Consider the following 56,295-nt stretch of genomic DNA (forward strand, 5'->3'; position numbering starts at 1 on the left):
CCAGCACGACGCCGAGGTCGAGCTCGACCGCGGCGCTGCGCCTCGGCAGGCCGAACGCGGCGCAGACCTTCGGGTGCAGCTCGCCGGCGTGCCCGACGGTATGCCCGACGGTATGCCCGCCGACCAGCACCTCCGCGCAGCGACCGGGGTGCCACGGCGCCCGGACGGCGGCGCGGGTCTCGACGACCAGCCCGAGCTCGTCGCCCAGGCGGCGGACCACGGCGAGGGCGTCGGACCAGGAGGACTCGCGACCGCTGCCCCACCAGCCGGCGCGCTCGCGCTCGCCGGCCAGGACGACCCCGAGGTGCAGCGGCTGCGCCGGGATGGCGGCGTAGAGCTGGGCGAGCTCCTCGTCGGTGGGTCGGCGGTCGACGCCGTGGATCGGGGCCGGCCCGTGCTCGGCCGGGAACGCGACGGTGCCGGTCTCGAAGAGCGCGACGCCGGGGGCCCCGCGACCCAGGTTGCGGGCCGCGGCCCGCACCAGGCCGGGCAGCAGGGTGGTCGTGTAGCCCGGCTCCTCCGCGGAGATCGGGTTCGCGAGCCGCACGGTGCGGCGGCGCGGGTCGTCGGCGGGCAGGCCGAACTGGTCGAGGACGGCGTCACCGACGAACGGGAAGCTGATCACCTCGACGAGCCCGGCCCCGGCCAGGGTGCGCCCGGCCCGGCGCCGCAGCCGCTGCTCGCGCGTCAGCCCGCGTCCGGCGCCCGGCGTCGGGAGCACCGAGGGCACCTGGTCGTAGCCGACCACCCGGGCGACCTCCTCGACCAGGTCGTGGGGGTCGGTGAGGTCGGGACGCCACGGCGGCGGGGTGACGGTGAGCAGGGTGCCGGCCCCGGCCCCGGCCCCGGCCTCGGACCCGTCGCCCGTCTCGTCGACGATGCAGCCGACGGCGCGCAGGTGCGCCACCGTCGTCTCGCGCGGGACCGACATCCCGGTGATCCGCTCGGGCAGGTCGGAGGCCATGTCGATCGTCGGCTGCGCGGGTGCGGAGCCGACGACGGTGACGCCGGGCGCGGCGGTGCCGCCGCCGTGGGTCGTGAGCAGCTCCACGACGCGGTCGGCGGCCGCCTCGGTGACGGTCGGGTCGACCCCGCGCTCGTTGCGCTTGCCGGCCTCGGAGGAGATCTTGTGGCGCTTGCCGGTGCGGAACACCGAGACGGCGTCCCAGTGAGCGGCCTCGACCAGCACGCGGGTGGTGGCCTCGGTGATCTCGGTCTCCGCGCCACCCATGACGCCGCCGAGGCCGATGATCCCGGAGTCGTCGGTGACGACCAGGTCGCCGGGCGCGAGGGTGCGCCTGGTCCCGTCGAGGGTGGTCAGCCGCTCCCCCGCGGTGGCGCGCCGGACGCCGAGGGGGCCGGTGAGCCGGTCGGCGTCGTAGCCGTGGATCGGCCGGCCGAGCTCGAGCATCACGTAGTTGGTGACGTCGACGGCCAGGGAGATCGGTCGCATCCCGGCCTGGACGAGGCGCTGGGCCATCCAGTCGGGCGTCGCGGCCGTCGGGTCGAAGCCCTCGACGAGCCGGGCGACGAAGAGCGGGCAGCCCTCGGCGTCCTGGACGTCGACCGGGTACCCGTCGGCGTTCGCCGTCGGGAGCGCGCGGCCGCCGAGGTCGGCGGGGTCGGTGAAGGCGGCACCGAAGCCGAGGGCGGCGTCGCGGGCGATGCCGCGCAGGCTCAGGGCGTAGGCGCGGTCGGGGTTGATCTCGAACTCGATGACGTCGTCGTGCAGCCCGAGCACGTCGAAGGCGTCGGTGCCCGGCTCGCCGGCGTCGGCCGGCAGCACGATGATGCCGTCGTGCTCGGTGCTGATCCCGAGCTCGGCGGCCGAGCAGATCATCCCGGCCGAGACGTGGCCGTAGGTCTTGCGCGCCGAGATCGCGAAGCCGCCCGGCAGCACGCCGCCGGGCAGGACGACGACGACCAGGTCGCCGACGTCGAAGTTGTGCGCGCCGCAGACGATGCCCTGGGGCTCGCCGGTGCCGTTGGCGGCGCCGACGTCGACGGTGCACCAGTTGATGGTCTTGCCGTTCTTCTGCGGCTCGGGCTCGCGGGTGAGCACGCGGCCCACCACGAGCGGCCCGGTGATCTGGTCACCGGGGGCCTCGATCGCCTCGAGCTTGAGGCCGAGGGCGGTCAGGCGTGCCGCGAGCTGCTCGGTGGTGACGTCGGCCGGCAGGTCGACGTACTCGCGGATCCAGGAGACGGGGGCCTTCATCAGAGTTCCGATCCGAAAGCGGTGGTGAAGCGGACGTCGCCCTCGAAGAGGTCGCGGAGGTCGGCGATGCCGTGGCGGAACATCAGCGTGCGGTCGATGCCCATCCCGAAGGCGAAGCCGGTGTAGCGGTCGCTGTCGACGCCGCAGGCGCGCAGCACCCGCGGGTTGACCACGCCGCAGCCGCCCCACTCGATCCAGCCCTCGCCGCGACAGGTGCGGCACACGTCGGTGCCCTCGGCGTTCAGCGCGGTGCCGCGGCACACGAAGCAGACCAGGTCGACCTCGGCGGACGGCTCGGTGAAGGGGAAGAACGACGGGCGGAAGCGCGTCACGATGCCGTCGCCGAACATCGCGGTCGCGAAGTGGTCCAGGGTCCCCTTGAGGTGGGCCATGGTGATGCCCTCGTCGATCGCGAGCCCCTCGACCTGGTGGAAGACCGGGCTGTGCGTGGCGTCGTACTCGTCGGTGCGGAAGACCCGGCCGGGGCAGACGACGTAGATGGGGGGCGTGCGGGTGAGCATGGTGCGCGCCTGCACCGGCGAGGTGTGGGTGCGCAGCACGACGCCGTTGTCGGACGGGTCGGTCCAGAACGTGTCCTGCATGGTGCGCGCCGGGTGGTCGGGGCCGAGGTTGAGCGCGTCGAAGTTCAGCCACTCGGCCTCGATGACGGGACCCTCGGCGACCTCCCAGCCCATCGCGACGAAGATGTCGGCGATCAGCTCGGAGCCGGTGGTGACGGGGTGCCGCGCACCCGCGGGCACCCGGTCGGTGGGCAGGGTGACGTCGACGGTCTCCTCGGCCAGCATCCGCTCCTCGTGCTCGGCCTCGAGCACGACCTGGCGGGCGGCGAGCGCCTTGCCGACGGCCCCCCGGGCCTGACCCACGCGCTGGCCGGCCTCCTTGCGGGCCTGGGGCGGCAGCGCGCCGATCTCACGGTTGGCCAGGGCCAGCGCGGACCGGTCACCGGTGTGCTCGATCCGCACCTGCTTGAGCGCGTCGAGGTCGGCGGCCGCGCCGATGGCGGCCAGGGCCGCGTCGCGGGCCGCGTCGACCTCGTCGGGCTTCAAGGTGCTGACCTCCACGGGGTCGTAGTCGGTGTTCGGTCCTGACATGGTGGTGAGTCTAGGAACGACGCACCCCGGGCCGCGAACCGGTTCCACCGTCCCGCCCCGCGGCCCCCGCCCCGCCCGTACGGTGGCGGCGTGCGCCTCCTGGTCCAGCTCGTGCGGTTCGCGTGGCTCGAGGCCCAGTCGTGCCTGTTCGCGGTCGCGCTGTTCGCGGGCCTGGTCGTGGCGCACGTCGTCCCGCTGCCGCTGGCCCGCTACGACGCGCTGCTGGTGTGGTGCGTCGTGGTGACCCTCGGGTTCTGGGCGCTCGGCCTCGAGACCTGGCGCGAGGTGCTGGTGGTCGTCGCCTTCCACCTCGTCGGTCTCGCCCTCGAGGTCTTCAAGGTCGGCGTCGGGTCGTGGTCCTACCCCGAGGAGGCCGTGTCGAAGGTGGGGGGCGTCCCGCTGTTCGCCGGCTTCATGTACGCCGCGGTGGGCTCCTACGTCTGCCAGGCGTGGCGTCGCCTCGACCTCCGGGTCAGCGGGTTCGACGCCGTGCCCGCGACGGTGGTCGCGGTGGCGATCTACGCGAACTTCTTCACCCACCACTGGATCGCCGACCTCCGCGTGCCGCTCGCGGTGGTGGGGCTCGTCGTCCTGCGCCGCGCCTGGGTGGGCTTCTCGGTCGGCGGTGCGCGCCACCGGATGCCGCTGGCCCTCTCGTTCGTGCTCATCGGGCTGTTCCTGTGGGCGGCCGAGAACCTCGCGACCTACCTCGGCGCCTGGGCCTACCCCGGTCAGCTCGACGGGTGGGAGGTGGTGCACGCCGCCAAGATCGGGTCGTGGGCGCTCCTGGTCACGATGAGCTTCGTGCTGGTCGCCGGGCTCAAGCGGTGGGAGGGCGAGCTGTACGCGGTGGTGCACCAGCCGGTGGCCCGGGCCCGCCGTCCGGCCCGCCCGCGTGCTGCCGCAGCGCCGCCTCCGCCCGGCTGACCAGCTCGGCGCGCAGGCCGGACGGCGCGAGCAGCTCGACGTCGCCGGCGAAGGTGAGCAGCAGCCCGATCGCCTGGAACCGGGTGCGCACCACCAGCCGGAGCCGGGTGCGGGGGTCGCCGGCGACCGGAGGCAGGTCGAGCGCCCCCTCTCCCGTGGCGACCTGGAACGTCGCCAGCCGCCGGAACAGGGCGAGCGCCGCGGGGGCCACGGCGACGTCCAGCTCGACCGACTCCCCGACCTCCATGCTGCGCCGCGAGGCCTCCCACTCGGCGGCCAGGTCGAGGTCGGCCGGGCGGGGCCGGCTCGGCGAGGACGACGGCGTCCTGGATCCGCGAGACCCGGTAGGTGCGCCGGCGCCCGCGGTGCGCGGCCAGCAGGTACCAGCGGCCGGCGTTCTCGACCAGGCCGTACGGGTCGACGGTGCGGGTGCCCTCGCTGCCGTCGGCGGCGGCGTAGCGGATCCGCAGCCGGCGTGCGGTGGTCGCGGCCTCCCGCAGCAGCGGGCAGCACCGGCACCTGCTCGGCGGCGGCGAACCACCGGCGCCGGTCGACCACGAGGACGGCGGCCAGGGCGTCGGCCTCGTCGAGGGTGCCGCTGGGCACGGTGAGCGCGAGCTTGGCCAGGGCGTTGCCCAGCTCGGGGCCGAGGCCGAGCTCGCTGGTGGCCCCGCGGGCGCCGCCGAGGAAGAGCGCCTGCGCCTCGCGGGTCGTCAGGCCGCTGGCGTCGCTGCGGTAGCCGGGCAGCAAGGAGCACCCGCCGCCGCGGCCACGCTGGAGGTAGACCGGCACGCCGGACGCCGAGAGTGCCTCCATGTCGCGCAGGACGGTCCGCTCGGAGACCTCGAGCAGCTCTGCGAGCCGCGCCGCGGGCAGTCGGCCGTGCCGCTGGAGCAGGTGCAGGAGGCGGAGCAGGCGGTCGGCGCGCACGCCCCGATCCTGCCAGCAATACCTGACAGCAGATGTCGGGTATTGCTGGCCAGACTGCTGGCATGACCACCGACAGCAACACCCGCACCGACTCCAGCACCGACTCCCACACCGACTCCCACACCGACGACCACACCGACACCGGCACCGATCCCCGCGCCCTCGTCCTCGCCGCCGCCGCCCAGGCGCGCGACCGCATCGAGCGGGTCCGGGCCGCCGACCTCGACCGGCCCACCCCGTGCGACGGCTGGACCGTCCGGGACCTGCTCTCGCACCTGCTGGCGGTCGCCGACCGGATCCCGGCGCTCCTGCGCGGGGGCGACCCCCGGCTGCTGCCGCGCACGGTCGACGGCGTCGCCGACGACGGCTGGGCGGCGGCCTGGACCGCCCGCGAGCCGGAGCTCGCCGCCGCGCTCGCCGAGCCCGACGTCCTCGGGCGCACCGTCACCCACCCGGCCGGCCCGATGCCCGCGGCCGGCGCGATGCTGGCCTACACCAGCGAGCTCTGCACCCACGCCTGGGACCTCGCGGCCGCGCTCGGTGACACCACCGGCTTCGACGACCGCCTCGCCGAGCCGTGCCTGGCGCCGCTGCGGGCGTTCCTGCCCCCGGAGGTCCGCGGTGCCGACGAGGTCCCGTTCGGGGCCGTCGTGCCGGTCGACGACGACCGGCCCGCCACGGAGCGGCTGGTCGCCTGGTACGGGCGCGACCCGAGGTGGCGCCCCTGAGGGTCGGGGCCGACCCGGCGGCGGCCGCCTCGCTAGCCGAGCTCGGCCGGCACCCCGGGCCACGTCGAGGTCAGCAGGGCCCCGCCACCGGGGGCGTCGTCGACGGTGACGGTGCCGCGGTGGGCGCGGACCAGCCCGTTGACGATGTAGAGCCCGAGACCCGAGCCGCCCCCGGTGCTGGTCCAGAACTTGGTGAAGACCCGGCGCCGCAGCTCGCGCGCGATCCCCTCCCCCTCGTCGGCGACGGTGACCTGCACGCCCGGCGGCCCGTCGGCGGGGCCCGGGACCGCGGGGACGGGCTGACGGGTCACCGAGACCCGCACGACGCCGTCGCCGTGGCGCACGGCGTTCTCGACGAGGTTCGTGACGACCTGGACGAACTTGTCGGGGTCGACCATCACCGGCGGCAGGTCGGCGTCCTGCTCGAGGCGGATCTCGGTGGCGGTGCCGGCGGCGACGGAGTCGACGACCCGGCTCACCAGCGCCCCGGCGTCGGCCGGGCGCGGGTAGAGCTGGAGCCGGCCGGTGTCGATGCGGGCGACGTCGAGCAGCTCGGCGATGAGCCGGCTGAGCCGGTCGGAGTCGGCGTTGACGGTCTGCAGCATCAGCAGCTTCTGGTCGTCGTTCAGCTTGTCCCAGCGGTTGATCAGCGCCTGGACGAAGCCCTTCACGCCGGTCAGCGGCGAGCGCAGCTCGTGGGCCACGGTGGCGACGAGGTCGGAGCGCTCGCGGTCGAGCCGGGCCCGCCCGCGCCCGGAGCGCAGCGTGATCGCCATCGAGGTGACCGGTCCCAGCCGCTCGGCGCGGTGCAGGCGTGCGGCGACCAGCACCTCGGTGCCGTCGGGCAGCAGCCAGGACTGCTCGGGGACGCCGGTGCGGGTCCGCAGCCCCTCGAAGGGCCGGTTGTGGGTCGCCCAGTCGGCGGCCTGGCCCTGGAGTCGCACCACCTCGGGCAGCGGCCGCCCGCGGGCGTCGTCGGGATCGGTGCCGAGCATCCGCGCGGCGAGCGAGGAGACCAGCGTGACGACGCCGTCGCCGTCGGTGACCACGACGCCGTCCGGCAGGGTGTCGGCGAGGCGCTGGTCGGTCACGGGGCCACGATAGGGCGTCACGAACGGGCCCGGGGCGCGTTCACCCGGGGCTCAGCGGTGGTGCCGGGCCGACTCGTAGAGGCACAGCGCGGCGGCGGTCGAGAGGTTCAGGCTCTCGACACGGCCGTGGATCGGGATCCGCACCCGGTGGTCGGCGAGCGCGGCGAGCTCCTCCGGCAGCCCCCAGGCCTCGTTGCCGAGGAGCCAGGCGGTCGGGGCCGCCAGCGTGTCGGCGGCGGCCGGGTCGTGCAGGTCGAGCTCGCCGGCGCCGTCGGCGGCCAGCACGGTGAGCCCCGCTGCCCGGGCGGCCCGGACGGCGGCCGCGGGGTCGGGCTCCACGGCGAGCGGGAGGTGGAAGACGCTGCCGACGCTGGCCCGCAGGGTCTTCGGGTTGTAGAGGTCGACCGAGTGCCCGGCGAGGACGACGGCGTCCGCGCCCGCGGCGTCGGCGGTGCGGACGACGGTCCCGGCGTTGCCGGGATCACGCACGTCGGCGCAGATCGCGACCAGCCGCGGCGTCCCGTCGAGCACGTGCTCGAGCGGTCGGTCGACGAAGCGGCACAGCGCGACGACGCCGGCCGGGCTGACGGAGTCGCTCAGCGAAGCCATCGCCCGGTCCTCGACCAGGGTGACCTCGGTGCTCGGCGGGACCAGCCCGGCGCCGGCGGGCGTCGCGAAGACCTCGACGACGCACCCGGGCAGCGCGAGCGCTCCCTCGACGGCCTTGGGGCCGTCGACGAGGAAGAGCCGCCGCTCGGAGCGTTCCGAGCGGCGGCTGAGCTTCCGGATGTCCTTCAGACGGCCGTTGCCGGCTGCCAGCGGGACGTTCAGGCCGAGACCTTAGGCGCGTTGACGTCCTCGGGCAGGGCGGCCTTGGCGGCCTCGACGAGCACGTTGAACGCGGCGACGTCGTTGACGGCCAGGTCGGCGAGGATCTTGCGGTCGACCTCGATGCCGGCCAGGTTGAGGCCCTGGATGAAGCGGTTGTAGGTCAGGCCCTGCGCGCGGGCAGCAGCGTTGATCCGCTGGATCCACAGGCGACGGAAGTTGCCCTTGTTCTTCTTGCGGTCGTTGTAGCTGTAGACCAGCGAGTGGGTGACCTGCTCCTTGGCCTTGCGGTACAGGCGCGAGCGCTGGCCGCGGTAACCGCTGGCCCGCTCGAGGGTGACCCGACGCTTCTTGTGGGCGTTCACTGCGCGCTTGACGCGTGCCATCTTCGTACTCCTTGCTCAGAATGCTCGGTGCTGGTGGGTGGTGCGAGGGTCAGATGCCGAGCATCTTCTTGGCGCGCTTGTTGTCGGCCTTGGCCACCTCGACGGTGCCGGTCAGGCGACGCGTGACCTTCGAGGCCTTCTTCTCCAGGTTGTGCCGCTTGCCGGCCTTCTCCCGCAGGATCTTGCCCGAGCCGGTGACCTTGAAGCGCTTACCGGCGCCGCTGTGGCTCTTGTTCTTCGGCATGACTGTTCTCCTCTTGGTGGTGCTCGTCGTACGTCCCGGGCCGCGGCGGCGGCACCGGTCAGTCTGGTCGGGTCTCAGGCCTCGATCTCGGGATCGAGGTTCTCGGAACGGCCACGCTCGCGCTTCTTCGCCACCGGTCCGGCGGCGTGGGCGGCGTCGCGCTCGGCCTGCTCCTCGGCGACGACCGCGGCGCGCTCGGCCTCCTTCTCGGCCTTCTGCACGGCGTGGTCGAGCTTGGCCTCGGCCTTCTTCTTGTGCGGGCCCAGGACCATGATCATGTTGCGGCCGTCCTGCTTGGGCGACGACTCGACGAAGCCCAGCTCGGTGACGTCCTCGGCCAGGCGCTGCAGCAGCCGGAACCCGAGCTCGGGACGGTGCTGCTCGCGGCCGCGGAACATGATGGTGATCTTGACCTTGTCGCCGGCCTTGAGGAACCGGACGACGTGGCCCTTCTTGGTCTCGTAGTCGTGCGCGTCGATCTTGGGACGAAGCTTCATCTCCTTGATGATCACGTTCGTCTGGTTCCGGCGCGCCTCACGAGCCTTCTGGGCGTTCTCGTACTTGAACTTGCCGTAGTCCATGAGCTTGCAGACCGGCGGTCGGGCCATGGGGGCGATCTCGACGAGGTCGAGGTCGGCTTCCTGGGCGAGGCGCAGCGCGTCGGCCGTCGGCACGATGCCGACGGTCTCGCCGCTGGGTCCCACGAGCCGGACCTCCTGTACGCGGATCCGGTCGTTGATGCGGAGCTCGGTGCTGATGGGTCCTCCAGTAGTCAGACAGCAGGTGGCGCGGCAGCCCTGAACGAAGAGATCAGGAAAAACAGAGAAGGCTTCCGCGATATGACGTCAGCGGAAGCCAGCCACGACCACCTGACCCTGCTCAGCGTGCATGGTGTGCACGAGTGCGAGGCCGGAGCCTTTGAACCGGACCCGACGACCTGTGGAGCGTGCGGTCGGTGCGGGTGGGAGATGATCGAACCTGGTCTCCGCTTGTAGAGCAGCGGCCACACGGGTGCGGTCACTGCTCGGTCAACACGTAATGCTAGGGCACGATTCCCGGCTCGCCGAATCGGGCCGGGTCCGGCGCGATCCAGGCCAGGTCCTCCCCCACCCGGGCCAGCGTCCAGCCGGCCGCGAGGGCACGGAGGTGGTCGCCCTCGACGACGACGCGGACCGGCCCGGCGAGGTCGAGCAGCAACGCCGCCGCCCCCTCCTGGACCGCCGCCAGCGCCGCCGTCCGCGCGGCGACGGGCACCGGCCGGGCCTCGGGGTTCCAGGTCGCGAGCGACGCCGTCGAGGAGAAGCCGAGCAGCCCGCGCCGGCCGTCGGCGCCCTGCACGAGGACGGCGGCCATGTCGCTGGTCTTGTCGTGGGCCAGGCCGCGCTCGTCGAGCTCGACCTCGCCGGCCACCGCGACCACGGGAACCAGCACGCGGGAGGACTGGAGGGCGGCCAGCACCCCACCCAGCGCGGCCGGGGACGCCGGGTCCTCGGCGTAGGCGCTGAGCGCCGCCGTCAGCGCGGGGTCGGCCGCGCCGGTGTCGTCCGGGAACGCCGGGGCCAGCAGCTGGCGCCCGTCGGCTGCCTGGTGGTCGGTCACGGTGAGCCATCCTCCCACCGCGGCCGCGGCGGGTCACATCACGCGAGGTCGCGACACCGCGACCCCCGACACCCCGGCACCAGTGGCGGCACGAGGGGCGGCACGAGGGGCGGCACGGGGCGGCCGGCGCCCGTCGCGATGTGGCCGCCTGTGACAGGCTGGCGCCATGGACGACGTGAGCTACGGCGTACTGGCCCTCGCCCTCACCCTGGTGTTCGGCGTCGCGACCTGGTTCGCCTACCAGCGGCGCGGGCTCGGGGCGGGGCTCAAGGGCGCCGGGATCACCCTGCTCCCCCTGGCGGCCTACCTCACCAAGACGCTCGAGATGTTCGCGCGGGTCGGCGACGCGATCGGCGACTGGGCGGTGCGGCTGGTCCTCAGCCCCGTCGTGTGGGTCGGGATCGCGGTGGCCGGGGTCGCGGTGCTCCTGTTCGGCGCCGGCCGGGTCGTCGACCGGCGCGGCGGCGGCGCGGCGCCGAGGCGGCAGCGCAAGCAGCGCGCGGGGACCGACCCGGCCGCGCTCCCCCCGACGGCGGCCGCCCCCTCGGCCGCGGCCAACCGGCAGAAGGGCGCGCCCGCGATCGACGACGACCTCGCCGACATCGAGGCGATCCTCAAGAGCCGGGGCATCAGCTGAGCGGACCCCGCGGGCCGCTCGAGACGGTCCTCGAGCTGCTCGAGGACCGGGCACCCACGCTGGGTGCCGCCCGCCTGGTCTGCGTCGACGGCCCCGGCGGCTCGGGCAAGACCACGCTCGCCCGGGCGCTCGCCGCCGCGACCGGGGCGCCCGTCGTCCACATGGACGACCTGTACGACGGCTGGACCGGCCTGGCGCACGTCGACGCCCAGCTCGCGACGCTGCTGGTCCCGCTCGCCGAGGGCCGGCCGGGCCACTACCGCCGCTACGACTGGCACGCCGGCGCGCTCGCCGAGACCGTCACCGTCGCGCCGGACGACCTGACCACCGGCCTGCTCGTCGTCGAGGGGGTCGGCTCCGGCTCGGCGACCCACACCGACCTGGCCACGGTGCTGGTGTGGGTCGAGGCCCCCCGCGGCGTGCGGCTCCGGCGCGGGATCGAGCGCGACGGCGGGCACCTGCGGGAGCAGTGGCTGGCCTGGCAGGACGCCGAGGACGCCCACCACGCGCGGCACCGCACCCGCGAGCGGGCCGACGTGCTGGTGGACGGGACCCGGCCGGCTGGGTGAGGATCGGGTCACCGTCAGCATCCATCTCGGGAGACGACCCATGACCCTGCCCGTCCACCACCGCCGCACCGCGCGGGTCCTCGTGACCGCCGGTGCCCTCGCTGCCACCGCGCTCACCGGCCTCACCGCCGTGCCCGCCGCCCGGGCCGTCGCACCGGCTGTCGCGGCCGACCGGGGCGGCCCGCCGTCCGCCACCGACGGCTTCGACGCCACCCTCACGCGCTGGGACGACGGCCGCGACTTCCGCGCCGGCGAGCTCGACGGGCTGCGGGTCCGGGGCGGCCGGCTCGAGCTCGACCGGGTCCGCACCCTCGCCGAGGTGCCCTACGTCGACCCGCACGGCGACGGGACCGGCCGCGTGTACGAGGCCGGCACCTGGACCTCGCCCGTGGTCCCCCTCGGCTACAGCACCGACGAGGCGATCTCGTCGTGGAACGCCACCACGCCGACCGGCACCTGGGTCGAGACGTCGTTCCGGGGCCGGCACACCGACGGCAGCTGGACCAGGTGGTACGTCCTGGGCCGCTGGACCTCCGGGATGGACTTCGCGGCCGGCGACATCCACCGCACCTCGCTCGACGGCCAGCGCGACGACGACGGCACGGTCTACACCGACACCTTCTCCAGCAGGACCGGCCGGGAGCCGGTGGCCTTCCAGACGCGGGTCACGCTGCTGCGCCCGGTGGGCGCCCGCACCAGGCCCAGCCTCGAGGGCGTCACGACGATGACCAGCGAGCTGGTGCCCGCCGAGGCCCCGCCGACTAGCGAGTTCACCCTGGGACGCCACGTCGAGCTGCGGGTGCCGCGGTACTCGCAGAACATCCACCGCGGCGAGTACCCCGAGTACGGCGGCGGCGGCCAGGTCTGGTGCTCCCCCACGTCGTCCTCGATGGTGATGCGGTGGTGGGGACGCCGCTTCGCCCCGAGCGCGCGCGACCTCGCCGGCATCGTCGCCCCGAACGGCGACCCGCAGGTGCCCCACGCCGCCCTCCACACCTGGGACCACACCTACGAGGGCGCCGGCAACTGGCCGTTCAACGCCGCCTACGCCCACAGCCACGGCCTCGACGCCTTCGTGACCCGGCTCCGCTCCCTGGCCGAGGCCGAGCGGTTCGTCGCCGCCGGGATCCCGGTCATCACGTCGCTGTCGTGGGACCTCGAGGAGATGCCGGAGGCCGGCTACGCCACCAACGGGCACCTGATGGTCATCGTGGGCTTCACCGCCGGCGGCGACCCGATCCTCAACGACCCGGCCTCGAGCAGCAACGAGGAGGTCCGCAACGTCTACACCCGCGAGAACTTCGAGAAGGTCTGGCAGGGCTCCACCGGCGGCGTGTCCTACGTCTACACCGCGCCCGGCACGCGGCTGCCGCGGACCGTCCCGGGGCGGACCCCCAACTGGTGAGAGCCTGGTGCCGTGCTTCCTCCCAGCGGTGACCAGTACGCGATCTCGGCCGGCGGCTACCACGCGGTGGTCACCGAGAGCGGTGGCGCGCTGCGCTCCCTGACCCACGACGGCCGGGCGCTCGTCGACGGGTTCGGCGAGGACGAGATGTCCTCCGGCGGCCGCGGTCAGCTGCTGGTGCCGTGGCCCAACCGGATCCGCGACGGGCGCTACTCCTTCGGCGGCCACGACCTCCAGCTGCCGCTCACCGAGCCGAAGCGGCACCACGCCTCACACGGGCTCGCACGCTGGGTGGCGTGGAGCCTCGAGGAGCACACGGCGTCGTCGGTGACGCTGCGCTACCGGCTGATGGCGCAGTCGGGGTACCCGTGGACCCTCGACCTGCACGTCGTCCACGACCTGTCCGCCGACGGGCTCACCGTCACCCAGTCGGCCACGAACCTGGCCGCCACCCCGGCGCCGTACGCCTCGGGCGCGCACCCCTACCTCACCGTCGGCGACGGACCGGTCGACGACTGGGAGCTGGCGCTGCCCGCGGCCACCCGGTCGGTCACCGACGACGCGCTGATCCCGGTCGGCCGCGAGCCGGTGGGGGGCACCGCCCACGACTTCCGGACGCCGCGCCGGCTGGGCGACCTCGAGCTGAACACCGCCTTCACCGACCTCGAGCGCGACGGGCGCGGCGAGGCCACCGTCGTCCTGCGCGACCCGGCGACCGGTCGCGGGGTCGCGCTGTGGGCCGACGCCGGCGTCCGGTGGTTCCAGCTCTACACCGCCGACGACGTGCCCGCGACCGCGCGGCGCTCGATGGCCGTCGAGCCGATGACCGCGAACGCCGACGCGTTCCGCAGCGGCGACGACCTGCTCACCCTCGAGCCGGGCGGCGACGTCTCAGTGACGTGGGGGATCCGCGCGGTCGACGAGGAGTCGTAGCTGGCGCACGGCCTGCCGGGCCCGGGCGCCGTCGGAGCCCTGGATGCCCATCACCGACGCGGTGGTGCCGTCGGCCAGGTCGAGCACGGCCCAGGGCGCGCCCGGGTTGAGCCGGACCGCGACGATCTCGGCCCAGGCGTAGACCCGTCGGCGGTAGCCGTTGACCACGACCAGGCCCTCCTCGCGCGCCTCGGCCCGGCAGCGGGCCAGCGCGTAGAGGCAGGCGAAGCCGAGCAGGTACATCGCGATCACCGTGCCGCGCTGCAGCCAGGTGACCGCGTCGCGGGTCTCCTGGTCGAACCCGACGAACCACAGCAGCGCGGTGATGACGAACAGCGAGCCGCCACCGGCGATCCCCGCGATGCGGGGGCCGAGGGGGCGCCAGGTCACGGGGAGCGCCGGGAGGCCGGCGGCCCCCGGCTGCTCAGAGCCGGCAGGCATGGATGTCGGTGAGCAGGATGCCGCGGGCGCCGAGGTCGTAGAGCTCGTCCATCAGCCGCTGGGAGCCGTCGCGGGGCACCATGGCGCGGACCGCGAACCAGCCGTCCCGGCTGAGCGGGGCGATCGTCGGGCTCTCGATGCCGGGGGTGAGCCGCATCGCCGCCTCGAGGTCGGCCTCGGCGACGTCGTAGTCCATCATCACGTAGCTGCGCGCGACCAGGACGCCCTCGACCCGGCGCCGGAAGACCTGGAACCCCTCCGGCAGCGCGGTCCCGTCGGCGCCGGCGCGGGTGATCAGCACCGCCTCGGACTGCAGGATCGGCTCGCCGAAGGTCTCCAGCCCGGCCTGGCGCAGCGTCGACCCGGTCTCGACGACGTCGGCGATCACGTCGGCCACCCCGAGCTGGATGCTCGACTCGACCGCGCCGTCGAGCCGCGTCACCGTGGCCTCGAGGCCCCGCTCGTCGAGGAAGGCCTGCACCACGCCGACGTAGGAGGTGGCGATCCGCGTGCCGGCGAGCTGCTCGAGGTCGGTGAAGCGGCCCTGCGGCCCGGCGAAGCGGAAGGTGCTGCGCCCGAAGCCGAGGGTGAGTGCCTCCTGCGCCTGGGCGCCGGAGTCGCGGAGCAGGTCGCGGCCGGTGATGCCGACGTCGAGGGTGCCCTCGCCGACGTACAGCGCGATGTCGCGGGGGCGCAGGTAGAAGAACTCGACGCCGTTCTCGGGGTCGGAGAGCGTCAGCTGCTTGCTGTCGTCGCGCTGCCGGTAGCCCGACTCACGCAGGATGTCGGCGGCGGCGGTCGCCAGCGACCCCTTGTTGGGGATGGCGATCTTGAGGGTCATGGGGTTCCTGTCACAGGTGGGCGTAGACGTCCTGGAGCGAGATGCCGCTGGCGATCATCAGCACCTGGGCGTGGTAGAGCAGCTGGCTGATCTCCTCGGCCGTGCGCTCCCTGCCCTCGTGCTCGGCGGCCATCCAGGACTCGGCGGCCTCCTCGACCAGCTTCTTGCCGATGGCGTGGACGCCGGCGTCGAGCTCGGCGACGGTGCCGGACCCCTCGGGTCGCGTGCGGGCCTTCTCGGTCAGCTCGGCAAACAGCCCGTCGAACGTCTTCACGGGAGGTCAGCCTACGGGCGGCCGATCCCGCGCAGCACACGGGCGGTGGCGAGGGCCGCCGACGTCGCCTCGTAGCCCTTGTCCTCCACCGAGCCCTCGAGCCCGGCACGGTCCAGCGCCTGCTGCTCGGTGTCGCAGGTCAGGACGCCGAAGCCGACGGGCACCTGGTGGTCGAGGGCGACCCGGCCCAGGCCGTCGGTGGCGGCGGTGCAGACGTACTCGAAGTGCGGGGTGCCGGGATGACGACGCCGAGGGCCACGACGGCGTCGTAGCCCCGGGCGGCCAGCGCCGCGGCGGCGACCGGCAGCTCGAACGTACCGGGGACGCGGACCACGACGGAGTCCTCGACCCGGTGGTCGGCCAGCGCCCGGCGGGTGCCGGCGAGCAGGCCGTCCATGACGACGGTGTGCCAGCTGGCCGCGACGACGGCGACGCGCAGGTCGTGGCCGTCGAACGGCTCGTCGAGGGGTGCTCCCGTGTCCGGCCATCAGAGGTTTCCTTCCATCGGGTCGAGCGGGTCGGGTCCGTCGAGACCGGGGATGCCCAGGTCGGGCAGGTGGTGGCCCATCCGGTCGCGCTTGGTCAGCAGGTAGGCGATGTTGTGGTCGTTGGGGTGCGGCGTGAGCGGGACCCGCTCGGCGACCGGGACGCCGTACAGCTCGAGGTTCTCGACCTTGTCGGGGTTGTTGGTCAGCAGCCGCACCGACTCGATCTTGAGGTCCTTGAGGACCTGCGTGGCCGTGCCGTAGTGGCGCGCGTCGGCCGGGAGCCCGAGGTCGAGGTTGGCGTCGACGGTGTCGCGGCCGCCGTCCTGGAGCTGGTAGGCCTGCAGCTTGGCGACCAGCCCGATCCCCCGGCCCTCGTGGCCGCGCAGGTAGACGACCACGCCGCGGCCCTCCTCGACGATCCGCTCCAGCGCCTCGTCGAGCTGCGGCCCGCAGTCGCAGCGGCTGCTGCCGAAGACGTCGCCGGTGAGGCACTCGGAGTGCACGCGGGTCAGCACCGGCTCGGGTCCGGTGAGCGAGTCGGCGCCGTCGGTGCCGTAGACCAGCGCGATGTGCTCGGAGCCGTCGGTGCTGACGCGGTAGCCGTAGGCGGTGAAGTCGCCGAAGCGGGTCGGCAGCCGGGTCTCGGCGACCCGCTCGACGAGGTTCTCGTGGCGCCGGCGGTAGCGGACGAGGTCCTCGATGGAGATCATCGCCAGCCCGTGCTCGTCGGCGAACTCGCGCAGCTCGGGGGCCCGCTTCATCGTGCCGTCGTCGTTGACGACCTCGACCAGGACGCCGGCGGGGGTCAGCCCGGCCAGGGTGGCGAGGTCGACGGCGGCCTCGGTGTGCCCGCGCCGGTTCAGCACGCCGCCGTCGCGGTAGCGCAGCGGGAAGACGTGCCCGGGCCGGGTGAGCTCCCACGGCTCGGTCGCCGAGTCGGCGAGCACCCGCGCGGTGTGGGCGCGGTCGGCGGCGCTGATGCCGGTGCTGACCCCGTCGCGGGCGTCGACCGAGATCGTGTAGGCGGTGCGCAGCTTGTCCTTGTTGTGCGGCGTCATCAGCGGGATCTCGAGCCGGTCGAGCATCGGGCCCGGCATCGGCACGCAGATCACGCCGCTGGAGTGCCGGATCGTGAACGCCATCAGCTCCGGCGTCGCCTTGCTGGCGGCGAAGATGAGGTCGCCCTCGTTCTCGCGGGTCTCGTCGTCGACGACGACGACGGCCTTTCCGGCCGCGATGTCGGCGATCGCCCGCTCGACGCTGTCGAGCCGGACGGCCGGGCCGCTGGTCGGGCCGGTGGTCGGGCCGGTGGTCGGGGTGCTCACGTGAGTGCTCCTTTTCGGGGGTGGCCCCCGTGGTTGTCGACGGAGGCGGCGACGGGCTCGACCCGTCGTCCGACGCGCCACCAGGTGACGAGGCCGGCAACCACGAACACCGCGTAGAACAGGTACATGCCGGCGGTCGGGTAGTAGCCGGCCCGGACCAGGCTGGTCACGCCGACGACGTCGACGAGCAGCCAGACCACCCAGAACTCGGTCAGCCCGCGGGCCATGCCGTAGGTGGCCAGCATCGAGCCGGCCAGGATCCACGCCTCGGTCGCCACCCCCCACGAGCCGATCCGCTGGAGCGCCACGTAGGCCACGGCGTACCCGACGACGCCCAGGGCGAGCAGGCCGAGCCGCTCGGTGCCGGTGGCCCACCGGGGCGCCACCGCCCCGCCGTCGCTGGCCCCGCCCTCGCGGCGCGCCGCCGACCAGCGGCGCCAGCCGTAGATGCTCACCGCCGCGAAGAACACCTGGCGGCCGGCCTGGCCCCACAGCGGCTCGCCGGCGACCCCGCCGAGCTCGCCGGAGACGAAGACGGTGAAGAGCAGGACGTTGCCGACCAGGCCGACCGGCCAGGCCCAGATCAGCCGGCGCATCCCCAGCAGCGCGCTGGCCAGGCCGAAGCCGTTGCCGACGACCTCGCGCACGGCGAGGGCGCCGTCACCGACCGGGATCGTGCCGTGCAGCAGCCACTCGAGCGGGCTCACGGGGTCACCGTCCCCGCGGTGTCGCGCCAGGCGAGCAGCCGCTCGACGTGCTTGGCGAGGACGTCGACCTCGAGGTTGACCCGGTCGCCCGGCTGCCGCGTGCCGAGCGTCGTGCGGGCGAGGGTCTCGGGGATCAGGCTGACGGTGAACCGGTCGGTGCCGGCCTCGACCACGGTCAGGCTGATGCCGTCGACGGCGATCCACCCCTTGTCGACGAGGTAGCGACCCAGGTCGGCGGGCAGTGAGACCTCGACGACCTCCCAGTGCTCGCTGGGCGTGCGGGACAGGACCTCGCCGACGCCGTCGACGTGGCCCTGCACGATGTGGCCGCCGAGCCGCTTCTCGGCGGTGACGGCGCGCTCGAGGTTGACCTGGTCCCCGGGGCGGACGCCGTGCAGCGACGTCTTGTCGAGCGTCTCCTGCATGACGTCGGCGGTCCACGTGGTGTCGGTGCGCTCGGCGATGGTCAGGCAGCAGCCGTTGACCGAGATCGAGTCGCCGAGGCCGGCGTCCTCGAGCACGGTGGCGGCGCGCACGGTGAGGCGGATGGCGTCGCCCTGGTCCTCGACGGCCTCGATGGTGCCGAGCTCCTCGACGATTCCGGTGAACATGTCAGTCCTTCCTTCGTGGCGCGGGGGTGCTCGGGGCACGGGGGGTGAGGGTGAGGCGGACGTTCGGCTCCTCGCCGTCGATCCCCGGCAGCACGGTGACGTCGGCGACCACCGGGCGGAACGCCTGGTCGATCCCGGTGATTCCGAGGTCGCCGACGGCCGACCGCCCGGCACCGAGCAGCACCGGCGCGACGTAGGCGACGATCTCGTCGACCAGGCCGGCCCGCAGGAAGGCGGCGGCCAGCGTCGGCCCGCCCTCCAGGAGCACGTGCTGGCGGCCGCGGGCGCCCAGGTCGGCCAGCGCCACGTGGGGGTCGCGGGTGCGGAGGTGGACGGTCTCGGCGTCGTCGTTGAACACGCGGCGGGCCGGGTCGAGGCCGCGCTCCCCCATGACGGCGCGCAGGGGCTGCACGTCCAGCGCGACGCCGTCCTCGTCGCGGACGGTGAGCAGCGGGTCGTCGACGGCGACGGTGTTGGTGCCGACCAGCATGGTGTCGCACAGGGCGCGGAGGCGGTGGGTGTCGAGCCGCGCGGCCCGGCCGGAGACCCAGCGCGAGGTGCCGTCGGCGGCGGCGCTGCGTCCGTCGAGGGTCGCGGCGAACTTCCAGGTGACGAACGGGCGCTGCTCGCGCAGGGCCACCCGGTACACCTCGGCCAGCCGGGCGGCCTCGTCGGCGAGCAGCCCGGACTCCACCTCGATGCCGGCCGCCTCGAGCGCGGCGCGACCGCCCGCGGCCACCGGGTTGGCGTCGGCCTCGGCGTACACGACCCGGCGCACGCCGGCGCGGACGAGCGCCTCGGTGCAGGGACCGGTGCGACCGGTGTGGTGGCACGGCTCGAGGGTCACCACCGCGGTCGTGCCGCGCGCCGCGGCCCCGGCCCGGGCCAGGGCCTCGGCCTCGGCGTGCGGGGTCCCGGGGCCGCGGTGGTGGCCCTCGGCGACCGTGCGGCCGGCGTCGTCGAGCAGGACGCACCCGACCCGGCGGGTGTCGGCGACCATCGGGACGCCGGGCGTCGCGGCCAGCACCAGCGCGCGGCGCATCGCCGCGTGCTCGGCCGCGCGGGTGTCGCCCATGTCGTCTCCGGTCCGGTCGGGCTCACGGACTCCGGGGACGACGGTCGCGGACGGTCCCGAGGCTCGGGCGACGTCGGCGAACCACTGCGTGCGCTTACCATCCGGACTTTCACCGTCGGTCCAGGAGTTCCACCTGGTCAACCGCTCACTGGAGGTGAGCGGGTCGCGGACTGTCACCGCCGGCTCGGAATTGCACCGACCCCAGAGCACGCGAGCGAAGATGCTGCTTTGTTCACTCGTCGGCTCGAGTTTGCCACACACCCGGGTCCTCGGCGGTGTGGGCCACCTCACGCCGGGCCCGGCGGCCGGGACGCCGGTCGGCGTCGTCCTCGGCGTCGCCGGCGCGGCCGGCGTGGCGGTTCGCGTCGAGCAGGCAGAGCACGCCCAGGTAGGCCCAGCCGACCCACAGCGGCCACGGCAGCGCCGAGATCGCCGTCACCGCGGCCAGCACGCCCCCACCCACCAGCCACCCGCGGACCCACGGGTCGTCCCCGACCCGTTCGACGTCGTCCATGGCACGAGTCTGGTGGTTGATGGCGGGTTAGACAACTAAGCCACGCGAGTTACGCGGCATCCAGATCCGCGCAATTGCCGCAGATTGCTCGGGTTTCGTGTCCCCGACCGAGCCAGTCGCGGCAATTGCGCGGATCTGGCCGCTCACAGCCGCGGGTCGACCGGCTCACTCTCGAGCGCGAGCACGGCGAAGGCGAGCTGGTGCACGCGCCACAGCGGCTCGCCGGCGACGAACGCGGCGAGGGCGTCGACACCGAGGCCGTGCTCGCGCAGGGCGAGGGACTGCTTGCGGCCCAGGTTGCGCTGGCGCAGGACGTCGAGGGCGTCGGTGTAGTCGGGGCCGTAGATGATCCGCAGGTACTCGCGGCCGCGCACCTTGAGCCCGGGCTGCACCCGCCGGTCCTCGGGACCAGGCATCGAGGCCGGCTTCACGACCATGCCCTCGCCGCCGGTCCCCCGCGCGTCGGTGAGGTCGAGCCACCAGCGGGTGGCGGCGTCGCGGTCGGCGTCGGAGGCCAGGTCGACCGCGATGCTCCGCGTCGGGGTGAGGAACGAGCCGGCGCCACCGGTCAGGCGCCCCAGCACGTCGAGGTGCCAGGCGTGCGGCTGCTCGAGGGCCAGGGTGCGCCCCTCGGCGGCCAGCACCTGGAACGGCGCGAAGCGGACGCGCTCGACCGGGTCGGCCGGGTGGCCGGCGGCGGGCTCGCAGTAGCGCGCGTAGGCGTCGCGGAACGCCCGGGCGTGGTCGAGCCGGCGCGACGTGCGCCCCGCCAGCTCGGCCAGCCTGGCCGTCGCGGTGTCGTCGAGGCCCCGCGCGGTCGCGGCGGCGAGCAGGTCGCCGGCCACCGGCAGCGCCGTGCGGGCGGCGGCGCCGACCGAGGCGTACTGGTCGCGGATCAGTCCGAGCGCCTTCGCCGACCAGGGCAGCAGCTCGCCGTCGAGCGCCAGCCAGTCGGTGTCGAGCTCGTCGAACAGCGGCGCGACGGCGTCCCGGACCCGCGCCACCAGCGCCTCGTGCTGGGCGCGGTCGGGGAAGAAGGGGCGCCCGGTGCGGGTGTGCACCGCGCCGGAGGTGCCGTCGTCGAGGCCGAAGCGGCGCGCGGCCACGGCGGCGTCGCGACACACGACGGCGATCGCGCGCGACCCCATGTGCTTCTCCTCGCAGACGACGTGGGTGACGCCGGCACGGGCGTAGGCCGCGAAGGCCTCCGAGGGGTGCTCGAGGTACCCCTCGACCGACGACGTCGGCGCCGGGGCCATCGTGGGCGGCAGGTGGACCAGCCAGCGCGGGTCGACCGCGAACCGGCTCATCACCTCGAGCGCGGCGGCGGCGTTCTCCTCGGGCACCTTGACGCGCCCGGCGCGGGTGGTCTCCAGCCAGCGGGTGCCGGCGACGTCGTCGAGGCGCAGCGTGCCCGGCACCCGCGGCGTCTCCGCACCGGTGGCCCCCTCGGCGGCCAGCGGCCGCACCGGGGCGTACCACTCGCGCTCGGCCGGGACGGCGACGAGCTCGCGCTCGGGGTACCGCAGCGCCGTCAGCGCGCCACCGAAGACGACGCCGGTGTCGAGGCAGATCGTGTTGTTGACCCACTCGGCGCTCGGCACCGGCGTGTGGCCGTAGACGACGGCGGCCGCCCCGCGGTACTCCTGGGCCCACGGGTAGCGCACCGGGAGGCCGAGCTCGTCGGTCTCGCCGGTCGTGTCGCCGTAGAGCGCGAAGCTGCGGACCCGGCCCGACGAGCGACCGTGGTAGGCCTCCTTGAGCCCGGCGTGGGCGACGACCAGCCGGCCGCCGTCGAGGACGTAGTGGCTGACCAGCCCGTCCATGAACGACAGCGCCGCCGCGCGGACGTCGGCGGGCTCGGCGGCGAGCTGCTCGAGCGACTCCCCCAGCCCGTGGGTGACCTGCACGTCGGCGCCCTCGAGCGCGCGCACCAGCTTGGCCTCGTGGTTGCCGGCGACGCACAGCGCGTCGCCGGCCGCGACCATCCCCATCACCAGGCGCAGGACGCCGGGGGTGTCGGGACCGCGGTCGACGAGGTCGCCGACGAACACCGCCGTGCGGCCGTCGGGGTGGTGCGCCCCGTCGTCGCGGACGTCGTAGCCCAGCGTGGCCAGCAGGGTCCGCAGCTCACCGGCGCAGCCGTGGACGTCGCCGACCACGTCGAAGGGGCCGGTGAGGTCGCGCCGGTCGTTCCACGAGCGCTCGCGGCCGAGGGTGACCGACTCGACCTCCTCGACGCCGTCGAGCACGTGGACGCGCCGGAACCCCTCGCGCCGCAGGCCCTTGAGCGAGCGCCGGAGGTCGCGGTGCTGGCGGGTGACGACGTGGCTGCCGAACGTGCGGTCGGGCCGGGCGGCGTTGCGGCGCACCGCCTCGGCCTCGGGGACGTCGAGCACCACCGCGTCGACGAGGACGTCGTGGTCCTTGGCCAGCCGCACCAGCTGGGCGCGGGCGTCCTTCTGCACGTTGGTCGCGTCGACGACGGTGAGCAGGCCGCGGCGCAGCCGGGTGGCGACGATGAAGCCCAGGACCGCGAAGGCGTCCTTCGTCGCGGACTGGTCGTTCGGGTCGTCGGCGACCAGGCCGCGGCACACGTCGCTCGACACGACCTGCGTGGGCAGGAAGTGGCGGGCGGCGAAGGTGGACTTGCCGCTGCCGGAGATGCCGACGAGCAGCACGAGGCCCACCTCGGGCACGTTGATCCGGCGTCCCTCCTCAGCCACGGGTGAACACCGCCAGCTGGGTCGGCGCGCCCAGGGTCTCGTCGGGCTCGCCGACGCCCCGGTGCTCGACGGTGTAGCCGTGGGTGCCGGCCACCCGTTCGCACCAGGCGGCCAGCTCGGCGCGGGTCCACTCGAAGCGGTGGTCGGGGTGGCGCATCCCGGTCAGCTCCGGGTAGCGCACGTTGTACTCGGCGTTCGGGGTGGTGACCACGACGGCGGCCGGGGCGGCCGCACCGAACACCACGTGCTCCAGCGCCGCGAGCCGCGACGGGTCGACGTGCTCGACGACCTCCATCAGGACGGCGGCGTCGTAGCCGCCGAGCCGCGGGTCCTCGTAGGTGAGCGCGCCCTGGAACAGGGTCACCCGCTCGGCCTGGCGCTCGCTCATCGACTCCAGGCGCAGCGCCCGGGCCGCCTGCTCGAGGGAGCGCGACGACACGTCGACGCCCGCGATCCGCGTGAACCGGTGCTCCTCGACCAGCGCCCGGAGCAGGGCGCCGCCGCCGCAGCCGAGGTCGACGACCGACGTGGCCCCGACGTCGAACAGGGCGCGGACGACGGCGTCGCGGCGCAGCGCGGCGAGCGGCGCCCGCCGTGGCTCGGCGTCGGGGACCGGCCCGTCGTCGGGCACGCCGCCGTCGGGCCGGTCGTCGAGCTCGGCCAGCCGGGCCAGCGCGGCGCGGGTGAGCGTCGTCCGGGCGAGGTAGCGGCGGGTGACGAGCTCGCGCTCGGGGTGGCGGGTGAGCCAGTCGCCCCCGGAGCGCAGCAGCTTGTCGATCTCGTCGGGGCCCTGCCAGTAGTGCTTGGCCTCGTCGAGCACCGGCAGCAGCACGTGCAGCTGGCTCAGGGCGTCCGCGAGCCGCAGGTGGCCGGTGATCGTCAGGTCGACGTAGCGCGAGTCGCCCCACTCGGGGAACGCCGGGTCGAGGGGCACCGGGACCGCGGTGACGGCCCAGCCGAGCGGCTCGAAGAGCCGGTGCGCGATGTCGGGGCCGCCCCGGCAGGGCAGCACCGGGATCCGGACCTCGAGCGGGATCGGGCTGTCGGCGAGCTCCTGGCGCGCCGCGCAGCGCCCCGCCCGGGCGGTGCTGAAGACGTCGGCGACCGCGACGCCGAGCAGGGACGACGCCGCGTAGGGCCGGTCGTTGACGTACTGCCCGAGGCTGAAGTCGGGGCTGTCGCGCCCGCGGGTGCGGGCCATGCGGACCGGGTCGATCTCGAGGAGCACCGCCACGGTGCAGCGGGCGTCGTCGGCCTCGGGGTAGAAGACGGTCGCGGTGCCGAAGGACTGCACGAACTGCTGGACCCGCTCCGGGTGCTTGTGGAGCAGGTGGCCGAGGTCGGTCGCCGGCCCCGGGGCCGGCCCGGTGTCCCTGGCGGTGGTCGTGACGGTGAGCAGCACCCGCACAGTCTGCCCGCCGCGACGGCGCCCGTCGCGCGAGTTCGGCGGCCCCCGGCCTCCCTCAGGCGGCGCGGCCGTAGAGGGCGAGCACCCGCGTCTGCCGGTCCTCCTCGGCGCCGACCAGGATCATGTCGAAGGCGCCGTCGAGGTAGAGCTGCTCGCCGGCGTCGACGGCGAAGGCGGTGAGGAAGTCCAGGACGACGTCGTCGAGGTCCGCGCGCATCCCGCGCGCCCGCGCGACGTCCCAGGCGTGCAGGGTCAGCTCGAGGGCGTCGATCAGCGCCCGGGGCTGCCGGGTCAGGTGCTCCTCGTAGGTCGCGAGCAGGTCGGCGGAGTCGGAGACGATGCCGGCCTGCGCCAGCACGGCGGCGTGGTTGTCGGCGACGTGGGTGACGACGTCCGAGATCGTCCAGCCCGGGCACGAGGGCACCGTGAGCACCAGCTCGGGGGCGGACAGGTCGGCGGTCGCGGCCCGGAACAGCGCGGCGCCGCGGGCGTAGGCGGTCACCGGGCCTCCCCCGCCGCCGGGACGGCCGACTCGGCGCGCTCGCGGAGGGCGGCGACCATCGCGTCGGGGTCGTCGGCGGAGTAGACGGCACTGCCGGCGACGAAGACGTCGGCGCCGGCCGCGGCGCAGCGCTCGATGGTCTCCAGCGAGACCCCGCCGTCGACCTGGAGCCAGGTCTCGAGGCCGTGCTTCTCGACCAGCGCGCGGGCGCGGCGGATCTTCGGCAGCACGAGGTCGAGGAACTTCTGGCCGCCGAAGCCAGGCTCAACCGTCATCAGCAGCAGCATGTCGAGCTCGGGCAGCAGGTCCTCGTAGGGCTCGACCGGGGTCGCCGGCCGCAGCGCCATGCTGGCCCGGGCGCCCTGGGCGCGGATCTCGCGGGCCAGCCGCACCGGCGCACTCGCCGCCTCGACGTGGAAGGTCACCGAGCCGCAGCCCGCCTCGACGTAGGCCGGTGCGTGCCGGTCGACGTCGGCGATCATCAGGTGCGCGTCGAGCGGGGTGCTGGTGCTGCGCGCCAGCGCCTCGACCATGGTCGGCCCGAAGGTCAGGTTCGGCACGAAGTGGTTGTCCATCACGTCGACGTGCACCCAGTCGGCGCTGCCGATCCGGGCGACCTCGGCGCCGAGGGCGGCGAAGTCGGCGTTGAGGATGCTCGGCGTGATCTGGACGTGTCCCACGGCAGGCAACCCTACGGCGCCGTCCGGCGCACCGCTCCCCTCCCTCAGGCGGGGACGTCGGGGTCGAGGACGTCGAGCAGGTCACGGTACGCGCTGTCGACGTCGCCGTGGCGGGTGACGAGGCGGTGGACGTGCGGCCGGGCGGCCACCACGTCGGCGAGGCCGTGGGCGTGCTCGACGAGGTGCTCGACGGCGTCGTCGGGCACGCGGGACTCGACGACCGCGCCGTGCAGGACGACCTCGACGAGCTCGGCGCCGGCCTCGCGGGCGACGTCCTCCCAGCCGGCGACCAGCTCGAGCCTGCTCACCAGCTGCGGGACGACGACGTCGTAGCCCGCCTCGAGGTGGGCGCAGGCGAGCGCCAGGCCCAGGTGGCGCGCCGCCTCGGCGTGGTGGGCGGGGTCGCCGCCGATCCAGCCGCGCAGCTCGGCGTCCTCCACGCACAGGACGCCGGGGTGCTCGGCGAGGTAGCGGCGCGCGAGGGTCGACTTGCCCGAGCCGGGCATGCCGTTGAGCAGGACCAGCCGCGGGCGGCTCACCCGCCGTCCCCGCCGGTGTCGCCGGTGTCGTCGGGCTCGTCGGGCACGGGGGCGCCGGACGCCTCGTCGCGCTCGGCCCACTCCAGCAGCGGGGCGATGTCGAAGGTCTGCCCGGGGTCGTCGATGTCGGCGTGCAGGTCGCCGAGGGCGGCGAAGCGCTCCGGCATCGTGAAGATGGTGAAGTCGTGCGGGTCGGCGTCGTCGATCTCGTCCCAGCGCACCGGCGCCGAGACGCGGGCGTCGGCGAGTCCGCGCACGGAGTAGGCCGCCGCGATGGTGTGGTCGCGGGCGTTCTGGTTGTAGTCGACGAAGAGGTGGTGCGGGTCGCGGTCCTTGCGCCACCAGGTCGTCGTGACGTCGTCGGGCGCGCGACGCTCGACCTCGCGGGCGAAGGCCAGCGCGGCCCGGCGCACGGTCCGGTGGTCGTGGTCCGGGTGGATCCGGACGTAGACGTGCAGCCCGGAGCCGCCGCTGGTCTTGGGGTGGCCGACGGCCCCGAGCTCGTCGAGCACCTCGTGCGCGACGGCGGCGACCCGGCGGACCTGGGCGTAGTCGGAGAGCGGGCCCGGGTCGAGGTCGATGCGCCACTCGTCGGGCTTCTCCGGGTCCGCGCGCCGGCTGTTCCAGGGGTGGAACTCCACCGTCGACATCTGCACCGCCCAGACCACGCTGGCCAGCTCGGTGACGCACAGCTCGTCGGCGGTGCGGTTCCACCGCGGGAAGGTGAGCCGCACCGTCTCGACCCACGGCGGCGCCCCGGGCGGGATCCGCTTCTGGTGCACCTTGTCGCCGGCCAGCCCCTTCGGGAACCGGTGCAGCATGCAGGGCCGCTCGAACAGGGCGTTGACGATGCCCGGTCCGACCGCCAGGTAGTACTCGACGAGGTCGAGCTTGGTCGCGCCCGACTCGGGGAAGTAGACGCGCTCGGGGTTGCTCACCCGCACGACCCGGTCGTCGACCTCGATCTCCACGGACGGGGACTTCGATGCCACCGGTCCAACCTAGGGCACGGCTCGCGGCCCGTGGCGGAGCCGGCGACACGGGGAGCCGCCCTAGTCTCGGCGCCATGGACCTCGACCAGCCCCCGGTGGTGCGCATCGACGTCGGCACCTCCGAGGACGTCGACCCGCTGGCCTGGCCGATGACGATCCCCGCCGTCGACCAGCTGGCCCGCGAGGGGCTCGAGCTGCCGAGGGGCGTGACGTTCCTCGTCGGGGAGAACGGCTCCGGCAAGTCGACGCTGGTCGAGGCGGTGGCGGCGGCCTACGGCCTGTCCGGCGAGGGCGGCTCGACCCACAGCCGGCACGCGACGCGCGCGACCGAGTCCCCGCTGGCCTCGGCGCTGCGCCTCCAGCGCGGGGTCGGGGCGTCACGGTGGGGCTTCTTCCTGCGCGCCGAGACGATGCACGGCTGGTACACCTACATGGACGACCACGGCGGGCCCCGCGACCCCGACTACCACGCGATGAGCCACGGCGAGTCGTTCCTGGCCGTGCTGCGGGCCAAGTTCGACGGCCCCGCGTTCTACTGCCTCGACGAGCCCGAGGCCGCGCTCTCGTTCTCCTCCACCCTCGCCCTCATCGGCGTGCTGCACGACCTCCAGCGGGCCGGCGCCCAGGTGCTCTGCGCGACCCACTCCCCGGTGCTGGCCTCACTGCCGGGGGCACGGATCCTCGAGGTCGGCGAGTGGGGCTACCGCGCCGCGTCGTGGGAGGACCTCGAGCTGGTCACCCACTGGAGGGCCTACCTCGACTCGCCCGGGCGCTACCTGCGGCACGTGCTCGACTGAGGGAGCCCCGCTCAGGGGGAACGGCGCAGCAGCGCCACGAACATGGCGTCCGTGCCGTGCCGGTGCGGCCACAGCTGCAGCGTGCCGGGCAGCGGGCCGGCGGCGTCCGGCACCTCCGGGAGCAGCGCTCCGACGTCCTCGAGGACGACGTCGGAGCGGTTCTCCAGCAACGAGGTGACGACGCCCGAGGTCTCGGCGAGCACCGGCGAGCAAGTCGCGTAGACGACGACCCCGCCCGGGCGCAACAGGTCGACCGCGCTGGCCAGCAGCGCGCGCTGGAGCAGCACGAGCTCGAGCAGGTCGTCGGGTCGACGCCGCCAGCGCGACTCGGGACGGCGTCGCAGGGCGCCCAGGCCGGTGCAGGGGGCGTCGACCAGGACCCGGTCGGCGGTGCCGGGCGTCAGCGGGGGGCGACGTCCGTCGGCGACCACGATCCCGGCGAACCCGCCGGTGCCGCGGAGGTCGGCGAGCGAGCGGGCGACCAGGCGGGCCCGGTGCGGCGCCCGCTCGACCGCGAGCAGGGACGCGCCGCGCTCGGCGGCGAGCGCGGCCAGCAGGGCCGCCTTGCCGCCCGGACCGGCGCAGAGGTCGACCCAGCGGCCGCCGTCGCCGTCGGAGCCCTCGGCGGGGACCTCGGCGCGGGCCAGGGCCAGCGCCACCAGCTGCGAGCCCTCGTCCTGGACGCCGGCGCGCCCCTCGGCGACCGCGGGGACGGCGGCGGGGCTGCCGCCGGTGAGCGTGACGCCGTAGGGCGAGTAGGGCGTCGGCTCGCCCGGCAGCTCCTCGCGCGTGGCCCGGCCCGGGCGGGCCACCAGGGTGACCTCCGGGGCGACGTTGTCGGCGGCGAGCAGGGCGAGCAGCTGGTCGGGGCCGACGGCCTTGCGGAGCTCGTCGACCACCCAGGCCGGGTGGCTGAGGGCGACCTCGGGGTAGCGCAGGCTGGTCGGGTCGGGGGCGACCCGCGCCACCCAGGCGTCGAGGTCGTGGGCGGCGACCTTGCGCAGCACGGCGTTCGCGAACCCGGCCGCGCCCTGGTTGCCGGTGGCCCGGACGAGGTCGACGGTGGTGCTGATCGCGGCGTGGGTGGGCACCCGCATGGCCAGCAGCTGGTGCGTGCCGAGCCGCAGGGCGTCGAGCACCTTGGCCTCGACCTTGCTCAGCGGCCGGTCGACACAGGCCGACAGCACGGCGTCGTAGGTGCCGCGCCAGCGCAGGGTGCCGGAGGCGAGCTCGGTGGTGAACGCCGCGTCGCGGGCCTCGAGATTGAAGTGGGCGATCACCGCCGGGAGCACGAGGTTGGCGTAGGCGTCGTCGACGCGCACGGCCTTGAGCACCTCGAAGGCCGCGAGCCGCGGCACGTCGACGGGACCTCGCACGCGGCCGCCGCCCGGGCGGAGGGTGGAGCCGGCGCGCTCAGCCATCGCCGAGGTGCTCCTTCACGAGCCGCTTCGGCGCGCGCGTGGCCCAGGCGTCGGTGATGATCTCCGCGAGCTCGTCGCGCCCGAGCTCGCCGAGCCGCGACTGCTGGACCAGCACGGCGGCGTAGCCGTCGAAGTGGTCGATGGTGAAGAACGGCGTCGCGGCGTCGTCGACGAGCGCCGCCTTCTCCGCCTCGGTCGGCGTCACGATGATCACCAGGTCGTCGTACTGCTCACCGGTGTCGGGGTCGACGGCGGAGGCGTGCGGACGCCGGTACATCACGAACCCCTTCCCCCGCGGGCCCGACGGCACCTTCCAGGTCGGCATGTCGCCCCACGACGTGCCGAGCTCGGTGTCGGGCAGCGCCGCACAGATCTCGTCGACGTCGTCGGGGGTCGCCGGGCGCCCGCCCGAGCCGTCAGGCACGCGGGCCGCCGAACCGGACGCCCGAGGCCAGCCGGACGCCGCGCGCCCAGTCGGCCGCGGCCATCTGCCGCTTGCCGAACGCCTTGACCTCGCCGAGCCGGACGGCGGTGGTGCCGGTGCCGACGAGCACCTCCTGCTTGCTGACCGCGAGCTCGCCGGCGGGCAGGTCGACGTCGGTGATGCGCACGGGACCGATCTTGATCCGCTCGCCCTCGTGGGTGCTCCACCCGCCGGGTGCCGGCGTGCAGGCACGGATCCGGCGGTCGACGGCGACCGCCGGCTCGGACCAGTCGACCTCGGCGTCCTCGACGGTGATCTTGGGCGCGAGGCTGACGCCGTCGGCGGGTTGCTCGCGGGCCTCGATGGTGCCGGCGGCGAGGTGGTCGAGGGTGGAGACGAGCAGGCCCGCGCCGCCCTCGGCGAGGCGACCGAGCAGGTCGCCGGCGGTGTCGGTGGGCAGGATCCGCTCGGTCATGACGCCGAACGTCGGACCGGCGTCCATCGCCTTGACGATGCGGAACGTCGTCGCCCCGGTGACCTCGTCGCCGGCCCACACCGCGTGCTGCACGGGGGCCGCGCCGCGCCAGGCCGGCAGGCAGGAGAAGTGCAGGTTGACCCAGCCGAGCGGCACGAGGTCGAGCGCCGACTGCGGCAGCAGCGCGCCGTAGGCCACGACCGGGCAGCAGTCGGGCGCCAGGGCCCGCAGCGCCTCCTGGAACTCCGGGTCGCGGGGGTGGTCGGGCTTGAGCACCGGGACGCCGAGCGCCTCGGCCCGCTGGGCGACCGGGCTCGCGACGAGCTTGCGGCCGCGCCCCGACGGCGCGTCGGGGCGGGTCACGACACCGACCAGCTCGTGGGCGGACGCGGCGATGGCGTCGAGGGACGGGACGGCGACCTCGGGCGTGCCGGCGAACACGACGCGCATCAGAGACCCAGCCCTCGGGTGGCGTGCGGGCTGACCTTGACCTGCGGACGCTCCAGGCCGAACCACTCCGACTCCCGGATCTCCTTCATCGCGGCCTTGCGCGCCGCGGTGTCGAGCCGGTCGATGAACAGGACGCCGTCGAGGTGGTCGGTCTCGTGCTGGATGGCCCGGGCCAGCAGCTCGGAGCCCTCGACGACGAGCGGCTCGCCGTGCACGTCCCACCCGCGGGCGACGACCGAGAGGGCCCGGCGGCAGTCGTAGGTCAGGCCCGGCAGCGACAGGCAGCCCTCGTCGCCGTCCTGGACCTCCTCCGACAGCGTCAGATCGGGGTTGACGAGGTGCCCGACCTCCCCGTCGACGTTCCACGTGAAGACCCGGAGGCCGACGCCGATCTGCGGCGCCGCGAGGCCCGCGCCGGGTGCCTCCAGCATCGTCTCGGTGAGGTCGGCGACCAGGGTGCGCAGCTCCTTGTCGAAGTCGACGACCTCGAGCGCGGGACGGCGCAGCACCGGGTCACCGAAGAGCCGGATGGGCTGGATCGCCACGGAACTCCTTGTGCGGGACGGGATGTGCTCGGGTCGGCCATCCTAGTTGGCCGTCGTCCGGGACTCGGGGTCGATCCCCATGCCCTGCGCACGGGTCCCGCGGGTCCGGCGCCCCTCCGGCGGGTCGCGGGTCCGGCGGGCCGTTCTGCACAGATGTTCGAACACAGTAGCGATTGTCCGTCGATCGTCGTAGAATAGACCCATGCCCGCAGCCACCGCCACCCAGACCGCCGACCCGGCCCTGGCAGCGGTGCGCACCCACCAGGCGGCGACCCGCCGGGCCGAGGTCGCGACCCTGGTTGCGGTTCTCGACTGGGCCCTCGAGCACACCACCGACGATGACCCCCACACCGTGACGTTCGGCGAACGGCCGCTCCCGCTGGGTGGCGTCGGCTGCCCGGTCATCGAGGAGTTCGCCGCCTACGACCTCGCCGCCGCGATGGGCATGAGCACCGACGCCGGGCTGGGCTACCTCGGGCGGGCCCTCGAGCTCCGCTACCGGCTTCCCCGCCTGTGGGCAGCGGTCCTCGACGGGCGGCTCCCCGTCTGGAAGGCCGGTCGGATCGCCGAGTCGACGATGCGCCTGCCCGTCGACGGCGCGGCGTACGTCGACGCCCGACTCGCCCAGGCCGTCTCCTCGATCACCTTCGCCCAGCTCGACCGCCTCGTCACCGAGGCCCTCGCCCGATACGCACCCCAGGACGTCGCCCCGCCCGCCGACGAACGGCACGCCTGGATCGACCTGACGAACGTCACCCTCCAGGGTCACGTCCGCCTCGACGCCCTCCTGTCGGTTCCCGACGCCCTTGACCTCGAGGACGCCCTCCAGACCGGAGCCGCGAGGCTCACCGACGCCGGATCCACCGACCCCCTCGACGTCCGACGGTCGATCGCCCTCGGCGACCTCGCCCGCGGCGAGCAGCCCCTCGACCTCGTCACGCGACCCACCCGTGACCTCGTCGTGCACGTCCACCACGACAGTCCGGACCTTGGGCGCTGCGCGACCACCAGGAGTCCGGTCACCGTCGAGACCATCCGCACCTGGTGCGCCACCGCCGCGAAGGTCACCATCAAGCCCGTCATCGACCTCCACGACCACGTCCACGTCGAGGCCTACGAAGCCCCCGACCGGTTGCGCGAACAGATCGAGCTGCGCGACCTCACCTGCGTCTTCCCCCACTGCCGCCGCCCCGCCACCCGCTGCGACCTCGACCACGTCGTCCCGTACTCAGCCGGCGGCACCACCAGCAGCGACAACCTCGCGCCCCTCTGCCGACGCCACCACCGCGCCAAGACCCACAGCCGCTGGCACTACCGGATGGCCGATCCCGGCACCTACGACTGGACCGCGCCGTCGGGCCTCACCTACCGACGAGACCACCACGGCACCACCGCCCTCGACCCACCAGCGTCGACAGCACGCCCCGCCGAGACCTGACCGACCCGCCCCGACACCCCGCCCCGGCGGGGACATCGGCATGCCCAGCCCGAGAGTGCTCGACGTGGGCGACTGGGGTGCTGGAGGTGCCGTGCTCACCCTCCCAGCGCACCTCGGCGCCCGCCCCACTCCCGGCCGTCCTCGGCGACCCGCGCGACCACGCGGCCGACCACAGGCTCTCGACGGTCCGGCTCAGAGCTGCTGCGGGTCGACGCGCACCCGCACGGCGTCGAGCTTGCGGGCCGAGCGGATCCGCTGGAGGTCGCCGAGGGCGCGGGACAGGTCGGCGCCGTGGGCGCGCGGGGTGCGGAGCACCAGCCGCTCCTCCTCGGGGCCGGCGGGCACCGGGCCGAGGACCTCGACGTGGGCGGGCGGGGCGAGCAGGGTGAGGGCGTCGTCGACGGCGCCGGGCTCGCCGGTGACGGTGGCCAGCCGGGTCGTCGGGGGCAGCCGCGCCTCGTGGCGGTCGCGCGCCTCGCGCCGCGCGAAGCCGGCGTGGTCCCAGCGCACCAGGGCCTGCAGCGCGGGGTGGGCGGGGTCGCCGACCGCCATCGCGCGCCCGCCGGGACGGACCAGCCCCACGGCGTTGCTCCACCGGCGCAGCGCCTCCTCCGCGGCACGGAGGTCGTCGCGACCCAGGAGCAGCCAGGTGTCGAGCAGGACCACGGCGGCGTACCCGCCCGCGGCGACCGGCTCGGCCCCGGGGGTGGCCACGACGATCGACGGGATGTCGGGCACCTCGGCGAGCACGTGGTCGCCCGACGAGGTGCGCACCAGGGTGCTGGGGAAGGCCCGGCCGAGCTCCTCGCCGGTGCGCGCGTCGCCGAGGACGGGGGCCCGCAGCCCGTGCGCCCCGCACTCGCGGCAGGCCCACCCGAGGGCCGGGGTGGCGCACCAGCGGCAGGCCGGCGGCGTGGTGGGCGAGGTGAGCGCGAGCGGGCCGGCGCACGTCGCGCAGCGCGCCGGCGTGCGGCAGCGCTCGCAGGCCAGGGCCAGCGCGTACCCGGCGCGCGGGGTCTGCACCAGCACCGGGCCCGTGGTCAGCGCCGAGCGCACCAGGTCGTGCACCTGGCGCGGCACCCGGGCCCCGGCGCCGTGCGGGTCGCGCTCGAGGTCGAAGTCGGTCGCCCCGGCGATCGCGACCGTGACGGCCGAGCGCAACCGGGCCCGCGGCGCGACCAGCTCGTGCGCCCACCCGCCCGGCGTGAGGTAGGCCGCCTCGACGCTGCGGGAGAAGCCGCCGACCAGCGCCGCGACGCCCTCCCGCTCGGCACGCAGCAGGAGCACCTCGCGGGTGTGAGGGTAGGGCGCCCGCGGCTCGGCGTGCAGGTCGTCGCCGTCGTCCCACACCACGACCAGGCCGAGGTCGACCACCGGCGCGAACGCCGCGGCGCGGGTGCCCACCACGACCCGCCGGGCGCCCCGGCTGATCGCGAGGAAGTCGCGGTAGCGCCGGGCCGGCCCGGAGTCGGCGGTGAGCGTGACGTGCTGGTCGGGACCCAGCGCGGCACCCAGCGCGGCGTCGACGCGGGCGACGTCCTTGCCGTCGGGCACGCAGACCAGCACGCCCCGGCCCGAGCGCACGGTCGCGGCGGCCGCGGCGGCCACGAGCGCGGGCCAGTCGTCGCCGGGGGCTACGGTCCACACCGCGCGCGGTGACCCGCCGTCGGCGAGGTGGCCCAGGAACGCCGGCCCGTGGTCGTAGCCGGCCCACCCGGCGCCGGTGTCGTGCTCGGCGTCGGTGTGGGGCGCGACGATCCCGTCGGCGGGTCGGTCCGGCGACGGCTGCTTCTCGGTGGTGGCGTGTCGCGGCGGGACGGCGAGCCGCAGCACGTCGGAGCGCACGCCGGCGTAGCGCTCGGCGACGTCGGCGGTGAGCGCCGCGACCTGCGGCGACAGCACCGGCTCTGGGCTCACCACGCGGCGCAGCGGGGTGAGCCGGCCGGTGTGGTCGGTCTGGTCGGCACGCTCGACGAGGTAGCCGTCGACGTCCTGGCCCGCGAAGCGCACCTTGACGCGCACCCCGGGGACGGCGGCCTCGGCCATCGTCGCCGGGACCGCATAGTCGAAGGTGCGGTCGAGGTGGGCGAGCGGGACGTCGACCAGCACCCGGGCCACCGGTGCCACCTCGGCGACGGCCGCCTCGGCGGCGTTGCGCGCCCGGGTCGCGCGGGCCTTGGCCTGGGCCTGCTTGACCGTGGCCCGCACCATCCCGGGCAGCAGCTCGGGCTGCGGCACCTCGGGCTCGGGACGTTCGGTCATGGGCCGATGTCTACCAGCGCGCACCGACGCCCCACCGGGTCCTGCCCGGTGGGACGACGGGTGGGGCTCAGACGCCGGTCGCCGCCTTGAGGGCGTCGGCGCGGTCGGTGCGCTCCCAGGTGAACTCGGGCAGCTCGCGGCCGAAGTGGCCGTAGGCCGAGGTCTTGGCGTAGATCGGGCGGAGCAGGTCGAGGTCGCGCAGGATGGCGGCCGGGCGCAGGTCGAAGACCGACAGGACGGCCTCCTGGATCTTCTCGTCGCTGACGACGCCGGTGCCGAAGGTCTGCACGAACACGCCGACCGGCTGGGCCTTGCCGATCGCGTAGGCGACCTGGACCTCGCAGCGGCGCGCGAGGCCCGCCGCGACGACGTTCTTGGCGACCCAGCGCATGGCGTAGGCGGCCGAGCGGTCGACCTTCGACGGGTCCTTGCCGGAGAACGCGCCGCCGCCGTGGCGGGCCATGCCGCCGTAGGTGTCGACGATGATCTTGCGGCCGGTGAGGCCGGCGTCGCCCATCGGGCCACCGACCACGAAGCGGCCGGTCGGGTTCACCAGCAGGCGGTAGCCCTCGGAGGGCAGCGAGAACGAGGCCAGCACCGGGTCGATGACGTTCTGCTGGATCTCGGCCTCGAGCTTGCTGAGGTCGGTCTCCTCGGAGTGCTGGGTCGACAGCACGACGGTGTCGATGCGCACCGGGCGGTCGTCCTCGTCGTACTCGATGGTGACCTGGGTCTTGCCGTCGGGACGCAGGTTCGGCATGGTGCCGTTCTTGCGGACCTCGGTGAGCTTCTCGGCCAGGCGCTGGGCGATCACGATCGGCAGCGGCATCAGCACGTCGGTGTCGTCGCAGGCGTAGCCGAACATCAGGCCCTGGTCGCCGGCGCCGCGGGCGTCGAGCTCGTCGTCGGAGGCCCCGACGCGCTGCTCGATGCCGGAGTCGACGCCCTGGGCGATGTCGCTCGACTGGGCGCCGATGGCGACCTGGACGCCGCACGTGGTGCCGTCGAAGCCCTTCTCCGAGGAGTCGTAGCCGATGTCGAGGATGGCGGCGCGCACCAGGTCGGCGACCGGGGCGTAGGCCGTCGTGCGGACCTCACCGGCCACGACGACCAGGCCCGTGGTCAGCAGCGTCTCCACCGCGACCCGGAGGTCCTGCTTGTTGGTGTCGTTCTCCATCAGGTAGTCGAGGACCGTGTCGCTGATCCGGTCCGCGATCTTGTCGGGGTGTCCCTCGGTCACGGACTCGGAGGTGAAAAGACGTCCAGCCACGGTCAAACTCGCTCTCGCTCAGGTGTGGAGGTGCAGGGGAAGTATCAGATGACGACCAGGATGCAAGACGGGCGTCTCACGGGTCGAATTGACGGTCGAGTCGGCGCACGACCTCGTCCCAGATGACGTGCGCGAGCGCCGTCTTGGTGCCGTGCGGCACCTCGACCACGGCGCCGTCGGCACCGAGGACGACGGCCTCGTTGTCGGGGCTGCCGAACACCGCTCCCCCGCTGACGTCGTTGACGACGAGCAGGTCGCAGCCCTTGCGGGCCAGCTTGGCGCGGGCCAGGTCGAGCACCGACCCGGTGGCGTCGCCGGTCTCGGCGGCGAACCCGACGACCACCGAGCCCGGGCGGGCGCGGTGGGTCGAGATCTCCCGCAGGATGTCGTCGTTCTGGACCAGGGTGATCGTCGGCGCCGAGCCGTCGCCGGCCTTCTTGATCTTGTCGTCGCTGACCTCGCTCGGGCGGAAGTCCGCGGGGGCGGCGGCCATCACGACCGCGTCCGCGCGCGCCGCGGCGGCGACCACCCGGTCGTGCAGCTCGGCGGTCGTGCCCACCCGGACGACGGTGGCGCCGGCCGGGTCGGGGAGGTCGACGTTGGCGGCCACGACGGTGACCTCGGCGCCGCGGGCGGCGGCGGCCCGCGCCAGCGCGTAGCCCTGGCGGCCCGAGGACCGGTTGCCCAGGTAGCGGACGGGGTCGAGCGGCTCGCGGGTCCCGCCGGCGGAGACGACGACGTGGCGCCCGGCCAGGTCGAGCGTCGGCGCGACGCCGCGGGCGAGCACGTCGGCGCACACCTCGAACAGCGCGGCCGGCTCGGGCAGCCGGCCCTTGCCGGTGTCGGCACCGGTCAGCCGGCCCTCGGCGGGCTCGACCACCAGGACGCCGCGCGAGCGCAGTGTGGCGACGTTGGCGCGGGTGGCGGCGTGCTCCCACATCTCGGTGTGCATCGCGGGCGCGAGCACCACCGGGCAGCGGGCGGTGAGCAGGGTGTTGGTGAGCAGGTCGTCGGCCAGGCCGTGGGCCGCCCGGGCCAGCAGGTCGGCGGTGGCCGGGGCCACCACGACCAGGTCGGCGTGCTGCCCGATCCGCACGTGCGGCACCTCGTGGACGTCGGTCCACACGTCGGTGGCCACGGGCCGTCCGGAGAGCGCGGCCCAGGTGGGCGCGCCCACGAAGGCCAGGGCCGCCTCGGTCGGGACGACGGTGACGTCGTGCCCGGACTCGGTGAGGCGGCGCAGCAGCTCGCAGGCCTTGTAGGCGGCGATGCCGCCGCCGACGCCCAGGACGACGCTCGGACGACGGACGGGCCGCGACCCCAGGGGGGTCGCGGCCTCGTCGTCGGTGCTGGTGCTCAGGCGGCTGATCCGGTCACGGGACGGGTCACTCGCTGTAGTTGGCCGAGGCGTCGAGCGCGGCCTGGGCCGCGGCGGCCTCCTCGGCGGCGAGCTCGGCGGGGTCGACGTCCTCGCAGGTGAGCTTGTCGTCGGCGATCTCGCGCAGCGCGATCGAGAGCGGCTTCTCCTGGACGTGGGTGTCGACGAGGGGGCCGACGTACTCGAGCAGGCCCTCACCGAGCTGGGAGTAGTAGGCGTTGATCTGCCGGGCGCGCTTGGCGCTGTAGAGGACCAGCTTGTACTTGCTGTCGGTCTTGGTCAGCAGGTCGTCGATGGACGGGTTGGTGACGCCGACGGCATCGATGTTGGGCGCAGACACGCAGAGGCCTCACTGAGTCGGGTAGATGCTGGGTGGAGCACGGTCAGGCGGACGAAGAGGTGCCCGACTTCATCAAGGCTACCAACTCGTCGGCTGCAGCGTGAACTTCGTGGTTTACGATGGTGACGTCGAACTCCGGCTCGGCGGCCAGCTCGGCCCGCGCGGTCTCGAGGCGGCGCTCGCGCTCCTCGGCCGTCTCGGTGCCCCGGCCGACCAGGCGGCGGACCAGCTCGTCCCACGACGGCGGCTTGAGGAAGACGAAGACGGCCTCCGGCATCGTCTCGCGCACCTGCCGCGCGCCCTGCAGGTCGATCTCCAGCAGGGAGGGCTGCCCGGCCTCCAGCGAGGTGACCACCGGACCCCGCGGCGTCCCGTAGCGGGCGGCCTTGTGGACCACGGCCCACTCCAGCAGCTCGCCGCCGGCGACGAGCCGGTCGAAGGCCGCGTCGTCGACGAAGTGGTAGTGGACGCCGTCGACCTCGCCCGGGCGGGCGCGCCGGGTCGTGACCGACACCGAGATCCAAACGTCGGGGTGCTCCTCGCGGACGGCCGCGGCCACGGTGCCCTTGCCGACGGCGGTCGGGCCGGCCAGGACGACGAGCCGGTTGCCGGTCACTGGCCGGTCACTGGTCGGGCGCGAACTCGCGCCCGAGCGCCGCGATCTGCTTGGTGCCGAGGCCGCGCACGCGGCGGGACTCGGCGATGCCGAGGCGCTCCATCACCTGGCGCGCGCGGACCTTGCCGAGGCCGGGCATCGACTGCAGCAGGTCGACGACGCGCATCTTGCCGATGACCTCGTTGGTGCGCCCCTCGGCGACGACGTCGATGATCGAGGCACCGGAGTTCTTCAGGCGGTTCTTCACCTCGGCCCGCTCGCGTCGCGAGGCCGCGGCCTTCAGGAGCGCCGCCTGGCGTTGCTCGGGTGTCAGTGGGGGCAATGCCACGGGCACGGGTCCTTCGGTCGGGTCGGGCGGCAGGAGGAGCCGCGTCGGGCCAATCTAGTCATGAGGATCGGGCAGCGGCAACGCGCCCTGCGTCGCCGGTGCCGTCAGAGCGCCAGCTCGGTCTTGCAGACGTCGCGGGACTGCTGCTCGACGTTCTGCACCGCCTCGCGCAGCGCCTCGCTGCGCACGCTGCCGGCACCGGACTCGATGGCCTCCAGCTCCTCGGGGGTGACGTCGTCGGGCGGGTCGACGGGGTCGTAGGTCACGGGGTCGACCCCGGCGGCCTCGAGGGCGTCGGCGAGCGAGGAGAGGCGCTGCACGACCACCGACCAGTCGTCGGCGACGTCGTCGGGGGCGGCCTCCTCGAGGCGCTCGAAGATCGGCAGGCCCGGGAGCAGCCCGGCGGCCCCGTCGTCGGCGGCCAGCACCCGCCCTAGCTCGGCCTGCTCCTCGACGACGACGTCGCAGTAGCCCTCGAAGGCGTCGGGATCCTCCCCGCACGCGGTCAGCGCCCCGAGCAGCCCGGGCAGCAGCACCAGCGCCCAGGCCCGCCGGGGGCGGCTCACGCCGGCCCGCGCAGGTCGTCGTTGGCCCGGCGCACGGCGGCGCGCATCGCCTCCAGGTCGGGTCCGGCGCGGAGCACGTCGCGCGAGGAGCTCGGGGCGACGTGCGGGGTCGCGGCGCCGAAGATCCGGCGGACGTCGGCGGGCGTGCCGCCCTGGGCGCCGAAGCCGGGCGCGAGGATCGGGCCGTTGAAGTCGAGGTCGAAGCCGGGGTCGGCGATGGTGGCGCCGATCACCGCGCCGAACGAGCCGAGCGGCTCAGCGCCCGCGTTGAGCGCCGCGAGGTGGTCGAGCACCCGACGCGCGACGCTCTCGCCGGTGTCGACGGTGGCGTGCTGGATCTCGGGGCCCTCGGCGTTGGAGGTCAGCGCCAGCACGAACAGCCCGGCGTCGTGCCGGCGGGCGGTCTCGACGAACGGCGTCAGCGACCCGAACCCCAGGTAGGGGCTGAGCGTCACGGCGTCCACGGCGAGCGGGCTCGCGGGGTCGAGGTAGGCCTCGGCGTAGGCCTGCGACGTGGAGCCGATGTCGCCGCGCTTCACGTCGAGCAGCACCAGCGCCCCGGCGGCGCGCGACTCCGCGACGACCCGCTCGAGCACGGCGATCCCGCGGGAGCCGAAGCGCTCGTAGAAGGCCGACTGCGGCTTGACCATCGAGCACAGCGGCGCGACGGCCTCCACCACCGTGAGCGCGAACCGCTCCAGCCCGGCGACGTCGTCGTCGAGGCCCCAGGCGTGCAGCAGCGCGGCGTGCGGGTCGATGCCGACGCAGAACGGTCCGCGGTCGGCCAGGGCGGCGTGGAAGCGCGCGCCGAAGCCGTGGGTGGTCGAGGGGCTCATCAGGGCATCGTCCTCACCAGGGCGTCGCGGGTCAGGTCCGCGCGGTTCGGGTAGCCGTCCACGGCCATGATCAGGTCGGTCTCGGCCTGGAGCGCCCGCAGCACGTGCACGGCGCCCGGCACCCCGCCGAGGGCGAGCCCGTAGACGTAGGGGCGACCGACGGCGACCGCCGTGGCGCCGAGGGCGAGGGCCTTGACGACGTCGGCGCCGGAACGGACGCCGGAGTCGAAGACGACCGGCGCGTCACCACCGTGGGCGGCGACGGCGTCGACGACGCCGGGCAGCCAGTCGAGCGCCGCTCCCCCGCCGTTGGCCTGCCGGCCGCCGTGGTTGGAGCAGTAGATGCCGTCGACCCCGCCGTCGAGGGCGCGCCGGGCGTCGTCGGGGTGGCAGATGCCCTTGAGCACGATCGGCAGGTCGGTGAGCGAGCGCAGCCACGGGAGGTCGTCCCAGGTGAGCGGGTTGCCGAACTGGCCGACCCACGTGAACACCACGGTGGCCGGGTCGGGGTCGGGGCCGGTCATCTCGGCGAAGACCGGGTCGGAGGTGTAGTTGGCCAGCGCCTTGCCGCGCAGCTGCGGGAAGTTGCCGCTGGCCAGGTCGCGCGGGCGCCAGCCGGGGACCCAGGTGTCGAGGGTGACCACGAGGGCGTCGTAGCCGGCCCTCTCGGCGCGCGAGACCAGGCTGGCCGCGAGCTCGCGGCTCTTCGGCGTGTAGAGCTGGAACCACGCCGGGGTGTCGCCGGTGGCCGCGACGACGTCCTCGAGCGGGTCGCTCATCAGCGTCGAGCCGATCAGCGGGACGCCGGTCGCCGCCGACACCTCGGCGGCGTGGACGTCGCCGTGCTGGTCGAGGGTGCACAGCCCGACGACGCCGACCGGCGCCATCATCAGCGGGCTCGCCAGGTGCTTGCCGAACAGCTCGACCGACAGGTCGCGCTCGGTGCGGGCGTTGAGCATCCGCGGCACCAGCGCCCACCGCTCGAACGCCGTCACGTTGGCCCGTTGGGTGGCCTCGTCGCCCGCGCCGCCGGCGACGTAGGTGCGCAGCTCCGGCGGCAGCACGGCGAGCGCGCCGGCCTCCAGCTCGGCGTGGGTGAGCGGGTGGGCGGGCAGCACACCGCCGAGCGCCCCGAGGTACAGCTCGATCTGGTAGTCGCCGAAGCTCACCGCGCCACCCTCGAGCTTGCGAGGGGGTGGAACACGCGGGGAGATCGAGGAGTCGCGCGAGCGACGGAGGAGCTCGCGACCGGCGTCTCGAAATATGTCATGCGCGCAACCCTGTCACGATCCGGCGCGGCCAGAGCGGACCCTCGTAGATGAACGCCGTGTAGGCCTGGAGCAGGTCCGCACCGGCGGCCAGCCGCTCGCGGGCGTCGTCGGCGGTGGAGATCCCGCCGACCCCGACCAGGGTGAGGTCGGGTCCGACGCGCTGCCGCAGCATCCGCACGACCTCGGTGGCGCGGGCCGTGAGCGGCGCTCCGGACAGCCCGCCCGCGCCGGCCTCGGCGACCTCGGCGGGGTGGCTGCGCAGCCCGTCGCGGCCGATGGTGGTGTTGGTGGCGATGATCCCGTCGAGCCCGGTCGCCAGGGCCAGGTCGGCGACGGCGAGGACGTCGTCGTCGGCGAGGTCGGGGGCGATCTTCACCAGCAGCGGCACCCTGTCCCGGCCGGTGGTGACCGAGTCGGCGACGGTGCGGACGTGCTCCAGCAGCGGCTCGAGCCGCTCGACGGCCTGCAGCGTGCGCAGGCCGGGGGTGTTCGGCGAGCTGACGTTGACGACGAGGTAGTCGGCGTGCGGGGCGAGCAGCCGGGTGCTGGTGGCGTGGTCGGCGAGGACGGCGGCCTGGTCGTCCTCGGGGACGACCTTGGTCTTGCCGATGTTGATGCCCAGCACCGGCCCGGTGCCGGGCGCGCGCCGACCGCGGGCGGCCAGGCGCCGTGCGACCGCCTCGGCGCCGTCGTTGTTGAAGCCCATCCGGTTGACCACGGCGCGGTCGGCCACGAGCCGGAACAGCCGCGGCGTCGGGTTGCCGGGCTGGGCCTGTCCGGTCACCGTGCCGATCTCGACGTGGCCGAAGCCGAGGGCGCCGAGGGCGTCGATGCCGACGGCGTTCTTGTCGAAGCCGGCCGCCAGGCCGAGGGCGTGCGGGAAGGTCAGGCCCATCGCCGTGACCGGCTCCCCCGCAGGGCCGGGCAGCCGGCCGAGCACGGGGGCCCCGAGCCGGATCGCCCGGAACCCGAGGTGGTGGGCCCGCTCGGGGTCGACCCGGCGGAACCCGTGCTCGAAGGCCCGGCGGTAGAGCCCCACGCTCAGGCCCGGCCCGCGGTCATCGACGCCGCCCAGTCCTGCAGGCTGCGGACCCCGACGTCGCCCCGCTTCATCGCCTCGATGCCCTGCACGGCCGCGCCGAGGCCCTGCACCGTCGTGATGCACGGGACGTTGGCGCGCACGGCGGCGGTGCGGATCTCGTAGCCGTCGATGCGGGAGTTGCCGCCGTCGAGGGCCGCGCCCGCGCCGTAGGGCGTGTTGACGATCAGCTGGACCTCGCCGTCGAGGATGAGCTGCACGGTGGTGCGCTCGCCGTCGGGCCCGGGGCCGTCGAAGTGCTTGCGGACCACGCCGCACGGCACGCCGTTGCGGCGCAGCACCTCGGCCGTGCCCTGGGTGGCGAGGATCTCGAAGCCGAGGTCGGCCAGCACCTTGATCGGGAAGACCATGGAGCGCTTGTCGCGGTTGGCCATCGAGACGAACACGCGGCTCGCGCGGCCGTCGACGACCGGCTGGGGCAGCGGCCCGAACGCCGCGGCCTGCGACTTGCTGAAGGCGGTGCCGAAGTCGCGGTCGAGCCCCATCACCTCGCCGGTCGACTTCATCTCGGGCCCGAGGACGGTGTCGACCTGCTGGCCGTCGGGGGTGCGGAACCGGTTGAACGGCATCACCGCCTCCTTGACCGCGATCGGCTGGTCGGGCGGCAGAGCTCCCCCGTCGCCGGTGGCCGGGAGCAGGCCGGCAGCGCGCAGGTCGGCGATCGACTCACCGAGCATCACCCGCGCCGCCGCCTTGGCCAGCGGGGTCGCGGTCGCCTTCGACACGAACGGCACCGTGCGCGAGGCACGCGGGTTGGCCTCGAGCACGTAGAGGATGTCGGAGCCGAGGGCGAACTGGATGTTCAGCAGGCCGCGGACGCCGACGCCCCGGGCGATCGCCTCGGTCGCCTCGCGGATCCGGCCGACCTCGCGCTCACCGAGCGTGATCGGCGGTAGCGCGCAGCTGGAGTCGCCGGAGTGGATGCCGGCCTCCTCGATGTGCTCCATGACGCCGCCGAGGTAGAGCTGCTCGCCGTCGAAGAGGGCGTCGACGTCGACCTCCACTGCGTCGTCGACGAACCGGTCGACGAGCACCGGCGCGTCGCGGCTGATCAGCCCGGCGGCGACGTACTTCTCCAGGTAGGACTGCAGGGCCTCGTCGCCGTAGACGATCTCCATGCCGCGCCCGCCGAGCACGTAGGACGGGCGCACCAGGACGGGGTACCCGACCTCGGTGGCGATCCGCTGCGCCTCGGGGTACGACGTCGCGGTGCCGTGCTTGGGGGCGACCAGACCGGCCTCGGCGAGCACCCGGCCGAACGCGCCGCGGTCCTCGGCGAGGTCGATCGCGTCGGGCGAGGTGCCGACGATCGGAACGCCGTTGGCGGCGAGCCCCTGGGCCAGGCCCAGCGGCGTCTGGCCGCCGAGCTGGCAGATGACGCCGGCGATCGGGCCGGCCTGCCGCTCGGCGTGCACGATCTCCAGGACGTCCTCGAGGGTGAGCGGCTCGAAGTAGAGCCGGTCGGAGGTGTCGTAGTCGGTCGAGACCGTCTCGGGGTTGCAGTTGACCATCACGGTGTCGTAGCCGCCACCGGGCAGGTCGGGGTCGCTCAGCGCCAGCGACGCGTGCACGCACGAGTAGTCGAACTCGATGCCCTGCCCGATCCGGTTGGGGCCGGACCCGAGGATGATCACCGCCGGCCGCTCGCGGGGCGCGACCTCGCTCTCCTCGTCGTAGGAGCTGTAGTGGTACGGCGTGCGCGCGGCGAACTCGGCCGCGCAGGTGTCGACGGTCTTGTAGACCGGGCGGATGCCGAGCGCGTGCCGGACGCCGCGGACGACGTCGGCGCTCATGCCGCGGATCTTGCCGACCTGGTCGTCGGAGAAGCCGTGCCGCTTGGCCCGGCGCAGGATCTCGGGCGTCAGCTCGGGGGCCGCGGTGACCTCCTCGGCGACCTCGTTGATCAGCAGCAGCTGGTCGATGAACCACGGGTCGATCCGCGTGGACTCGAAGACCTCCTCGGGCGTCGCACCGGCGCGCAGCGCGTCCATCACCTTCTTCAGGCGGCCGTCGTGCGGCGTCGCGACCTCCGCGAGCAGCGCCTCCTTGTCGAGGTCGACCCACTCCTGGTGCCAGTCGAAGACGGCGTCCTTGCTCTCCAGCGAGCGCAGCGCCTTCTGCAGCGCCTCGGTGAAGTTGCGCCCGATCGCCATCGCCTCGCCGACGCTCTTCATGTGCGTCGTCAGCGTCGGGTCGGCGCCGGGGAACTTCTCGAACGCGAACCGCGGCACCTTCACCACGACGTAGTCGAGGGTCGGCTCGAACGACGCGGGTGTCTCCTGCGTGATGTCGTTGCGGATCTCGTCGAGGGTGTACCCGATCGCCACCTTGGCGGCGATCTTGGCGATCGGGAAGCCCGTCGCCTTGGAGGCCAGCGCGCTCGAGCGGGAGACCCGCGGGTTCATCTCGATCACGATGACCCGGCCGTCGTCGGGGTTGACGGCGTACTGGATGTTGCAGCCGCCGGTGTCGACACCGACCTCGCGGATGATGCCGATCGCGAGGTCGCGCAGGTGCTGGTACTCGCGGTCGGTCAGCGTCATCGCCGGGGCCACGGTGATGGAGTCGCCGGTGTGCACGCCCATCGGGTCGACGTTCTCGATCGAGCAGACGATGACCACGTTGTCGGCCTGGTCGCGCATCACCTCCAGCTCGTACTCCTTCCACCCGATGATCGACTCCTCGATCAGCACCTCGGTGGTCGGGCTGGCGTCGAGGCCGGCGCCGGCGATCCGGGCCAGGCCGGCCTCGTCGTAGGCGATGCCGGAGCCGGTGCCGCCCATCGTGAACGACGGCCGGACGACCACCGGGTAGCCGAGCTCGAGGGTGGCCTTCTCGCAGTCCTCGAGCGTGTGGCACACGAAGCTGCGGGCGGTCTCGCCGCCGACCTTGTCGACGATGGCGTTGAACAGCTCGCGGTTCTCGCCGCGGTGGATGGCCTCGAAGCTGGCGCCGATCATCTCGACGCCGTACTTCTCCAGGACGCCGTTCTCGTGCAGCGCGATGGCGGCGTTGAGCGCGGTCTGGCCGCCGAGGGTCGGCAGCAGGGCGTCGGGGCGCTCCTTGGCGATGACCATCTCGACGAACTCGGGGGTGATCGGCTCGACGTAGGTGGCGTCGGCGAACTCCGGGTCGGTCATGATCGTGGCCGGGTTGGAGTTGACCAGGATCACCCGCAGGCCCTCGGCCTTGAGCACGCGGCAGGCCTGGGTGCCGGAGTAGTCGAACTCGCAGGCCTGGCCGATGACGATCGGGCCGGACCCGATCACCATCACGGACTGGATGTCGGTGCGCTTCGGCATCAGATCGCGTCCTTCTGCTGGTCGCGGGACGCCGCCATGAGGTCGACGAACCGGTCGAAGAGGTAGCCGGCGTCGTGCGGTCCGGCGGCGGCCTCGGGGTGGTACTGCACCGAGAACGCCTTGAGGCGCCCGGCGTCGTCGCGCAGCTCGAGGCCCTCGACGACGTCGTCGTTGAGGCAGACGTGGCTGACCGTGGCCTCGCCGAACGGCGTCGCGGTCGACCCGGTCAGCGGCGCGTCGACGGCGAAGCCGTGGTTGTGCGCGGTCACCTCGACCTTGCCGGTGGTGCGGTCCATCACCGGCTGGTTGATGCCGCGGTGGCCGTACCTGAGCTTGAAGGTGCCGAACCCCAGGGCGCGCCCGAAGAGCTGGTTGCCGAAGCAGATGCCGAAGTAGGGCAGGTCGCGCCCCAGCGCCTGCTGGAGCACCTCGACCTGGTGCACGGTGGCGGCCGGGTCGCCGGGGCCGTTGGAGTAGAAGAGCCCGTCGGGCCCGGCGCCGCCGGACCCGGTGCCCACGGCGCGGATGTCGTCGATCGTCGCGGTCGCGGGCAGCACGTGCACCTCGATGCCCCGCTCGGCCATCCGGTACGGCGTCATGGTCTTGATGCCGAGGTCGAGGGCGGCCACGGTGAAGCGCCTCTCCCCCCACGGGCCGGCGTGGGCCGGGACGACGTAGCCCGCGGTCGTGGAGACCTCCGCGGCCAGCTCGGTGCCGGCCATCTGCCCCGAGGCCCGCACCCGCTCCAGCAGGGCGCCGGCGTCGGTGCCGGTCGAGGAGATCCCCACCCGCATCGCGCCGCGCTCGCGCAGGTGGCGGGTCAGCGCGCGGGTGTCGATGCCGGAGATCCCGACGACGCCCTGGTCGCGCAGGTCGTCGTCGAGGCTGCGGCGGCTGCGCCAGCTCGACGGGACCCGGGCGGGGTCGCGGACGACGTACCCGGCGACCCAGATGCGGGCGGACTCGGGGTCGTCGTCGTTCATGCCGGTGTTGCCGACGTGAGGGGCGGTCATCACGACCACCTGACGGTGGTAGGACGGATCGGTGAGCGTCTCCTGGTACCCGGTCATGCCGGTGTTGAAGACGGCTTCCCCGAAGGTCTCACCCTCGGCGCCGTAGGCGTCACCGTGGAACGTGCGACCGTCCTCGAGGACCAGGATCGCGGGGGCATGCGTCGGCACGCCGTACCTCCTTCTCCGCCTCACAGGACGGATCGTTAAAGGATGTTCGAGCAGCAGCGATGTTATCAGCGCGGACGTCGGGCCGGCCCCCTGGACGGTGGCGCGGACAACGGGTCCTCGGGCCAGGCGTGCTTCGGGTAGCGCCCCCGCAGCTCGGCGCGCACCTGGGGGTAGCCGGAGGCCCAGAACGAGGCCAGGTCGGCGGTCACGGCGGCCGGGCGTCGCGCCGGCGAGAGCAGGTGCAGCAGCAGCGGCACCCGACCGTCGGCGAGCCGGGGCGTGGCCGCCCAGCCGAAGACCTCCTGCAGCCGGACGGCGAGCACCGGCTGGTCGCCGCCGTAGTCGACCCGCACCGGTGAGCCGCTGGGCACGGTGACCCGCTCGGGCGCGAGCTCGTCGAGACGGGCGGCCTGCGGCCAGGGCAGCAGCCGCCGCAGGGCCTGGGTGACGTCGAGGCGCCTGGGGTCGGTGCCGTCGAGCCACCGGGTCGCGGTGGCGAGCAGCGCGTCGTCGGAGACGTCGGGCCAGGGGTCGCCCAGGGTGCGGTGCAGGAAGGCCATCCGCTGTCGCAGGGCGACGGCGGCCTCGCTCCAGCGCAGCACGTCGAGCCCGTCGCGGCGCAGCGCGTCGGCCACGGCCAGCGCCACCGCCGCCGGGTCGGGGTCGTGGACGGCGGTCGAGGTGAGCTCGATGCCGCCGAGCCGGGTGACCCGGCGCGCGGTGACCCGCCCGGAGCGCCAGGTGACGACGTCGTCCTCGGCCCAGAGCGCGGCGGCGGCCTCGAGCGCGGTGTCCTCGTCGACCGGGGCGGCCGAGCGCACCAGCGCGTCGCGCTGCCCGGGACGGCGGTCGGCGTCGGCGATCGCGAGCCAGGGCGTGCCGACCAGCGCCGAGCCCGGCGGCAGCACGGCGCCGGTGCCGCCGACGGTGGCGTAGGAGGTGCCGCCCGCGCTGCCCGGGCGCAGCCGCGCGATGCGGGCCGGGTGCGCGAGGGCGACGACCAGCCCGACGGCCTGGTCGTCGGTGAGGCCGGGCTCCCCGGGAGCGTCCGCGACGGCGCCGACCAGCCGGCGGACGGCGGCGCGCCAGGTGGCGTCGCGGCCGCGCCGGGCGGCTCGCAGCGCGGCCACCAGGTCGCCCCCGGGTGCGCGGACGTCCTCGGACAGCAGGGCCACCACCTCGGCGGCCCGCCGCGAGCCGACGACGCCGGCCCCGTCGAGCAGGGCGCGGGCGAGCCGGGGGTCGGTCGGGACCCGGGCGACCCGGCGTCCGCGCTCGGTGACGGCGCCGGCGTCGTCGACCGCGCCGATCGAGCGGAGCACCGCGCGGGCGGCGTCCATGGCGGGCGCGGGCGGGGCGTCGAGCAGGGCGAGGCCCTCGCCGTCCGGGCTCCCCCAGGTCGCCAGCTCCAGCGCGAACGACGTCAGGTCGGCGGTGAGGATCTCCGGGTCCGGGTGGTCGGCGAGGTGGGCGTGGTCGGCCTCCGACCAGCACCGGTACGCCGCACCGGGGGCCTCGCGGCCGGCGCGGCCGGCGCGCTGGTCGGCGGCGGCCCGGCTGACCCGGACCGTGACCAGGCCGGCCAGCCCGCGCCGGTGGTCGGTCTGAGGGCGGCGCGCCAGGCCGGCGTCCACGACCGAGCGGACGCCGGGCACGGTCAGGGAGGACTCCGCGACGCTGGTGGCCACCACGACGCGGCGGCGGGGCCCGGGGGTCAGGGCGCGGTCCTGGTCGCGGGCGTCGAGCCGGCCGTGCAGCTCGAGGACGTCGGCGTCCAGGCCGCCGAGGCGGCGCACGACGTCCGCGACCTCGCCGACGCCGGGCAGGAACGCCAGGACGTCGCCGGGCTGCTCGGCCAGCGCCCGGCGCACGGTGGCCGCCACGTGGTCGAGGAAGGCCGGCGTCACGCCCCGCTCGTCGCGCGGCAGCACCCCCGGCGGCGGCCCGTGCCAGTGCCGCGAGACCGGGTGCAGGGCACCGGGCACGGTGACGACCGCCGCCGGGTTCGTGCCGCCGGTGCCGCCGGGGCCGCCGAGCCGGGACGCCGTCCGCTCGGCCTCGATCGTGGCCGACATCGCGACGACGACGAAGTCCTCGCGCAGGTGCCGGCGCACGTCGACGAGCAGCGCGAGCGTCAGGTCGGCGTCGACCTGCCGCTCGTGCACCTCGTCGAGGACGACGGCCGCGACGCCCGGCAGGTCGGGGTCGCGCTGGAGGCGGCGCAGCAGGATGCCGGTGGTGACCATCTCGACGCGGGTCGCGGCGCTGGTGCGGCTCTCGCCGCGCACCGTGCACCCGATCGTCTCCCCCACCGGCTCCCCCAGCAGGTCAGCGAGGCGGCGGGCGGCGGCCCGGGCCGCGATCCGCCTCGGCTGGGTGACCACCACCCGACCGTCCACCGCCAGCGCGACCGCCGGCGGCACCAGCGTCGTCTTGCCCGACCCCGGCGGCGCCTGGACCACGACCGCCCCGCGCGACCGGACGGCGTCCACCACCTCGGCGAGACCGCCCGCGACCGGCAGGTCCGGCGGCGCCGCCAGCAGGCGCCGCAGTCGCTCGTCGCCCTCCCTCATCGGGTCGGTCGCCCGGCCGGGATTTCCCCGGTCGGCCGGGGAAGTCTGAACTTGGGGGGCGATATTTCGGCCGCCAAGTTCAGGGATCCCCGGCCGACCGGGGAAATCCCGGCCCGGTGCCGGCTCACCCGGGCCGCCGAGGAGTCACGCGAGGACGCCGTCCAGCACGGTGGGGACGCCGCGCAGGAAGGTCGCGGCCACCGTCGCGCCGAGGGTGCGGCCGTGCCAGGGGTTGTTGCGGGAGAGCGAGACCGAGCGGTCGCGGTCGACGGTGAGCGTGGCCGCGGGGTCGACGAGCACGAGGTTGGCCGGCTGCCCGGCCTCCAGCGGTCGGCCCTGGCCCTCGAGCCCGGCGATCGCCGCCGGGGTCGACGACATCACCCGGGCCACGCCGGCCCAGTCGAGGAGGCCGGACTCGACCATCACCGTGGCGACGACCGGCAGCGCGGTCTCGAGGCCGAGCATGCCGAACGCGGCGTCGACGAAGGCGTGCTCCTTGTCGTGGCGGGCGTGCGGCGCGTGGTCGGTGGCGACGGCGTCGATGGTGCCGTCGGCGAGCGCGGCGCGGACCGCGTCGACGTCCTCCTGCGGCCGCAACGGCGGGTTGACCTTGAACGTCGGGTCGTAGCCGCCGTTCTCGCTCCCGAGCAGGTCGGTGGTCAGCAGCAGGTGGTGGGGGGTGACCTCCGCGGTCACCGACCAGGAGCCGTCCCGCGCGGCCTGCGCCTTCGCCCAGCGCAGCACCTCCACGGTGCCGGCCGTGCTGGCGTGGGCGACGTGCACCCGCGAGCCGGTGTGCCGCGCGAGCATCACGTCGCGGGCCACGACGACCTCCTCGGCCACCCCGGGCCAGCCGGGCAGGCCCAGGCGACCCGAGACCTCGCCCTCGTGGCAGCACGCCGTCGGCCCGGCGAGCGCGGGGTCCTGGGCGTGCTGCGAGACGACGCCGCCGAACGCCTTGACGTACTCCAGCGCGCGTCGCATCACCCGGGCGTCGGCCACGCAGCGGCCGTCGTCGGAGAAGACGCGCACGCGGGCCCGCGAGCGGTGCATGAGGCCGAGCTCGGCGAGCTCCTCGCCGCCCAGCCCGCGGGTCACGGCCCCGACCGGCTGGACGTCGACCAGGCCGGCGGCCCGCCCGAGGTCGTGGACCCGCTCGGCGGCCTCGGCGGTGTCGGTGACCGGGCTGGTGTTGGCCATCGCGAGGACGGCGGTGAAGCCGCCGACCGCCGCGGCCTGCGAGCCCGTGCGGATGGTCTCGGCGTCCTCGCGACCGGGCTCGCGCAGGTGGGTGTGCAGGTCGACCAGGCCCGGCAGCGCGACCAGCCCGTCGGCGTCGACGACGCGGGCACCGGCGTCGCTCAGCCCGCCCGAGGTGCCCACCTCGGCGATGACGCCGTCGGCGAGCAGCAGGTCGGCGGCGGCGCCGCCGAGCAGCCGGGCGCCCTTCACGAGGATGCGGTCGCTCATCAGTCTTCTCCAGCAAGCAGGTGGTAGAGGATCGACATCCGGACCGCGACCCCGGCCGAGACCTGGTCGAGCACGGCCGACTGGGCGGCGTCCGCGGCGTCGGCGGCGATCTCGAGGCCCCGGTTCATCGGGCCGGGGTGGCAGATCGGGACGTCGGGGCCGAGCACGCCGAGCCGGTCGCGGGTCAGCCCGTAGCCGACGGTGTACTCGCGGGCGCTCGGGAAGAAGCCGCCGCTCATCCGCTCGCGCTGGACGCGCAGCATCATCACCGCGTCCGCGGTCGGCAGCACCGCGTCGAGGTCGTAGGACGTTGCGAACCCGGCCTCGGCCGACCAGGCGGCCACGCCGCTGGGCATCAGCGTGGGCGGGGCGACGACGGTGACCTCGGCGCCGAGCGTGGCCAGGCACTTGACGTTGCTGCGGAAGACCCGGCTGTGGGTCAGGTCGCCGACGATGACGACGTGGCGCCCCTCCAGGCTCCCGAGCCGGCGCTGCAGCGTGTAGGCGTCGAGGAGCGCCTGGGTCGGGTGCTCGTGGGTGCCGTCACCGGCGTTGACGACCGCGGCGTCGACCCACTGGCTGACCTGGAGTGCGGCCCCGCTGGCGGGGTGGCGCATCACCAGGGCGTCGACGCCCATGGCCGCGATCGTGCGGACGGTGTCGCGCAGGCTCTCGCCCTTGCTGGCCGAGCTGCCCTTCGCGGCGATGTTGATGGTGTCGGCCGAGAGCCACTTGCCGGCGATCTCGAAGCTCGAGCGGGTGCGGGTGGAGTCCTCGAAGAACAGGTTGATGATCGTCCGGCCACGCAGGGCGGGCAGCTTCTTGACCTGGCGGCGCTGCACGTCGTGCATCTCCGCGGCGGTGGCGAACAGGGTCGCGACGTCGTCGGCGGTGAGGTCGTCGACCGAGAGGAGGTGCTTCTTCACCGGATCCAGACCCCCTCGGCGTCGTCGGTCTCGTCGAGGCGGACCATCACGCGCTCGGTGCGGGCGCTGGGGAGGTTCTTGCCGACGTGGTCGGCGCGGATCGGCAGCTCCCGGTGACCGCGGTCGACGAGCACGGCGAGCCGGACGACGTCCGGGCGGCCGAGGTCGTTCATGGCGTCGAGCGCGGCGCGGACGGTGCGTCCGGAGTACAGGACGTCGTCGACGAGCACCACGGTCTTGCCGTCGACGCCGCCGGGCGGCACCTCGGTCGGCTGCGGGCTGCGGGCCGGGTGCCGGCGCAGGTCGTCGCGGTACATCGTGATGTCGAGCGCGCCGACCGGCACGGCCACGCCCTCGACGTCCTGGATGCGCGCGGCGATCCGCCGGGCCAGCGGCACGCCGCGGCTCGGGATGCCGAGGAGCACCAGGTCGCCGGCGCCCTTGTTGCGCTCGAGGATCTCGTGCGCGATGCGGGTCAGGGCCCGGGCGATGTCACCGGTGTCGAGGACGACGCGGCCGTCGGGGACGGCTGATTCTGCGGGCTCTGCGGCCTCGTGGGGTGGCGCGGACACGGGGTCCCGGACCTCCTTCTCCGCCTCACGGGACGGCTCGTTAAAGGATGTCGAACGCGGCCGACCCTAGCAGTGGGTCACTCCGGTCCCGAGCCCGTCGGGCTGCTCGGCCGTCGAGCCGTCGCCGCGACGACGTCGCCGCCCTCCTGACGCGGGTGTGGACCGCCACGCTGCTCTCGCCCGGCGCGACCGGGGACGCGTAGGTTCGGGCCATGGCCTCACTCCCGTTCCCCGACGACGTCCGCGCCCTGCTCCTCCGGGCCAACCCGGCGGTGGTGGCGACGCTGCGCTCCGACGGTGCCCCCGTGTCCGTGGCGACCTGGTACCTGCTCGAGGACGACGACCGCGTGCTGCTCAACATGGACGACACCCGCGTCCGGCTGCGGCACCTGCGCCGCGACCCCCGCGTCTCGCTGACGATCACCGACGCCGACAACTGGTACACCCACGTGTCCCTGGTCGGCCGGGTCGAGGGGATCGTCGCCGACGAGGGCCTGGTCGACATCGACCGGCTCAGCACCCACTACGGCGGCAGCCCCTACCCCGACCGCGAGAGCCCGCGCACCAGCGCCCACCTCGTGGTGGAGCGCTGGCACGGCTGGGGCGCGGCCCGGCAGTAGCCGGGCTCAGCCGACGTCGATGAGCACCTTGCCGACCGCGCCACCCTCGACGGCGTCGTGGGCGGCCGCGGTCTCCTCGAGCGGGAAGTGGTGCAGCGGGACGCCGACCTCCTCGCCGACCCGGAGGGCACCGGCGACGACCGCGGCGGTGACGTCCTCGGCGGCGGCGCGCAGGTGCTCGGGCCGCACGGTGTAGAGCAGGATCCCCTGGATCCGGAGGTTCTTGGCGAAGCCGGGCCGCAGCGGCACGGTGGCCTCCTCGCCGCCGTTGTCGGCGTAGAAGGCGACGGTGCCGTGCTGGGCGGCGACCTCGACGTCGAGGGCGAAGTTGGCCGCGGGCGCCACCTCGACGACGGTGTCGACGCCGTCCGGGGCGATCTCGCGGACCCGCGCGGCGACGTCCTCGGTGCGGTAGTTGACGACGTGGTGCGCCCCCGCCGCGGCCGCGAGGGCGGCCTTCTCGGGACCGCTGACCGTCGTGACGACGGTCGCGCCGGCCCACACGGCCAGCTGGATCGCCGCGTTGCCGACCGCGCCGGCACCGCCGGCCACGAGCACGGTGTGCCCGGCCAGGGCGCCCGGGGCGAGCCGGTCGACACCCGAGACGGTCAGGGCCCGGTGTGCGGTGACGGCCGGCACGCCCAGGCTCGCGCCGAGGTCGAACGAGGCGCCGTCGGGCAGCGGGACGACGTGCTCGGCGGGCTGCACGGTGAGCTCGGCGGCGGTGCCGACCGCCCGCCCGTGCTGGGCCAGGTAGAGCCACACCCGGTCCCCGACCTGGAGGTTCTCGACGCCCTCGCCCAGCGCCTCGACGGTGCCCGCGCCGTCCTGGCCGGGGACGACCTCGCCGGGGATGCTCTTCATCACCGCCCGGAACTTCCAGTCGGTGGGGTTCACCCCCGCCCGGACGACCCGCACCAGCACCTCACCGGGGCCGGGGGTCGGGTCGTCGCGCTCGACGACACCCAGGACGGAGGACGGACCGGTCTCGCTGTAGGTGACTGCTCGCATGTGGGGACAGCGTCGCGGGCGCCCGTCCTGTTCCCGAGCCAGCTCAGAGTGCCTCGGCCATCCCGGCGCACGCGCTCAACCAGGACCTGCGGGTCGCCTGCGACAGCTGGGAGTACGGGACCACGGAGCCCGCGACCAGCGCCGGGTCGTAGGGCACCCGGTGGACCGCACGGGTGCGCTGCTCGTAGACCGACGTCAGGTCGGCGGCGAGCTTGTTGTCGACCTGCGCCGACGGGTCCGAAAGGACCGTGACGCACTTGTGCTTGAGGTTCTGGATCCCGGCGTCCTGGAGGGCGTCGAGCATCCACAGCCCGCTGTAGCCGGTGTCCTCGCGCACCGTGCTGGTCACGACCAGCAGGTCGGCGGCGTCGGCGGCGGCCAGCCAGTTCTCGGCGCGCATGTTGTTGCCGGTGTCGACCAGGATGACCCGGTAGAAGCGCTCGAGCAGCTGGTGGACCTCCTTGAAGTCCTCGGCACGGATCATGCCGGTGACGTCGGGCCGCTCGTCGGAGGCCAGGACGTCGAAGTGGGCGTCGCCCTGGGAGCGGACGAACGCGCCGAGGTCCCCGATCCGCGACTGGTAGACGTCCTTGAACCGTCCGAGGTCCTCGAGCAGCTCACGGGTGGTGTTGCGGTGCGTCCCGCGGGTGCCCCGGATGCCGAGCGTGCCGCGGGTCTCGTTGTTGTCCCACGCGACGACGCCACCGCCGCGCACCGTCCCGAACGTGTACCCCGCCGCGAGCACGCCGGTGGTCTTCGCGGCCCCGCCCTTGGGGTTGATGAACGCGATCGTGCGCGGGCCGTCGAAGTCGCGCTGGATGAGCGACTTGTCGTGCTCGTGGGCGCGCTCCTTCGGTCCCATGGCCGGCTTGATCATCCCGCCCGACCAGCGCCGCACGGTGCCCCGCCAGCCCCACGTGGCCGGGCCGAGCTCCTGGTCGTTGTCGCGGCGGTCGAGGAAGTCGGTGGCCGTCATGAAGCGGCGCACGTCGGCGTCGTCCTGGGGTGGCACCGCCACGACACCGGCCGCCACTGGCGCACCGGGCGGGACGGCGTCGTGCGCGGGGACCGGTGCGGGGGCGGGCGCCGCCACCGGCTGCTGGTGCACCGGCTGCTGGGGTGCCGGAGGGGTTGCGACCGGCGGGGTCGGTGGCGGACCCTGCGGCGGACCGGACAGGGGCGCGGGCGGGGGGCCAGACGGCGGGCTCGACGGCGGCGGCGTCGACGGGTGCGACGCCGCGGGCGCCGCACCGGCGGGCGGCTCGGTCGGGGGCGGGCCGAACGGCGCGGGCTCCCACGGCGGCGGGCCGGCGGGGGCCTCCGCGACCGGCGCGGGCGCCGGCGGCTCCGGCTGCGGCGCGGGCGCCGGGGCGTCGCCGAGCGGGTCGTTCAACGGATCGCTCAGGGGGTCGCGCAGGTGGTCGGTCAGCGGGTTCGACGCCGTGCGCGGCGCCTCGGCGGCGCGCTGGCGCGCATACTCCTCGAGCTCCTCCGGCGTGTAGAGCCGGTCGCTGGTGTCGGACGCCGCGGGACCGCCCTGGCCCGGCGGGTCGACCGGGGGCGGTGGGACCTGCGTCATGCTGCACCTCCGAGAGCGTTGATCACGACAGCACCGACCCTAGGGCAGGACGGGCGTCGCCCGGGACGTGCCCGGAGCGGGTCGGCGCAAACGCTGGTCCAGACAGGCCGGCGCCGGTGGGCGGGGGCGCCCTCAGCGGTCGAGGTGGCGCGCCCAGGCGAAGCAGAAGACGCCGTAGGCCGCGAACCCGAGGCCCATCAGGGTCAGCAGGACCGGACCGAACGGCTGGTCGAGCACCTTGGTCAGCGCCTGGTCGAGCCCACCGGACTTGTCGGGCTCGTGGGTGACGGCGGCGTAGAGGAACAGCCCGCCGACGATCCCGAGCGCGATGCCCTTGGCGACGTGCCCGACCCGACCCAGCCACCGGTAGATCGTCCCGGTCCGGCCGCTGCGCCCCTCGGCGTCGAGCCGGTCGAGGTACTTCTCCTTCCACGCCATCACCAGCAGCGCGACGCCCACGGCGATGATGCCGAGGCCGACCGCACCGACGATGAGCTGGCCGCCGGGCAGGTTCATGATCTTGGCGGTGGTGGAGTCGGTGCCGCCTCCCCCGCCGCCGGAGCCGGTGGCGACCTGGACGGCGCTGAAGGCGATGACGGCGTAGACGACGGCCTTCCCGCCCGAGATCGCCCGCTTGGCGAGCCGCTTCTTGTCGTCCTCCTCGTCGCGGTGCCCGGCGACGACCTTGACGACCTGCCACACGACGAGCAGCGCCATGCCGAGGGCGACCAGCCACACGAGGATGGCGCCGAAGGGCTGCTCGGCGAGCTGCTTGAGGGCGCCCGAGCTGGACGCCGAGCCCTCGCGGTCGCCGA

Annotated in this window: 55 protein-coding genes, 3 pseudogenes and 1 riboswitch (2 of these 59 only partly in view); of the genes and pseudogenes, 9 read left to right on the forward strand and 49 right to left on the reverse strand. The window is 74.6% G+C overall.

What is annotated here, in order from left to right:
* Together pheT and pheS are read right to left on the reverse strand one after the other, a co-directional pair.
* A protein-coding gene (pheT, locus tag FE634_RS11505; protein WP_138875944.1) for a phenylalanine--tRNA ligase subunit beta crosses the window boundary here: on the reverse strand, nt 1–2,218 show its 5' portion. Its footprint begins 320 nt before the window's first position; 2,218 of the gene's 2,538 nt are visible here — the first part of the coding sequence; the start codon lies at nt 2,216–2,218; its stop codon lies off the left edge, out of view.
* Nucleotides 2,218–3,330 (reverse strand): phenylalanine--tRNA ligase subunit alpha, encoded by a 1,113-nt coding sequence (pheS, locus tag FE634_RS11510; RefSeq protein ID WP_137295029.1) that lies wholly within the window; start codon nt 3,328–3,330, stop codon nt 2,218–2,220. The genes pheT and pheS overlap by 1 nt, the downstream gene beginning before the upstream one ends.
* A gap of 90 nt (nt 3,331–3,420) precedes the next feature.
* Here pheS and FE634_RS11515 point away from each other — a divergent pair, with 90 nt between their 5' ends.
* Nucleotides 3,421–4,257, forward strand: coding sequence for a DUF817 domain-containing protein (locus FE634_RS11515; RefSeq protein ID WP_222847571.1), 837 nt, complete (start codon nt 3,421–3,423; stop codon nt 4,255–4,257).
* Here the strand turns inward: FE634_RS11515 and FE634_RS21920 are convergent.
* From FE634_RS21920 to FE634_RS21635, 3 genes and pseudogenes are all read right to left on the reverse strand, one after another.
* Nucleotides 4,151–4,504 (reverse strand): WYL domain-containing protein, encoded by a 354-nt coding sequence (locus FE634_RS21920; RefSeq protein WP_262347394.1) that lies wholly within the window; start codon nt 4,502–4,504, stop codon nt 4,151–4,153. The genes FE634_RS11515 and FE634_RS21920 overlap by 107 nt on opposite strands.
* 130 nt (nt 4,505–4,634) lie before the next feature.
* A pseudogene (locus tag FE634_RS21925) lies at nt 4,635–4,760 on the reverse strand (WYL domain-containing protein); the annotation flags it as partial.
* 316 nt (nt 4,761–5,076) lie between these two features.
* Nucleotides 5,077–5,187: pseudogene (locus tag FE634_RS21635) on the reverse strand (AsnC family transcriptional regulator); the annotation flags it as partial.
* Between the two features lie 62 nt (nt 5,188–5,249).
* Here FE634_RS21635 and FE634_RS11525 point away from each other — a divergent pair.
* On the forward strand, nt 5,250–5,915 hold the full coding sequence (locus tag FE634_RS11525) for a TIGR03086 family metal-binding protein (protein ID WP_187366680.1): 666 nt from the start codon (nt 5,250–5,252) through the stop codon (nt 5,913–5,915).
* A gap of 32 nt (nt 5,916–5,947) precedes the next feature.
* On the opposite strand, the gene FE634_RS11530 is transcribed toward FE634_RS11525, so the two are convergent.
* The 6 genes from FE634_RS11530 to FE634_RS11555 form a co-directional block, all read right to left on the reverse strand.
* Entirely contained in the window at nt 5,948–7,006 is a 1,059-nt protein-coding gene (locus FE634_RS11530) for a sensor histidine kinase (protein ID WP_148240608.1), read from the reverse strand.
* Between the two features lie 51 nt (nt 7,007–7,057).
* Nucleotides 7,058–7,837, reverse strand: a complete 780-nt coding sequence (locus FE634_RS11535) for a TrmH family RNA methyltransferase (RefSeq protein ID WP_138875947.1) — start codon at nt 7,835–7,837, stop codon at nt 7,058–7,060.
* On the reverse strand, nt 7,834–8,220 hold the full coding sequence (rplT, locus tag FE634_RS11540; protein ID WP_137295033.1) for a 50S ribosomal protein L20: 387 nt from the start codon (nt 8,218–8,220) through the stop codon (nt 7,834–7,836). Before rplT ends, FE634_RS11535 begins: the two co-directional genes overlap by 4 nt.
* Nucleotides 8,221–8,269: 49 nt before the next feature.
* A complete protein-coding gene (gene rpmI, locus FE634_RS11545) occupies nt 8,270–8,464 on the reverse strand; it encodes a 50S ribosomal protein L35 (RefSeq protein WP_137295034.1) in 195 nt (64 codons plus the stop codon).
* Nucleotides 8,465–8,538: 74 nt separating this feature from the next.
* Complete coding sequence (infC, locus tag FE634_RS11550; RefSeq protein WP_134768482.1) at nt 8,539–9,240, reverse strand: translation initiation factor IF-3; 702 nt, start codon at nt 9,238–9,240, stop codon at nt 8,539–8,541.
* 265 nt (nt 9,241–9,505) lie between these two features.
* Nucleotides 9,506–10,063 (reverse strand): SseB family protein, encoded by a 558-nt coding sequence (locus FE634_RS11555; protein ID WP_138875948.1) that lies wholly within the window; start codon nt 10,061–10,063, stop codon nt 9,506–9,508.
* Nucleotides 10,064–10,229: 166 nt separating this feature from the next.
* Between FE634_RS11555 and FE634_RS11560 the strand changes: the two genes are divergently transcribed.
* The 4 genes from FE634_RS11560 to FE634_RS11575 all read left to right on the forward strand — a co-directional run bounded on the left by FE634_RS11560 (nt 10,230) and on the right by FE634_RS11575 (nt 13,607).
* The gene (locus FE634_RS11560; RefSeq protein ID WP_137295036.1) at nt 10,230–10,700 is read left to right on the forward strand and encodes a cellulose synthase; all 471 of its coding nucleotides are present in this window, start codon (nt 10,230–10,232) and stop codon (nt 10,698–10,700) included.
* A gap of 161 nt (nt 10,701–10,861) precedes the next feature.
* Nucleotides 10,862–11,269: a uridine kinase family protein gene (locus tag FE634_RS11565; protein ID WP_262347395.1), complete on the forward strand. Its 408-nt coding sequence runs from the start codon at nt 10,862–10,864 to the stop codon at nt 11,267–11,269.
* 40 nt (nt 11,270–11,309) lie between these two features.
* Complete coding sequence (locus FE634_RS11570; RefSeq protein ID WP_138875949.1) at nt 11,310–12,674, forward strand: C39 family peptidase; 1,365 nt, start codon at nt 11,310–11,312, stop codon at nt 12,672–12,674.
* Nucleotides 12,675–12,686: 12 nt separating this feature from the next.
* Nucleotides 12,687–13,607, forward strand: coding sequence for an aldose 1-epimerase family protein (locus tag FE634_RS11575; RefSeq protein ID WP_138875950.1), 921 nt, complete (start codon nt 12,687–12,689; stop codon nt 13,605–13,607).
* Here the strand turns inward: FE634_RS11575 and FE634_RS11580 are convergent.
* The 15 genes and pseudogenes from FE634_RS11580 to ligD form a co-directional block, all read right to left on the reverse strand.
* Entirely contained in the window at nt 13,566–14,048 is a 483-nt protein-coding gene (locus FE634_RS11580; protein WP_138875951.1) for a PH domain-containing protein, read from the reverse strand. The two genes, FE634_RS11575 and FE634_RS11580, sit on opposite strands and share 42 nt — an antisense overlap.
* Nucleotides 14,032–14,889, reverse strand: a complete 858-nt coding sequence (gene hisG, locus FE634_RS11585; protein WP_137295040.1) for an ATP phosphoribosyltransferase — start codon at nt 14,887–14,889, stop codon at nt 14,032–14,034. The genes FE634_RS11580 and hisG overlap by 17 nt, the downstream gene beginning before the upstream one ends.
* A gap of 10 nt (nt 14,890–14,899) precedes the next feature.
* Entirely contained in the window at nt 14,900–15,163 is a 264-nt protein-coding gene (locus FE634_RS11590; protein WP_137295041.1) for a phosphoribosyl-ATP diphosphatase, read from the reverse strand.
* 11 nt (nt 15,164–15,174) lie between these two features.
* Nucleotides 15,175–15,560 (reverse strand): annotated as a pseudogene (gene ribH / locus FE634_RS11595) (6,7-dimethyl-8-ribityllumazine synthase).
* A 90-nt stretch (nt 15,561–15,650) separates the two neighbouring features.
* Nucleotides 15,651–16,976: a bifunctional 3,4-dihydroxy-2-butanone-4-phosphate synthase/GTP cyclohydrolase II gene (locus FE634_RS11600; protein ID WP_137295042.1), complete on the reverse strand. Its 1,326-nt coding sequence runs from the start codon at nt 16,974–16,976 to the stop codon at nt 15,651–15,653.
* Nucleotides 16,973–17,683: a nicotinamide mononucleotide transporter family protein gene (locus tag FE634_RS11605; protein ID WP_222847572.1), complete on the reverse strand. Its 711-nt coding sequence runs from the start codon at nt 17,681–17,683 to the stop codon at nt 16,973–16,975. Before FE634_RS11605 ends, FE634_RS11600 begins: the two co-directional genes overlap by 4 nt.
* Entirely contained in the window at nt 17,680–18,294 is a 615-nt protein-coding gene (locus tag FE634_RS11610; RefSeq protein ID WP_148240609.1) for a riboflavin synthase, read from the reverse strand. The genes FE634_RS11605 and FE634_RS11610 overlap by 4 nt, the downstream gene beginning before the upstream one ends.
* 1 nt (nt 18,295) lies before the next feature.
* Nucleotides 18,296–19,369, reverse strand: coding sequence for a bifunctional diaminohydroxyphosphoribosylaminopyrimidine deaminase/5-amino-6-(5-phosphoribosylamino)uracil reductase RibD (gene ribD, locus FE634_RS11615; RefSeq protein WP_262347396.1), 1,074 nt, complete (start codon nt 19,367–19,369; stop codon nt 18,296–18,298).
* Between the two features lie 84 nt (nt 19,370–19,453).
* Nucleotides 19,454–19,583: riboswitch (FMN riboswitch) on the reverse strand.
* Between the two features lie 18 nt (nt 19,584–19,601).
* Nucleotides 19,602–19,883: a hypothetical protein gene (locus FE634_RS11620; RefSeq protein WP_148240610.1), complete on the reverse strand. Its 282-nt coding sequence runs from the start codon at nt 19,881–19,883 to the stop codon at nt 19,602–19,604.
* Between the two features lie 143 nt (nt 19,884–20,026).
* Nucleotides 20,027–22,609 (reverse strand): polynucleotide kinase-phosphatase, encoded by a 2,583-nt coding sequence (locus FE634_RS11625; RefSeq protein WP_148240611.1) that lies wholly within the window; start codon nt 22,607–22,609, stop codon nt 20,027–20,029.
* Nucleotides 22,602–24,011, reverse strand: a complete 1,410-nt coding sequence (locus FE634_RS11630; protein WP_148240612.1) for a 3' terminal RNA ribose 2'-O-methyltransferase Hen1 — start codon at nt 24,009–24,011, stop codon at nt 22,602–22,604. Before FE634_RS11630 ends, FE634_RS11625 begins: the two co-directional genes overlap by 8 nt.
* Before the next feature lie 61 nt (nt 24,012–24,072).
* Nucleotides 24,073–24,519 carry a maleylpyruvate isomerase N-terminal domain-containing protein gene (locus FE634_RS11635; RefSeq protein WP_138875956.1) on the reverse strand — a complete coding sequence of 149 codons (447 nt, stop codon included), beginning with the start codon at nt 24,517–24,519 and terminating at the stop codon, nt 24,073–24,075.
* A complete protein-coding gene (gene rpe, locus FE634_RS11640; RefSeq protein ID WP_138875957.1) occupies nt 24,516–25,199 on the reverse strand; it encodes a ribulose-phosphate 3-epimerase in 684 nt (227 codons plus the stop codon). Before rpe ends, FE634_RS11635 begins: the two co-directional genes overlap by 4 nt.
* A gap of 44 nt (nt 25,200–25,243) precedes the next feature.
* The gene (locus tag FE634_RS11645) at nt 25,244–25,738 is read right to left on the reverse strand and encodes an AAA family ATPase (RefSeq protein WP_138875958.1); all 495 of its coding nucleotides are present in this window, start codon (nt 25,736–25,738) and stop codon (nt 25,244–25,246) included.
* Nucleotides 25,735–26,730 carry a non-homologous end-joining DNA ligase gene (gene ligD / locus FE634_RS11650; protein ID WP_138875959.1) on the reverse strand — a complete coding sequence of 332 codons (996 nt, stop codon included), beginning with the start codon at nt 26,728–26,730 and terminating at the stop codon, nt 25,735–25,737. The genes FE634_RS11645 and ligD overlap by 4 nt, the downstream gene beginning before the upstream one ends.
* Nucleotides 26,731–26,804: 74 nt before the next feature.
* On the opposite strand from ligD, the gene FE634_RS11655 reads away from it, so the two are divergent.
* Nucleotides 26,805–27,527 (forward strand): AAA family ATPase, encoded by a 723-nt coding sequence (locus FE634_RS11655; protein WP_148240613.1) that lies wholly within the window; start codon nt 26,805–26,807, stop codon nt 27,525–27,527.
* 11 nt (nt 27,528–27,538) lie between these two features.
* Here FE634_RS11655 and FE634_RS11660 read toward each other — a convergent pair whose 3' ends face one another.
* The 4 genes from FE634_RS11660 to def are packed head-to-tail and all read right to left on the reverse strand — an operon-like array spanning nt 27,539 to nt 30,842.
* Nucleotides 27,539–28,948, reverse strand: coding sequence for an RsmB/NOP family class I SAM-dependent RNA methyltransferase (locus FE634_RS11660; protein WP_148240614.1), 1,410 nt, complete (start codon nt 28,946–28,948; stop codon nt 27,539–27,541).
* A complete protein-coding gene (locus tag FE634_RS11665; RefSeq protein WP_222847573.1) occupies nt 28,941–29,372 on the reverse strand; it encodes an MmcQ/YjbR family DNA-binding protein in 432 nt (143 codons plus the stop codon). The genes FE634_RS11660 and FE634_RS11665 overlap by 8 nt, the downstream gene beginning before the upstream one ends.
* Nucleotides 29,365–30,297, reverse strand: a complete 933-nt coding sequence (gene fmt / locus FE634_RS11670) for a methionyl-tRNA formyltransferase (protein WP_148240615.1) — start codon at nt 30,295–30,297, stop codon at nt 29,365–29,367. Before fmt ends, FE634_RS11665 begins: the two co-directional genes overlap by 8 nt.
* Nucleotides 30,297–30,842 (reverse strand): peptide deformylase, encoded by a 546-nt coding sequence (def, locus tag FE634_RS11675; protein WP_137295054.1) that lies wholly within the window; start codon nt 30,840–30,842, stop codon nt 30,297–30,299. Before def ends, fmt begins: the two co-directional genes overlap by 1 nt.
* 202 nt (nt 30,843–31,044) lie before the next feature.
* Between def and FE634_RS11680 the strand changes: the two genes are divergently transcribed.
* Complete coding sequence (locus tag FE634_RS11680; RefSeq protein WP_148240616.1) at nt 31,045–32,280, forward strand: HNH endonuclease signature motif containing protein; 1,236 nt, start codon at nt 31,045–31,047, stop codon at nt 32,278–32,280.
* Between the two features lie 192 nt (nt 32,281–32,472).
* Here the strand turns inward: FE634_RS11680 and FE634_RS11685 are convergent, their stop codons facing one another.
* From FE634_RS11685 to pyrR, 16 genes are all read right to left on the reverse strand, one after another.
* On the reverse strand, nt 32,473–34,542 hold the full coding sequence (locus FE634_RS11685) for a primosomal protein N' (RefSeq protein WP_187366681.1): 2,070 nt from the start codon (nt 34,540–34,542) through the stop codon (nt 32,473–32,475).
* A gap of 67 nt (nt 34,543–34,609) precedes the next feature.
* A complete protein-coding gene (metK, locus tag FE634_RS11690) occupies nt 34,610–35,812 on the reverse strand; it encodes a methionine adenosyltransferase (RefSeq protein WP_137295057.1) in 1,203 nt (400 codons plus the stop codon).
* A 76-nt stretch (nt 35,813–35,888) separates the two neighbouring features.
* Complete coding sequence (gene coaBC, locus FE634_RS11695) at nt 35,889–37,136, reverse strand: bifunctional phosphopantothenoylcysteine decarboxylase/phosphopantothenate--cysteine ligase CoaBC (protein ID WP_138875960.1); 1,248 nt, start codon at nt 37,134–37,136, stop codon at nt 35,889–35,891.
* 61 nt (nt 37,137–37,197) lie between these two features.
* Nucleotides 37,198–37,530: a DNA-directed RNA polymerase subunit omega gene (gene rpoZ / locus FE634_RS11700; RefSeq protein ID WP_134768346.1), complete on the reverse strand. Its 333-nt coding sequence runs from the start codon at nt 37,528–37,530 to the stop codon at nt 37,198–37,200.
* A gap of 43 nt (nt 37,531–37,573) precedes the next feature.
* Nucleotides 37,574–38,146: a guanylate kinase gene (gmk, locus tag FE634_RS11705; protein WP_137295058.1), complete on the reverse strand. Its 573-nt coding sequence runs from the start codon at nt 38,144–38,146 to the stop codon at nt 37,574–37,576.
* A gap of 7 nt (nt 38,147–38,153) precedes the next feature.
* Nucleotides 38,154–38,474 carry an integration host factor, actinobacterial type gene (gene mihF / locus FE634_RS11710; protein ID WP_134768348.1) on the reverse strand — a complete coding sequence of 107 codons (321 nt, stop codon included), beginning with the start codon at nt 38,472–38,474 and terminating at the stop codon, nt 38,154–38,156.
* A 104-nt stretch (nt 38,475–38,578) separates the two neighbouring features.
* Complete coding sequence (locus FE634_RS11715; RefSeq protein ID WP_138875962.1) at nt 38,579–39,040, reverse strand: hypothetical protein; 462 nt, start codon at nt 39,038–39,040, stop codon at nt 38,579–38,581.
* Nucleotides 39,037–39,876, reverse strand: a complete 840-nt coding sequence (pyrF, locus tag FE634_RS11720; protein ID WP_148240617.1) for an orotidine-5'-phosphate decarboxylase — start codon at nt 39,874–39,876, stop codon at nt 39,037–39,039. Before pyrF ends, FE634_RS11715 begins: the two co-directional genes overlap by 4 nt.
* Entirely contained in the window at nt 39,876–41,045 is a 1,170-nt protein-coding gene (locus FE634_RS11725) for an alpha-hydroxy-acid oxidizing protein (protein ID WP_137295061.1), read from the reverse strand. Before FE634_RS11725 ends, pyrF begins: the two co-directional genes overlap by 1 nt.
* Nucleotides 41,046–41,142: 97 nt before the next feature.
* Nucleotides 41,143–42,186 (reverse strand): quinone-dependent dihydroorotate dehydrogenase, encoded by a 1,044-nt coding sequence (locus FE634_RS11730; protein ID WP_138875963.1) that lies wholly within the window; start codon nt 42,184–42,186, stop codon nt 41,143–41,145.
* 2 nt (nt 42,187–42,188) lie between these two features.
* Nucleotides 42,189–45,548, reverse strand: coding sequence for a carbamoyl-phosphate synthase large subunit (gene carB, locus FE634_RS11735; protein ID WP_138875964.1), 3,360 nt, complete (start codon nt 45,546–45,548; stop codon nt 42,189–42,191).
* Nucleotides 45,548–46,729 (reverse strand): glutamine-hydrolyzing carbamoyl-phosphate synthase small subunit, encoded by a 1,182-nt coding sequence (gene carA, locus FE634_RS11740; RefSeq protein WP_148240618.1) that lies wholly within the window; start codon nt 46,727–46,729, stop codon nt 45,548–45,550. The genes carB and carA overlap by 1 nt, the downstream gene beginning before the upstream one ends.
* A 65-nt stretch (nt 46,730–46,794) precedes the next feature.
* Nucleotides 46,795–49,302 (reverse strand): ATP-dependent helicase HrpB, encoded by a 2,508-nt coding sequence (hrpB, locus tag FE634_RS11745; protein ID WP_148240619.1) that lies wholly within the window; start codon nt 49,300–49,302, stop codon nt 46,795–46,797.
* A gap of 144 nt (nt 49,303–49,446) precedes the next feature.
* Nucleotides 49,447–50,772 carry a dihydroorotase gene (locus FE634_RS11750; protein WP_148240620.1) on the reverse strand — a complete coding sequence of 442 codons (1,326 nt, stop codon included), beginning with the start codon at nt 50,770–50,772 and terminating at the stop codon, nt 49,447–49,449.
* Nucleotides 50,772–51,698, reverse strand: a complete 927-nt coding sequence (locus FE634_RS11755; RefSeq protein WP_138875965.1) for an aspartate carbamoyltransferase catalytic subunit — start codon at nt 51,696–51,698, stop codon at nt 50,772–50,774. The genes FE634_RS11750 and FE634_RS11755 overlap by 1 nt, the downstream gene beginning before the upstream one ends.
* Nucleotides 51,695–52,270 (reverse strand): bifunctional pyr operon transcriptional regulator/uracil phosphoribosyltransferase PyrR, encoded by a 576-nt coding sequence (gene pyrR / locus FE634_RS11760; RefSeq protein WP_138875966.1) that lies wholly within the window; start codon nt 52,268–52,270, stop codon nt 51,695–51,697. Before pyrR ends, FE634_RS11755 begins: the two co-directional genes overlap by 4 nt.
* Nucleotides 52,271–52,482: 212 nt before the next feature.
* Here pyrR and FE634_RS11765 point away from each other — a divergent pair, with 212 nt between their 5' ends.
* On the forward strand, nt 52,483–52,890 hold the full coding sequence (locus FE634_RS11765) for a PPOX class F420-dependent oxidoreductase (RefSeq protein WP_148240621.1): 408 nt from the start codon (nt 52,483–52,485) through the stop codon (nt 52,888–52,890).
* A gap of 6 nt (nt 52,891–52,896) precedes the next feature.
* Here FE634_RS11765 and FE634_RS11770 read toward each other — a convergent pair whose 3' ends face one another.
* From FE634_RS11770 to FE634_RS11780, 3 genes are all read right to left on the reverse strand, one after another.
* A complete protein-coding gene (locus FE634_RS11770) occupies nt 52,897–53,901 on the reverse strand; it encodes an NADPH:quinone reductase (protein WP_138875967.1) in 1,005 nt (334 codons plus the stop codon).
* Nucleotides 53,902–53,944: 43 nt separating this feature from the next.
* Complete coding sequence (locus FE634_RS11775) at nt 53,945–55,480, reverse strand: MinD/ParA family ATP-binding protein (protein WP_262347397.1); 1,536 nt, start codon at nt 55,478–55,480, stop codon at nt 53,945–53,947.
* A 132-nt stretch (nt 55,481–55,612) separates the two neighbouring features.
* Nucleotides 55,613–56,295 carry the 3' portion of a DUF1206 domain-containing protein gene (locus FE634_RS11780; protein ID WP_138875968.1) on the reverse strand. 154 nt of this gene lie beyond the right edge of the window, so only the last 683 of its 837 coding nucleotides appear in the window; its start codon lies beyond the right edge, outside the window — the gene reads right to left on this strand; it ends in the stop codon at nt 55,613–55,615.

Source organism: Nocardioides sp. S-1144 (genome assembly GCF_005954645.2).
In the GTDB taxonomy this organism is placed as follows: domain Bacteria; phylum Actinomycetota; class Actinomycetes; order Propionibacteriales; family Nocardioidaceae; genus Nocardioides; species Nocardioides dongxiaopingii.

What these genes read in the sequence shown, in the direction of transcription:
- fmt (WP_148240615.1), bottom strand. Translation starts at nt 30,297, where the DNA reads ATGCGCGTCGTGTTCGCCGGCACGCCCGAGGTCGCCGTCCCGTCCCTC.
- FE634_RS11680 (WP_148240616.1), top strand. Translation starts at nt 31,045, where the DNA reads ATGCCCGCAGCCACCGCCACCCAGACCGCCGACCCGGCCCTGGCAGCG.
- ribD (WP_262347396.1), bottom strand. Translation starts at nt 19,369, where the DNA reads ATGGGCGACACCCGCGCGGCCGAGCACGCGGCGATGCGCCGCGCGCTG.
- FE634_RS11770 (WP_138875967.1), bottom strand. Translation starts at nt 53,901, where the DNA reads ATGCGAGCAGTCACCTACAGCGAGACCGGTCCGTCCTCCGTCCTGGGT.
- FE634_RS11560 (WP_137295036.1), top strand. Translation starts at nt 10,230, where the DNA reads ATGGACGACGTGAGCTACGGCGTACTGGCCCTCGCCCTCACCCTGGTG.
- FE634_RS11660 (WP_148240614.1), bottom strand. Translation starts at nt 28,948, where the DNA reads ATGGCTGAGCGCGCCGGCTCCACCCTCCGCCCGGGCGGCGGCCGCGTG.
- FE634_RS11765 (WP_148240621.1), top strand. Translation starts at nt 52,483, where the DNA reads ATGGCCTCACTCCCGTTCCCCGACGACGTCCGCGCCCTGCTCCTCCGG.
- FE634_RS11685 (WP_187366681.1), bottom strand. Translation starts at nt 34,542, where the DNA reads ATGACCGAACGTCCCGAGCCCGAGGTGCCGCAGCCCGAGCTGCTGCCC.
- carB (WP_138875964.1), bottom strand. Translation starts at nt 45,548, where the DNA reads ATGCCGAAGCGCACCGACATCCAGTCCGTGATGGTGATCGGGTCCGGC.
- FE634_RS11620 (WP_148240610.1), bottom strand. Translation starts at nt 19,883, where the DNA reads ATGGACGACGTCGAACGGGTCGGGGACGACCCGTGGGTCCGCGGGTGG.
- FE634_RS11580 (WP_138875951.1), bottom strand. Translation starts at nt 14,048, where the DNA reads ATGCCTGCCGGCTCTGAGCAGCCGGGGGCCGCCGGCCTCCCGGCGCTC.
- FE634_RS21920 (WP_262347394.1), bottom strand. Translation starts at nt 4,504, where the DNA reads ATGGAGGTCGGGGAGTCGGTCGAGCTGGACGTCGCCGTGGCCCCCGCG.
- FE634_RS11610 (WP_148240609.1), bottom strand. Translation starts at nt 18,294, where the DNA reads ATGTTCACCGGAATCGTCGAGGAGCTCGGCACCATCGAGGCCGTCGAG.
- FE634_RS11525 (WP_187366680.1), top strand. Translation starts at nt 5,250, where the DNA reads ATGACCACCGACAGCAACACCCGCACCGACTCCAGCACCGACTCCCAC.
- FE634_RS11570 (WP_138875949.1), top strand. Translation starts at nt 11,310, where the DNA reads ATGACCCTGCCCGTCCACCACCGCCGCACCGCGCGGGTCCTCGTGACC.
- FE634_RS11565 (WP_262347395.1), top strand. Translation starts at nt 10,862, where the DNA reads ATGGACGACCTGTACGACGGCTGGACCGGCCTGGCGCACGTCGACGCC.
- rplT (WP_137295033.1), bottom strand. Translation starts at nt 8,220, where the DNA reads ATGGCACGCGTCAAGCGCGCAGTGAACGCCCACAAGAAGCGTCGGGTC.
- FE634_RS11750 (WP_148240620.1), bottom strand. Translation starts at nt 50,772, where the DNA reads ATGAGCGACCGCATCCTCGTGAAGGGCGCCCGGCTGCTCGGCGGCGCC.
- FE634_RS11775 (WP_262347397.1), bottom strand. Translation starts at nt 55,480, where the DNA reads ATGACGCAGGTCCCACCGCCCCCGGTCGACCCGCCGGGCCAGGGCGGT.
- pheS (WP_137295029.1), bottom strand. Translation starts at nt 3,330, where the DNA reads ATGTCAGGACCGAACACCGACTACGACCCCGTGGAGGTCAGCACCTTG.
- FE634_RS11655 (WP_148240613.1), top strand. Translation starts at nt 26,805, where the DNA reads ATGGACCTCGACCAGCCCCCGGTGGTGCGCATCGACGTCGGCACCTCC.
- rpmI (WP_137295034.1), bottom strand. Translation starts at nt 8,464, where the DNA reads ATGCCGAAGAACAAGAGCCACAGCGGCGCCGGTAAGCGCTTCAAGGTC.
- pyrF (WP_148240617.1), bottom strand. Translation starts at nt 39,876, where the DNA reads ATGAGCCCCTCGACCACCCACGGCTTCGGCGCGCGCTTCCACGCCGCC.
- hisG (WP_137295040.1), bottom strand. Translation starts at nt 14,889, where the DNA reads ATGACCCTCAAGATCGCCATCCCCAACAAGGGGTCGCTGGCGACCGCC.
- hrpB (WP_148240619.1), bottom strand. Translation starts at nt 49,302, where the DNA reads ATGAGGGAGGGCGACGAGCGACTGCGGCGCCTGCTGGCGGCGCCGCCG.